The sequence below is a fragment of the Enterobacter sp. HK-058-C-ECC genome (assembly GCF_047531125.1).
GTDB lineage: Bacteria > Pseudomonadota > Gammaproteobacteria > Enterobacterales > Enterobacteriaceae > Enterobacter > Enterobacter quasiroggenkampii.
In genome coordinates, this window is the sequence record NZ_JBLKCH010000002.1 from 678,366 (window position 1) to 730,966 (window position 52,601).

Below are 52,601 nucleotides of genomic sequence, written 5' to 3' on the forward strand. Positions count from 1 at the left end.
GGGGGGGCGGTTAAGGGGTCAACTATGGTTATAAGTTGAGCAATAAAAGAGGTGCAAAACGGTTACACGGTACGCTTCGCTTTTTGCTTGTAACGGTCGAAAATCACCGCTGCCAGCAGGATCAGACCACGCACCACGTACTGCGAGAACGGCGAAATATTCAGCAGGTTCATGGCGTTCTCTACCGTCCCTAAAATCAGGATACCGGCCACCACATATGAGATTTTTCCGATGCCGCCCTTGAGGGAAACGCCCCCTAACACGCAGGCCGAAATAACGATCAGCTCATAACCGATAGAGGTCATTGGCTGGCCGCTGGTCATACGCGACGCCAGAATAATCCCCGCCGCGGCAGAAACCAGTCCTGAAAGCACAAAGATAATAATCTTGGTGCGCACCACCGGCACCCCGGCCAGACGGGCGGCCTCTTCATTACCGCCAATCGCCAGCGTATTACGGCCAAAGGTGGTCCGGTTAAGCAGGAAGCCGAACAGGATCAGGCAGGCCACCGTCAGCCAGATAGGCGCAGGCAGACCCAGCCAGTTGGCGTACCCCAGCGTGAAGAAACGTTCGTCTTCAATCCCCACCGCTTTACCGTCAGAGATGATATAGGCCAGCCCGCGGACAATTTGCATTGTCGCAAGCGTCGTGATCAGGGCGTTAATCTTCAGGCGCGCGATGACAAAACCGTTCACCAGACCGCTGATGACGCCGAGTAACAGACCGGCAAGGACGCCAATCCACAGGCTCTCCGTCATGTTGATCACCACGGCCGTCGTGACGCCTGCGCAGGCAATCACCGACGCCACCGACAGGTCAAAATCGCCGGAGGCCAGGCAGAACAACATCCCGCAGGCCACCATCCCGGACATGGAGATGGCGAGACCCAGCCCCTTCATATTAATGAAGGTGGCAAAATTGGGAACAAAGATCGCGCAGGCGACGAACAGTGCGGCAAAGACCACCAGCATGCCGTACTGATCCCAGATACGCCCAACGCTCAACGCCGACTTCGACTTCGGCACTCCGGATGTAGTAACAGAGGACATCATTAACTCCTTACTCAGGCGACGGCCTGGCTAACTTTAGGCATGGCGAGGTTCAACGCCTGTTGTTCATTCGCCTGTTCATGAAGTAATTCGCCGGCAATTTCGCCTTCACGCATCACCACAATGCGGTCGGCCACGCCAAGCACCTCCGGCAGATCGCTGGAGGCGAAAAGCACCGCCACGCCGCGTTTTGCCAGCTCATAGATCACGTTATAAATCTCGTGTTTTGCCCCCACGTCGATACCGCGCGTCGGCTCATCCAGTAAGATGACCTTCATATCCTCTGACAGCCAACGGCCCAGAATAGCCTTTTGCTGGTTTCCGCCTGACAGATTCATGATCAGCTGTTCCGGACCCGGCGTTTTGATATTCAGTGAACGAATATGGTGGTCGGCGTTACTCGACTCCCAGCTATCGTTTATCAGGCAACCGGCGCGAATAAACTTACGCCGGGCGGAAATATTGATGTTGTCGCGCACCGAGTGCACCGGAATAATGCCCTCCGCTTTCCGGTCTTCCGGACAGAGCATCATCCCCGCCCTGATCGCGTGGGCCGGTTTCTGAATATCTATCCGCTCGCCGTCAATGGAGACCTGCCCATCGGTAATACGGGTACCGCCGAACAGACCTTTCATCAACTCGCTACGCCCCGCGCCCACCAGACCAAACAGGCCGACGATTTCACCGCTGCGTACGGATAACGAAATCGGCGTTCTGACGCCCGGCGCTTTTACGCTATCCAGGCGCAGGCGTTCCGGGCCGTACTGGCGTGGCTGCCAGTGATAGATATCACCCAGATCGCGTCCGACCATCGCCTGGACCAGCTGGTCATGGTTCACCTGCGCCATGTCGGTAAAGGTGCGCACATAGCGTCCATCTTTAAACACGGTGATGGCATCGCTCAGGGCAAATATTTCTTCCATGCGGTGCGACACGTACAGAATCGTCCGGCCTTCCTGACGCAATTCGCGGATCACGCGGAACAGATTTTCGATTTCCCGCTTTGAGAGCGAACTGGTGGGTTCATCGAAGGCAATAATTCTGGCGTTACGCGCCAGCGCCTTGGCAATTTCAACCATCTGCCACTGGCCGATGGAGAGATATTTCAGCGGCGTCTGGGGATCGACGTCCAGACCCAGGTGTTTAAGCTGCAGCCCCGCTTCATAATTAAGTAGCGAACGATTCACCACGCCGCCTTTGTGCGGGAGCTGTCCTAGATAGATGTTTTCCGCCACGGTCATCTCAGGGATGAGGTGCAGCTCCTGATAGATAATGGCTACCCCGGCATTGAGCGCCGCCGTGGTATCGGCAAAAGCGACCTCTTCGCCGCGGATCGCCAGCGTGCCGGTCGTGGGCGAGTAGTTGCCGCTGAGGATTTTCAACAGCGTCGATTTTCCCGCACCGTTTTCCCCCATCAGGGCATGAACCTGGCCGGCATAGCAGTCGAAGCTGATATCGGTCAGCGCGTTAACACCGGGGAAGGTTTTCCCGATGCCGCGAAAAGAGAGATACGGATCAGACTGTCGCATAACGTCTCCGTGATTCCTGTAGTGTGTACGTCAGGCCCCTCATGAAGGATGAGGGGCACAATCACCGCGTATTACTTCCCGCCCAGTCCTTTTTTCGCCAGCTCCTCTTTGAAGTTGTCGCGGGTGATCAGCACCACGTCGGTCACTTCGGTAAATTTCGGCGGTTCAGCCCCTTTGGTGACCCAGTTGTAGAGCATCTCGCTGGATTTGTAGCCGTGAACGTCCGGGCTTGGCAGCAGTGAACCGTAGAAGCCGGTTGCCTGCGCTTTGGACAGCTCGCTGACGGCGTCAACGCCGTTGATGCCAATCCCGATCACGTCAGGCGCTTTGAAGCCCTGACCTTCCGTCGCGCGCACCCCGCCCAGCACGGTGTTGTCGTTCATGCCGACCACCAGCCAGTGTTTGACTTCTGGATGCTGCACCAGCATGGAGTTCGCGGCGTCGAATGCGCCCGGGATATCGTTGGATTTGGTTGGGACTTTATAGATCTGTTTTTCCGGGAAGCCGGCTGCTTTCAGCGCGTCCATTGACCCGGTCGTACGACGACGTGCCGTGTCCAGCTCATCCGCAGTAATGGCCATCACCGCGGTCTCTTTGACATCCCAGCCGCGTTTTTGCATCTCTTTATAGAGTTCCTGGCCCTGACGCTCACCGATTTTGGTCGCCGCCATCATCACCAGCGGGACGCTGTCCATCGGTTTGCCTTTGGCGTTAACGAACTGATCGTCAACGGCAATGACCTTCATGTCATAGCCCCGGGCCTTGGCCGCGATGGCCGAGCCCAGCTTGGGATCCGGCGTGCAGATCACAAAACCTTTCGCGCCGCTGGCCGCCAGGCTGTCGATGGCGTTCAGGGTTTTCTCACCGTCAGGCACGGCGATTTTAATCACCTCAAAACCTAAGTCTTTCCCGGCCTTATCGGCGAATTTCCACTCCGTCTGGAACCAGGGCTCTTCAGGCTGTTTTACCAAAAAACCGAGTTTTAAATTCTCAGCAATAGCGGATTGTGACATAACGGCAGCCAGACCGATGGCCGCCAGCGCTTTAGTAAATTTGTGCATGGTAAACTCCAGCTTTAGCTTTCTTTTCTGTAGGGAATATTTGCGTACTTCTTTATTTAATCGGACTTAAAACAAGGCATTAGCGCTTACCTCGTCATAAGCGTTATTGCTGGTGATAGTTTTAGCGGGAAATTAATCATCCATAAGAGAGCCCCATCACACCGCAGAATTACAGTAATTGCGTACATAAATTCAGCGAAAAATGACATAAAAAAGGCAGTATTTGTCAGACAAATGAAACGAGGGTAAGCAGGATTATCCATAAGATTAGCTAAGATATCCCTGATCCCTTTTAACAGGCGTGAGGACCCCAGACGTCAGAACGCTGCAGCATGTTTTTCATCAAAAACGCAGCACGTCCGGAGCGTTATTTATTTCGTAGAATTTGATTTAGCGCAATTTTATTAATGCATCATATATTCGAAATAATTAATCCGTAATTAATTCTTTTACGGAGCATTATTCCGGCTTAATATCCCCAAAAGAGTAACAGTATATCTCTTCGATAAAAATCATTAATTATCAATGGATTAATGAGAGGGAAATTGATGGCGAGCTAATTGTATTTCTGTACTATATTAAAGTTTGTAATGTATGGTAAACACAGCCTATTTAAGAGTTTTCTTAGACCACAGACAAGGGTATGCTTATTTATATCGAACACAGGAAGTGAATTTCGGTCGACTTCGTTTACTGCAGAAAACGTATTTCTGCTCTTTTTCTTCGTATTTGCCTGACGCTCAGGTTAAGCAACGGACATCACGTCCCACCGTCAATAAGGATATGAGTATGGCTACCCAAACGATGATGCAAAAACTTAACGCGCAGATGAACCTTGAGTTCTATGCCTCCAATCTGCACCTGCACTTAAGTGCGTGGTGCGCTGAGAACAGTCTCACGGGGTCTGCCACCTTCTTTCGCTCTCAGGCGCAAAGTAACGTCACCCATATGATGCGGGTCTTTAACTTCCTGAAGGCCTCAGGGGCAAATCCCGTCGTTAAAGCCCTTGATGGGATCAACGAGAGCTATTCTTGCCTGGAAGAACTGTTTCAGAAGACGCTTGAAGAGTATGAACAACGCTGTAGCACCCTCAACAAACTGGCTGATGAAGCCAAAGCGCAGCAGGATATTACGACGCTCAGATTCTTACGCGATATGGACAAAGAGCAGCAGCAGGATGGCCTGCTGCTGAAGACGCTGGCGGATGAGATCCATAATGCGCAGCAGGCAGGTTTATGTCCTGAGCAGACCGACCGTCACCTGCTCGACATTGTGGCGGTGCAGCACCACTGAGTTTTTGGCCTGCTTCCGTCCCGGGGAGCAGGTCCCCTTCCCCTCTCCAACCTTCTGCTTTTGCTGAAATTTAACAAATCAGATCTGGCTCCCAATGATTAACCACACAACGTGTGATGATTTATTTAATTACATAATCATTGACGAGGGAGCATCATGATCACCATTGAGTTTGTTGTCATTCTCCTCTGCCTGCTGACGGGTACGCGTTTCGGCGGGATGGGGCTTGGGTTAATCAGCGGTATTGGTCTTTTTATTTTATGTTTCGTCTTTGGTCTGCAGCCGGGTAAACCCCCGGTTGACGTCATGCTGACCATTCTCGCGGTGATTGGTTGTGCCGCTACCCTGCAAACGGCGGGGGGCCTCAACGTCATGATGCAGTTTGCGGAACGCCTGCTGCGCAAACATCCGCAGCACATCACCCTGCTCGCTCCGTTTACCACCTGGATGCTGACCTTTCTGTGCGGCACCGGCCATGTGGTCTACACCATGTTCCCCATCATTGCGGATATTGCGTTGAAAAAAGGGATCCGCCCGGAGCGCCCCATGGCCGTGGCATCGGTGGCATCGCAGATGGCGATTACGGCCTCCCCCGTTTCGGTTGCCGTCGTGTCGCTGGTCTCCATCCTGGCGGCCCAGCATGGGATCGGTCACGGGTGGGGGATCCTGGAAATACTTGCCGTATCGGTTCCCGCGTCACTTTTCGGGATGGCCATTGCGGCCCTGTGGAGTTTACGCCGTGGGAAAGATTTGGCCGACGACACGGAGTTCCAGGAAAAGCTGAACGATCCTAAACAACGTGAATTTATCTATGGCGGAACGGAGACGTTAATGAATCAGCGTTTCCCAAAACAGGCCTACTGGTCCACGTGGATTTTCTTTGCCGGTATTGCCGTGGTCGTTCTGCTGGGGGCCTTCCCTGAGCTGCGCCCGGCCTTTGAACTGAAAGGCAAAATGACGGCCCTGTCGATGAACCTTGTCATCCAGATGATGATGTTAATTGCGGGTGCCGTGATGCTGATGGTCTGTAAGGTCAATGCCTCCGCGATTTCTAACGGCGCGGTCTTCAAGGCCGGGATGGTCGCGATCTTCTCGGTCTTTGGCGTGGCGTGGATGAGCGATACTTTTTTCCAGGCGCATCTCGACGAGTTAAAGCTGGCGCTGGAGGGCGTGGTGAAAAGCCACCCGTGGACGTATGCCATTGTTCTGTTTCTGGTGTCAAAACTGGTGAACAGCCAGGCGGCGGCGCTGACGGCGGTTGCGCCGATGGGGCTGATGCTGGGCATCGATCCGAAAATGCTGATCGCCTTTTTCCCGGCATCATACGGTTATTTTGTCCTGCCGACCTATCCCAGCGATTTGGCCTGCATCGGCTTTGATCGGTCAGGCACGACCCGCATCGGGAAATTTATCATCAACCACAGCTTCATTTTGCCAGGGCTGATTGGGGTGAGCTGCGCCTGTGCGGCGAGCTACCTGCTGGTTCAGACGTTCTTCTGACAACATCAAAGGGCGACACATGCCGTCGCCCATTTCCCTGCTTTAGTGAGATTCACCCTGCGGCGTGAATCGCAGCTCGATCAGCGCGATGGCTTTCTGGATCGCGCGCAGTGTAACCGGGTCAGCGGCAGCAGGATGGCTGGCGAAATCGATGTTTTTCAGCTGCGTAGACATCTTCTCGCGCACTTCAACCGGCGCAATCACGTCCAGGACATCGAGGATTTGTTTGATAACCAGCTGGCAGGCGACAACGTCAGAGACCAGTTCCTGATCGGCGCTCAGGTTTTGTGACATGGGGGTTTTCTCCTTATTTAAAGGCCGCCATAGTACCAAAACACGCCCCCTGACATCTTCCCTTCATCGCCTGCAGGTACAAAAAAACCCGCCGAAGCAGGTTTTTTTATCAGAACATGGCGCCCGGCGGCACGTCTTTGAAGGTGCGGCAGTAATTGGCCCACATACTTTTCAGGATTTTGCGCAGTTTCACGATGATGCTCCATTAACTTGTTATACAACTTTATCGTCAACGTGCTTATAATATGACCACCATCACAAAAATCAATACTTTTGTGACAAACATCACAATTTAATCTGCCAGTGGCCTGATAGCGATCACCTCTGACCCGTTGCGAAGAGTGAGGGCAGATTGTCCGGCTATTCCAGCCATTGCAGCGGGCATCTGCGGGTACGATAACGTATTTCCATCCACTCAGAGCGAACCATGAAAAGAGTCATTGTAGCCGGCACACTCCTGCTGCTCGCGGGGTGCAGTGTTAACCGCCAGGCTGAAGTCAGCAGCCTCGACGCGCCGAACGGCATCGTCCGCCTCGATTACGGCCAGGCAGCGCTGCAAAATGCGTATTCCGATGAGTATGTGAACAACGGCACGGCGGTAAAAGCCTGTCAAAACATGGGGTATGCCACAGCCTCGGCCTATGGCCAGCCCATCAAAACCTGCACCCTCATTAGCGGTTCGTTGTGTCTGAACGAGAGCGTGACTATCCAGTATAAATGCCTGGGTTACGCCGTTAACCCTAAGTCAAATAATCCGTGGTATTAATCCAGACTGCCAGCCTGTGCTGGCAGTTTATTTCATTACGAACAAAAACAATTCTCATTAATAAATGATAAATCGCCAATGCGTTTTATTCCCATTCGTATTTTTAATAAATAAAATAAAGTTTTTACGTTTTGCAAATAATTAAATAACAAATTATAGTGTCGCTCATTGTGAACCAGAAATAATAACCCGGAGCGTCACCATGCTGAAAACTGAAATGATCGACAAGCTCAACGCGCAAATGAACCTTGAGCTGTTTTCGTCCCTGCTCTACCAGCAGATGAGCGCCTGGTGCAGCTACCACAGTTTCGAAGGCGCGGCCGCGTTTCTGCGTCGTCACGCGCAGGAAGAGATGACCCATATGCAGCGTCTGTTTGATTATCTGACGGATACCGGCAGCCTGCCGCGCATTGAAACCGTGGCTTCCCCTTTTGCTGAATATAATTCTCTCGATGAACTGTTCCGCGCCACCTACGAGCACGAGCAGCTGATCACGCAGAAAATTAACGAACTGGTTCATGCCGCGATGACCAGCCAGGATTATCCAACCTTTAATTTCCTGCAGTGGTATGTAGCCGAACAGCATGAAGAAGAGAAGCTGTTTAAATCCGTGCTGGATAAATTATCGCTGGTGGGTAAATCCGGTGAAGGTCTTTACTTTATTGATAAAGAACTTTCCACGCTTGATACGCAGAATTAATTTCAGCGCGGTGCCGGTTTCCGGTACCGCGTTAATTTACATACACCCGGCACAGCTGGTGCAGCGCCAGTCGTGGGGATTCACGGCCTGGTAAAAATAGCGGTAGCTGGACGTCTCCAGCGGAATGCCCCTCTCGTAGAACATATCCGTCAACCAGTCGACATTCTCGATAATCCACTCATCTTCCTGTAAGCCTTGTGCAAAGGTCTCATCTTCAGGATCAATAACCGAATAGATCCCCCAGGTGCCCATATCCTTTTCGCAACGGGACTCGGGAAGATTCAGGGGCTGGTTCTGCCAGCTGATTATCCAGTGGCCATGGCACAACAGGTTGCCTCCCCGGCTCCATGCCGCGGTAAAAGGATTCTCCCCCGCCATAACACCCTCACTTTATTTGATAATTTATATTTATTGTTTACGTTACGCCGGAATGTCGTGCATCAGTATTGCCCTTATGAGGTAGGCATAGGCCAAAAAAGGATCGGAGGGTCATCAATACGTAAACCATTTTTTACACCACTTGTAACGGTGATTTGACGAGTTACGGCTTTTCCCTTACTCTGCGCCGCAGATTTTGTCGCGGTTAAGAAGCGTTGTAGAGGAAAGCGTGAAAAACAGAACTCTGGGAAGTATTTTTATCGTCGCCGGAACGACAATTGGCGCAGGAATGCTGGCAATGCCTCTGGCAGCCGCGGGCGTGGGATTTGGCATGACCCTGCTGCTGCTGGGCACGCTCTGGGCGCTGATGTGTTACACCGCCCTGCTGCTGCTTGAGGTTTACCAGCACGTACCCGCCGATACCGGTCTGGGTTCGCTTGCGGCGCGCTATCTGGGACGCTATGGCCAATGGATAACCGGCTTTAGCATGATGTTCCTGATGTACGCCCTGACCGCCGCCTATATCAGCGGCGCCGGGGAATTGATCGCCTCCAGCGTCAACGACTGGTTTGGCTCTGACATTACCCCTGCGACGGGCGCCATCTTCTTTGCGCTCATCGGCGGCGGCGTGGTCTGCGTCGGGACGTCGCTGGTCGATCTGTTTAACCGTTTTCTGTTCAGCGCCAAAATTCTTTTCCTGATTGTCATGCTGGTCCTGCTGGCGCCGCACGTGCATAAGGTCAACCTGCTGACGTTGCCGCTGGAAAAAGGTCTGGCGCTTTCCGCGATCCCAGTCATTTTCACCTCGTTTGGCTTCCACGGCAGCGTGCCGAGTATCGTCAGCTATATGAACGGCGATATTCGCAAGCTGCGCCGCGTCTTTGTGATCGGCAGCGCGATCCCGCTGATCGCCTATATTTTCTGGCAGCTGGTGACCCTGGGCAGCATCGACTCTTCAACCTTTATTGGGTTGATGGCGCAACACGCTGGACTGAACGGTTTTCTGCTGGCACTGCGCGAGGTTGTCACCTCGCCGCACGTGGAGCTGGCGGTACACCTGTTTGCCGACCTGGCGCTGGCAACCTCGTTCCTGGGCGTGGCGCTTGGCCTGTTTGATTATCTGGCCGACCTGTTCCAGCGTCGCAATACTGCCGCAGGACGGTTACAGACGGGGGCGATCACCTTCCTGCCGCCGCTGGCGTTCGCGCTGTTTTATCCGCGTGGGTTTGTGATGGCGCTGGGCTACGCGGGAGTGGCGCTCTCGATCCTTGCTCTGCTCCTCCCCTCCCTGCTGGCCTGGAAGAGCCGCCAGCAGCATCCGCAGCAGGGTTACCGCGTGGCGGGGGGAAAACCGCTGCTGTGCGTTGTGTTTGGCTGCGGGGTAGTGATTATTCTGGTGCAGGTGTTGATTGCAGCCGGGATGCTGCCGGAAGTGGGTTGAAATGACTATCTCAATGGCAAGCCCATTTTCTTTGTAATCGCAGGGGATAATTCCGTTCACTAATACTCTTCTGCTACCTGTTTTGTCCGCTGCGGTGAACGTGTTAAGGGGGCTATCGCCGCCCCCTTAACAATCCCGGCTCCCGGCAAAAAAATCGCCGCTTCGCGGTGCCCTCATCTTATTCCTTACGGCTTTTCGGGGACGGGCGGATGCAACGTCCCTGTAAAGCCGCCCTCGCCGCGCATCCATGCGCGTCGCCCCGGCCTCCAGGAAACGATTCGGCGATTTTAGCCGGACTCCCGCTCCCTCCACCTTCTTCATCGTCTGCATGGGGCACGGGTGTTGCATCCCCGCTAAAATCGGCGAACCGGAGACCGGGGGACAAGGGCTGGACGCCATGGATGGCGGCCAGAGGCGAAGCGAGACAGGATGTCGAGTTGAGCCGACCGCAGGCAGACGGTCGTGAGGTGAGCGCAGTGCGAAGCACCGATTTTCCGCGGGGCCGCGGGGATCGATAAGGGGGCCGCGGTGGCCCCCTTATCTCGTTCACAGGTAAAGATCGTATTATTTTCTACTGAATGGAGGTGAACGAAACAAATCCACCTAAGTTAATAAAAAATTGATCAGTGCAAACAGCAGCTCTTAAACTTCTTCCCGCTGCCACAAGGACACGGATCGTTACGCCCGACCTTCGTGCCGTTCACAATCGGCTTCTTCGCTTCCGGCTGCTGCGGGTTGTTCGCCCAGTAGTTATACAGGCGCAGCGCCGCAGGCTGGATGCTCTCGATGCTGGCGATGTACTCCTCTTCGGACAGTTCATCCAGCTTGTCGCTGTTCTCTTCTGTACCGTGCAGTGCAATCGTATCAAGATCGGCCTTCAGGGCTTCCGGCAAGGCTGACCAGTCCGTCAGCGCCACGCCGCGCATATAGCCGTAGCACCACTCTTCCACCACGGTATAACTCTCACCGTCCACGTCGTTATAGCCAAACATCGGTTCGAACTGATCCGGGTATTCGCTCAGGCGCTCGGCAATATCGTTCATGTGCTTAAAGCAGAGATCGATAAAACGGTTCATCTCACGATCGTTTTTCCAGCGCGGGATATATTTCTCGCCGCCCCACACCGCCACCAGCCAGGCATCTGGCTCAACGACAACAGGACCGGAAAGCACTGCGGTAAGCATGCCGTCCAGTTCGGACACGTCAATCACGGACGCGTCATCATGACCGTAAGACATTAACGTCTCTTCAAGCCACGCCATCTCGCTTTCATTCAATGGGCCTTCAGTCATCGCTGACACTCCTGCAAAAAGGAAACGATCCTAACACATATCTCACGCCTCTCCGGGCTGAAGTTTAGGTCTTTATTGCTGCAAAAACGTGCAAACCGTGACCTTTGCACAACTTATGGGCTTTATTGTTAACGATATGTGATCTCCGCTGTAATTTCTTCTCCTCCCGCAAGGCGGCATAACGCGGCGCTCTATACTCAAACATGTCACAAGCCCGTCAATGGGTTAACCATTCTGGCAACGTTTTTGCTTAATGTTCTTCGCGCGATGCTGCGCAGGGATACCTCGCCGTATATGCAGGATGCCGTCTGTATCTTGTTCGTTTAGTGCATTTTGTTCTTGCTCGTGTTTCGGATTGGCTGCGCCGTCGGGCGTTCGGGTTTACGCCGTGGTGCAAAAACCTCTTTGCTAAGGAACATAATAATGTCGCTGAAATTTATCAGAACTCCTCTTTCTCTTGTGCTGGCCGGTTGTCTGGTGACGGCGTTTTCCGCCCGGGCAGATATTGTGATTGGCGTGGCCGGGCCGTTCACGGGACCGAACGCCACCTATGGCGATCAATACTGGCACGGCGCAACGCAGGCTGCTGAAGACATTAATGCCGCCGGCGGCATTAATGGTGAGAAGATCAAACTGGTTCAGGGAGATGACGCCTGCGAGCCTAAACAGGCCGTCGCCGTTGCCAACCGTTTAGTTGACCAGGATAAAGTCAACGCCGTGGTCGGCCATTTCTGCTCCTCTTCAACTATGCCCGCCTCCGAGGTGTATAGCGATGCGGGGATCATCGCCATTACCCCCGGTTCAACCAACCCGCTGATTACCGAACGCGGCATGAGCGATATGTTCCGCATGTGCGGCCGCGACGACCAGCAGGGTCAGGTTGCCAGCGACTTCATCATCGACAAATTGAAAGCTAAACGCGTGGTGATCATTCACGACAAAGACACCTATGGTCAGGGTCTGGCTGACGCCACCAAAGCGGCGCTGGCGAAACGCGGGGTTCAGGATGTGATGTACGAGGGGTTATCCCGCGGTGAAAAAGACTTTAACGCGCTGGTCACCAAAATCGGCGCGCAAAAACCGGACGTCGTGTTCTTCGGTGGCTGTCACCCGGAAGCCGGTCCGCTGGTTCGCCAGATGCGTGAGCAGGGCGTACAGGCAAAATTCTTCTCCGGGGACTGCATCGTCAACGAGGAGATGGTGACCGCCGCGGGTGGCCCGCAATATACCAATGGCATTTACATGACCTTCGGTAAAGACCCGCGCCTGATCCCGGACGGCAAAGCGGTTATCGAGAAATTCCGCGCCGGTAAATTCGAGCCGGAAGGTTACACGCTTTACTCCTATGCCTCCGTACAGGCGATTGCCGCGGCCTTCAAGGCCACCGGCGGCAAGGATTCTGCCAAAGCCAGCGAGTGGCTGAAGGCCAATTCCGTCGACACGGTGATGGGCAAAAAAGCCTGGGACAGCAAAGGCGATCTGAAGGTCTCTGACTACGTGGTTTACCAGTGGGACGACAAAGGAAAGTATAAGGAAGTGCAGTAACGGGACGGAGTCACGCTCAACGCCGACGGGCTCTCCCGTCGGCGCGTAATAAACATCAGGCTGCGCGGCTCGCGCAGCCTATAAAACGAGCGCGCTAAGATGAGTACATTCTTCCTGCAACAGTTAATCAATGGTTTAACGCTGGGTTCCGTCTACGGCCTGATCGCCATCGGTTACACCATGGTGTACGGCATTATCGGCATGATTAATTTCGCCCACGGCGAAGTGTATATGATTTCCGCCTATCTCTGCGCTATTGGCCTGGCGCTGCTCTCGTTCTTCGGCCTGCAGTCGTTCCCGCTGCTGATCCTCGGCACGCTGGTGTTCACCATTGTGGTTACCGGGGTGTACGGCTGGACAATCGAGCGTATCGCCTACAAACCGCTACGCAACTCCACGCGCCTGGCACCGCTGATCTCCGCCATCGGGATGTCGCTTATCCTGCAAAACTACGCGCAGCTGAGCCAGGGCCCGCGCCAGCAAGGGGTACCGACCATGCTGGACGGCGTCATTCGCCTGCATCTGGGCGAAGGGTTCGTGCAGATAACCTACACCAAAGTGTTTATCCTGGTTGCCTCGTTTGCCGGCATGCTGGTGCTCACCTGGATAATCAACCGTACCCGGCTGGGACGGATGTGCCGCGCGGTCCAGCAGGATCGCAAAATGGCCTCCATTCTGGGCATTAACACCGACCGAATTATTTCGCTGGTCTTTGTCATCGGCGCGGCGATGGCGGGCCTGGCGGGGGTGCTGATCACCATGAACTACGGCACCTTTGATTTCTACGTCGGGTTTGTGATCGGTATTAAAGCCTTCACGGCGGCGGTACTTGGCGGCATCGGCTCCCTTCCCGGCGCCATGCTCGGTGGCCTTATCCTGGGTGTGGCGGAGGCGCAGTTCTCGGGCATGGTCAACTCGGACTATAAAGATGTCTTCTCGTTCGGCCTGCTGGTCATGATCCTTATTTTCCGTCCCCAGGGACTGCTCGGGCGCCCAATAGTGGCCAAAGTGTGAGGGAGAGAATGATGACATCACACGGTTTCTCACTTAAACGCTGCATTCTGGACGCGATTTTTTCCGGGCTGATTGCGCTGATTATCTTCGGCCCCATCGCGGGCGTGGTGCTGGACGGGTATAGCTTTACCTTCGCCGGGCAGCGCCTGGCCTGGATGGTGGGCATCGTCATGTTCGGGCGTTTTCTGTTGAGCGCTTTTTTAGGTACCGCTGCCGGGGCCCGTTTCCAGGCGCGCTTCGAGGCCGACAGCGCGGGCGTTTATGTCCGACCTCCGGATTACAAAAGCCGCATGCGCTGGATCATTCCCCTGGTGATTGCTCTTGCAGTTTGCTTCCCGTTTGTCGCCACCAAGTATGTGCTGACCGTCGCCATCCTCGGGCTGATCTATGTGCTTCTCGGTCTGGGACTGAACATCGTCGTGGGCCTGGCCGGTCTGCTGGATCTGGGGTATGTCGCGTTCTATGCGATTGGTGCGTACGGCCTGGCGCTGGGATACCAGTATCTCGGCTTAGGGTTCTGGAGCATGCTGCCGCTCGCGGCAATCATGGCCGCCGCCGCAGGCGCCCTGCTCGGCTTCCCGGTGCTGCGCATGCACGGTGACTATCTGGCCATCGTCACCCTCGGATTCGGGGAGATCATTCGCCTGATACTGAACAACTGGCTGACCTTCACCGGCGGACCCAACGGCGTGTCTGCCCCTCCCCCGACCTTTTTCGGTCTGGAATTTGGACGACGCGCGAAAGAAGGCGGCGTGCCCTTCCACGAGTTTTTCCACCTGACCTACAACCCGAACATGAAGTTTATCTTTATCTATGCGGTGCTCTTTCTGGTGGTGATGCTGGTGCTCCACATCAAGCACCGCCTGACGCGCATGCCGATTGGCCGGGCGTGGGAAGCTCTGCGTGAAGACGAAATTGCCTGTCGCTCAATGGGGTTGAACCATGTTCTGGTGAAGCTTTCCGCCTTTACGCTGGGTGCGTCGACCGCGGGCATTGCCGGGGTGTTCTTCGCCACCTATCAGGGGTTCGTGAATCCAACCTCCTTTACCTTCTTTGAATCGGCACTGATCCTCGCCATTGTGGTGCTGGGCGGTATGGGCTCGACGCTGGGCGTGGTGCTGGCCGCCTTTGTGCTCACGGTCACGCCGGAACTGCTGCGCAGTTTTGCCGAGTACCGCGTCCTGCTGTTTGGCATGCTGATGGTGGTCATGATGATCTGGCGTCCACGCGGTTTGATCCGCATTAACCGCAGCGGGTTTGCCGTGCGTAAGGGCGTCGCGCCATGAACGAAACAATATTACGCGTTGAGCATCTGATGATGCATTTTGGCGGGATTAAGGCACTGAATGACGTCAACCTGGACGTGCAGCGCGGCTCCATTACCGCCCTGATTGGGCCAAACGGGGCGGGAAAAACCACCGTCTTTAACTGCCTGACGGGCTTCTACAGAGCCTCCGGCGGCAGCATTTTATTTAATACCCGCCATAAAACGACCAACGTTATTCAGGTACTCGGACAAAAATTCCAGCCCGGCGACTGGATTAACCCCGCGCAGCTCGGGCAGCGTCTGTTCTACAAAATGTTCGGCGGAACCCATCTGGTCAACCGAGCCGGGCTGGCGCGCACGTTTCAAAATATCCGTCTTTTTCGCGAGATGTCGGTCGTGGAAAATCTGCTGGTGGCGCAGCATATGCGGGTGAACCGCAATCTGCTCGCCGGGATCCTGAATACGCCGTCCTACCGGCGGGCGGAAAGCGACGCCCTGGACAGAGCCTTTTACTGGCTTGAAGTGGTGGATCTGGTGGAGTGCGCCAATCGACTGGCGGGAGAAATGTCCTACGGCCAGCAGCGGCGACTGGAAATCGCCCGGGCAATGTGTACCGGGCCGGAAATGATCTGTCTGGATGAACCCGCCGCAGGGCTGAACCCGGTTGAAACGCACAAGCTGAGCGGGATTATTCGCTTTCTGCGGGATCATCATGACATCACGGTATTGCTGATTGAGCATGATATGGGGATGGTGATGGAAATTTCGGACGACATTATCGTGCTCGACCACGGCGATGTAATTGCCAGGGGGAAACCCGAGCAGATCCAGCATGATGAAAAGGTCATTGCCGCCTACCTGGGCACGGATGAAAGCGAGGTCTCCCTATGAGCGAACCGCTGCTGGCTTTTCGCGAAGTGGATGTGTTTTACGGCGTCATTCAGGCGCTGAAGCAGGTCTCTCTGGAGGTGAATAAGGGGGAAACCGTGGCGCTGATTGGCGCAAACGGCGCGGGTAAATCGACATTGCTGATGTCCATCTTTGGTCAACCCCGTATCCGCAGCGGGCAGATCCTGTTCTGTGGTGAAGACATCAGCCATCAATCCACCCACTACGTCGCGTCCGGCGGCATTGCGCAGGCACCGGAAGGCAGACGTATCTTCCCGGATATGACCGTTGAAGAGAATCTGCTGATGGGGACCATTCCCATCGGCAATCAGTTTGCAGCTGAAGATATGCAAACCATGTTTGACCTTTTCCCTCGCCTTAAAGAGCGACGTAAACAGCGCGCGATGACCATGTCCGGCGGGGAGCAGCAGATGCTGGCGATCGCCCGGGCGCTGATGAGCCGTCCGAAGCTGCTGCTGCTGGATGAGCCCAGCCTGGGCTTAGCCCCGATTGTGGTGAAGCAGATCTTCCAGACGCTGCGAGAGCTGGCCCGCAGCGGTATGACCATTTTTCTGGTGGAGCAGAATGCGCACCATGCGTTGAAGCTGTCTGACCGCGGGTATGTGATGGTGAACGGACAGATCCGGCTGAGCGGCAGCGGTGAGGAATTGCTAGGCAATCAGGACGTGAGGAAGGCGTATTTGGGCGGGGTGTAACTACACAATGTTCATGCACCAACAAACCACATATAGTCCGAAGCTACCCTTTCGTGATATCCCAATAATGCTTCCCTTGAAAAGGGATAAAATAATTTACTCGTGTAAATCCTTTTTATATGCAATAAGCGTCCTTATGCGATAAAGTAATAAAGTGATATCTTCACATTCTCACACAGTAAAACTATTAGCTAACAGGTAATTACATGAAGAAATTTATTAAATGGATTTTCTATATCTTTATTGCTTTGATGGTTCTGGGATACATCGTCGGTAAAGACGACAAATCGCAAGCAGGCGCGACTTCGTCTTCTGCATCCGTTACGGATACGCAGAAGTCAGTACCGCAAAAAGAAGTGTATACGACCTCCGCGAAAGAGCTTTTTAAAGCTTATGAAGAGAATGAAGTCGCAACCGATGAAAACATGAAGGGTAAGCTCATCGCAGTCAAGGGTGTTGTACAGTCCATTGATAAAGATTTTACAGACTCCATTATCATCGGCTTACAAACAGACAACCAGTTCATGCCTGCACGAATGGAGATGGAAAACTCAGAAAAGTCCACCGCCGTAGCATTGAAAAAAGGTCAGCAGGTCACTGTGATTTGTAAAAAAATGATCCGAGTAATGGGTGCACCAGCTGGACGAGATTGTTTATTTGCAAAATAACGAATCGGGAGGGTTGCCCTCCCATTCCATTCTCCCGCTCATGATGTCTTCAACATCATAATCCTAATCGATTCCAGATATGCCTACATAAACCCCATCACCCCACGCACCAGTTGAGTTGCATTATCGGGGCAAGAAATCCATATGAAGACGTAAATATGTAGCCGGCCAGGATACTATTGAATAGCTGGAATGACGGAAGAGTGAAATTCAGAAAATAAAAAACCACCTTTCGGTGGTTTATACGACACTGCTTATTGCTTTGATTATTCTTTGTTTCCCATGGTAGCCGGAGTGGGACTTGAACCCACACAGCGCGAACGCCGAGGGATTTTAAATCACGCGTGTTATCTAATATAATCAGATACATACGTTTATTTTTCGCCATTAATTCATAATTTTAAGATCAAAATAATCAACAGCTTAGCGTTATAAAAAAGTCACAATGGCGAAAGTTTTCGTACCGAGAACCGGCATTTGGTGAAGAGAGAATGGTGGTTAAACCAATCCTTAAATTGCCGGACAATCATCGTTGCCTACCCGGTTAAGACTATGCGTCAGCACGCCAAAAACCTCTACGTCATCCAGCGCGTCGCCTTCTATAGCTTCACCATCTTCAGTTATCAATGCCGCCCCGTATAGCTTTGCAAACTCGTTCCTGTTATCCATTCTTACCAGTAGCGTATCCCCCTGCTCTGGCCTAATGGAAACGTTAATGACAGCCCAACCACATGACGTTTCTATTACCCTGCAGTTCCCGTCTATTCCGCATAGCAGATCTATGGTTAACCGCTGTTCCTGGTAATCCATTGCCGGTGAAGGAAAGCCCATCAGAAAATCCTCCCCATGTTACGCAAGATCCAGTAACGGTTATCGCTTCCGTCCGTCGTCTTGTCAGCAAAATCTGGCTGGTATCTCTCAATCCATGCGTTCGCGTCTGCCTGGCTGAAATGCCAATTCCTCTCACGCAAGTTATTGATGAATTTGTTTGTTTTTAGGCAAAGGTAGCCCTTTGGATTCTGTTCTATAGAGGCTAAAAAAGCTGCGTGAATATCATATTGACGAGGCATAGCAGCACCCTCACTTTCCATTGACTGTATACATATACAGTAGTATTTTTAAATCTTCAGATCAAGTCAGCAAGGATGGAGAGTGATGTTAGTTGAGCTGGTTTATGACAAACGTAATGTTGAGGGGCTCGAAGGGGCCAGAGAGATCATTCTGGCCGAGCTGACGAAGCGGGTGCACCAGATTTTCCCTGATGCCGAAGTGAAGGTGAAGCCGATGCAGGCAAACGGCCTGAATAGCGATGCCAGCAAAAGTGATCGGGAAAAACTGAACCGGATGCTAGAGGAAATGTTTGAAGAATCCGATATGTGGCTAGTTAGTGAATAAATCGAAGCAGCCTCTTTTTTGATGCTCTACAGAGGCTGCACCGTCTTTAACTACCAGTCTGGAATCTTTCAATTGTCGCTGTGAGATCCTCGATTTTCTCCATTAATGCAAGGATCGCTTCATGGTGTAGAGCTGCAGCAATCTCACCAGTTGATAGTGCTAACGAATTTTCTATCTCTTCGCCATCCACAGTCACCGAGCCCTCTCGGGAGCAACAAACGGCCTCTGGGATAATTTCCTGAATTTCCTGTGCCACAAAACCAATACCAAATGATCCTTTCATCTGATCATCTTTACGCACCCAGGTATAGCCACGCACTCTCTTCATTTTACCAAGCGGGTCATCAATCGGGGTAATTTTGTCTTTAATACGTCGATCTGAATTGTTTACCCATGATGCAGGCGCATAAGCATTTCCGCTGTTGTAGTCCATGTACCAGTCTTTATAAGCAGAGTCCTGGTAAAGACGTAAAAAACCGTATCTCTGACCAGAAGAAGCAATTTGACAAAACATCTGCAACTGAGCCGGTGTTGCACCACTGGTTGTTTGCGTTGTCGATGCTACCGTTGCTCCCAGCGCTGGCAGTGTATTCTGAACAATTTTAAAGAAGGTGTGGCCAGTAACCCCCCCTCCGGTCTTTCCATCAAGAGTATCAAGACGAGAATCATTACCGGCTGCAACCGTGCCCGCAGCGGTTCCGACGTTCCTCGTGGCACTGTCTCCCAAACCGAGGTTTGTGCGAGAGCCTGATGCGGTTGTCGAACCGGTACCACCCTGAGCTACAGACAGCGCTGTAGTAAGCCCGCTGAGCGAGGTGATGTCATTGTTTGCACCTTTTGCCGCCTTGCCTGCGAGAGAAGTGGTGATGCTATTCCAGGCTGGGCCCGTCCATGTTGTTCCATCCGGCAGCGTTACCGTTACATTGCCGCTTCCAGAAAAAATTCGTTGCCAGTTCTGTTTGTCGTAATTCAGTCCACGCAGCGCTTCAGCACTTTGCGCCACCAGCGCGGCAGTGACCATGTTCAGCGCCACACGTGGAACAGCTGACCAGGCTGCACCGGCCTGAGTAGGCCCGGTAAAGTTACTAACCAGAGTCACCTGGGTATTACCGTCAACCGTTTTTACTGGCAGCGTATAATCAACGCCGCCCACAGTGGAGACAATAAAATCACCTGCGGCGAGTTCGGTTGCGAATGAGGTTCCGGAACCGCCAACAATAGCGGACCCGTTTGTCAGGGTGATAGTTCCTGCAGACATATACGCTCCTTTCGGGCAATAAAAAACCCCGCCGGTGCGAGGTTTATTCAAAAATGCTTGAGTTACTGGCAGGTGGTACTACTGAATGTGTTTGCGCTAACCCATGACCAGTTAAACGGATAACCGGCGCGGTACTGGGTCTGGTTACTTTGCTTACGTACTCCGTAAATCTGGACGATGTTTTCCTGTCCGCCGATCAGGGCCGTCCCGGTACATATAGGTTGCTGCTTCTGAAGAACGCCAGCGCAACCGGAGAGCAATACAGCCACCGCCAGGCAAAGAATCATGTTTTTCATAGTGGTTATATCCCAGGGTATTCACTAAGCTAAACAATATCAAGATGATTCAAAGTGATATAATTGATTTTGTAGATCAATTTTATAAGATTGATCGCTGAAAACGATCAATCGTAGTTGGCGCAGTTGATGGCCATAATCACGTTTCTCAGATTTGAATACGCGACGTTCTGAAGGTTTCCGCTGGGGGTTGTTTGCGGTCTGGCGAATATTCGCGTATTGCCTCCCTCAAGTTTTGCCATGCTCTTGTAAATCGCCGAGTAGGGCTGCGGCTGGCCGCCAGCCGATATAACCCCAGTAATCAGACCCAGCATGGCAGGCATACAGGCCCATTTCCCCGCCAGCGTGGTATTGATGTTATAACCTGAACTTGCATCTACCCCGGCAGTACCGAGGGTTACCACATCACTGAGTGTGCGTGTTTCGTTTGTCAAAATAAGCGTCCCTGACGCATCCCAGACGGCAAGCCCGTAATCAGGCTTTGTCTGTGGGAAAATAGAGAAAAAATAAACGTACGCTGTGCCGGTTGCATTCGGCCTGAGAAAATCAACCGTGATGGTGTTCCCGCTTATCGTCTGGGTAATTTCCACCTCAACCGTGCAATGAACGAAGGCGACAACGGGTTGACCTGAGGGAAATGTGTGCGTCACTTTGGTGTTGAAACCCGATGTTCCCTGAAGTGCCGCTGTCTTTCGAGCCTGTAGAGCAATTGGCGAACTGTTCGCGGTCACCCATACTTCTCCTGCCGTCGTTGTCAGTAAAACGCCATACTGCGCCATTTATGCCCTCTCGATCTGGAAAATGAGATACGCCGCTGCCGCAGGCTCAGTCCCTGCGGAGTAGTCGGTATCGCCTACTGCCGATACCGTTGCGGTGCCACCTGAAATAGTGATCTTCCTCCGGCTCGTTCCCCACTGATCACCGTTCATGATCTGAAAGTAAGTAAGCTTACACCCCGGTGGAAGCACTACGGAGTAAGAGCCTGTTTTTTCATTCTGGGCCAACTGTAGGTAGCCGCTTACACTGACAGGCTTAATTCCATAATTATTTACAACGCCTGATGCGTCCCAGGTTTCTACACCGTACTGAGCCATAGCTGTTCATCCAATAAAAAGGGCCCCACATGAGGCCCATTAGTTACCATATCCCTGTAATTCTCCCGATCTGCACCCTCAACACATTGTTGGCGTCACGAACACTGATTGTCTGGTTTGTCTGTTTCATGGCTCCCTCTCCGGCTGTCGAACCGTAGTTCTCGAATGTTCCTGATTTATCCAGCCTCCATCCGACAGACCCAGCAACGTAGTTATTGGACTGGATGAAGTCGCCGATTTTGGCATTGGTGATCGTGCCATCCTGAATAAATCCGGAGCTGATAAATACCTGGCCATTAACCACAGCGAACGGCGAATACTGGGTATCGCCACTGCCACTCATCAGCACGAACTGGTTAGCGTTGAAACCTACTCGGGTAACAATCGGCTGCCCTGCCTGCGCCAGAACGGCAATCGACATCCCGGCGTTATACATGATGCCGTTTATCCTCACGCCTGTTTTGAGGGTGTAGATAGCCGAAGCGCCAGAGGCATCAACGACGGCGGTAAGTTTGTCCTCCAGTGCAGCAGTAACGTCCTCTATCTGCGCCTGCACCTGCGTTGACAGTTCGGCCATTGCATTATCAACTTCAGCAATCGTCGTTTTAACCACCAGAATATCGGCACGCACTTCTCCGTATTGTGCCCACTGGTGCTCAACAGTTCCGTGGTTCGCCAGGGCGTTCTGCAGTATTCCCTCAATGTTGGTATCGATGTCACCAGTTAGGCGTTCTCCGTCTGCAGAGGTTAGGAAATCATCTGCGATATCGCCCAAATAATCATCGGCGTTATCGTTAGACATCCCCCTGATCCAGTCGGTATACCCGGATTCGTTACCCGTTCTGTCGACCAGCTGCGCGCGGTACCAGAATTCCTGCCCTGCTTTAAGGCCGAGTTGGGTGTATTCCGCCGATGGATAAGGCACGTCTGAGAGCAAGAGTGGATCTGAAAAGTCACTGTTGGCAGTGTACTGAATTTCCGTTTTTAGCGTATCGCCGGTGTTTGCCGGGAAACCCCAGTTAAGACGAATCCCCCAGTTAATGCCCGTGGCTGTGAATCCTACTGGCTTAGGCGGATTACCTACTTTGCCGGTCAGTGTCTTCTCTTCTGAATATCCCCACCCGGAAGAAATTTCAGCGGCATTAATTGCCCGCACGCGCACCAGGTAGCGCCCGGCATAAATCCCCGGGACGTCAAATGACGTGGTGGAGCTGCGAGGCATGTTCACCCAGTTTCCATCGTTACGGCGCCACTGCCCCTCATAGGCGATAGCATTCTGCGCCTGGTCCCAGCTGACGCGCATGGTCTCGACGCTGATATTCTGCTGAACAACAGAAAACGAGCTGATCACGATGTTAGCTGGCGGGGACTGATTACCGGGAGGTATTACACTTATTGGCCGCTGGTCGATAATTGCGCCAGTATCGATACGGGCATATTTATCCGGATCGTGCCATGCGGCCGTGATCGAGAAGGTGCCATTATCATTATCGCTTACGCTGACAACGCGGTACTGCTGCGCGTAAAGCTCGTCAGATTCAACCACCCAAACAGCTTCGGTCTGTGGCGTCTCACTGTATGCCGTGGTGACTGTGACTGATTCACCGTTCACGGCCTGAATGGTCCTGCTCTGCGACGCTCCGGAAGGGAGGTTGAGAATAAGGCGATCGCCTGCTGCCGCATCCGCCACTCGGTCAAGTTTGATAACGCGACCGCTAACGGCGCTGATGCGGCCGCCCATAACCTTTCCGGAAAGCAGCTCGTCTGCCACGGCGATGATGTAGCCAGGCTGCGGAATGTTGCCGTCCAGCCCGACATCAAACGAAACAACGCGATCCTTGTTATTGGTGAGAATACCCCAGCGCCCCTTACGGTTTGCTTCAGACTGTCTGGTACAGCCGATGGCTGTCATTTCCAGTTGATTGAAACCGTACCGCGCCACCAGCGCCTGCTCAAATACCGGCTCCATCGCGTCGGCGTAAGCATTACCGGGATCAGACCATGATACCAGCGCTGTGGTGTAGCGGCTTTTCGTGGTGCTGCTCGAATAGGTGAAGCGACCGCCAACAACGTTAGCGCGCGTGTAGCTGTAATCAACATCGCGCGGCATGTCAGCCAGGGCAACAATCTGATCCCCGCCCCAGTAGGTCATACCACGGAAGATAGCAGCAAAATCACGCAGGACTGTGTAGGCGTCATTCCGGTCCTGAATGTACACGTTACAGGTATAACGTGGTTCGGTACCGTTGCCTCCCTTGCCGTCTGGTACCATCTGATCGCAATACTGGGCAACCTGATACAGCGTCCATTTATCGATATTCGCAGCAGTCAACCGGTGACCGAGGCCGAACCGGTCAGAAACAACCAGATCGTAAAAAATCCACGCCGGATTATCCGTCCATGCCCACTTAAACGCACCGGTCCATGTCCCGCTGTACGTTCTTGTTTCGGGGTCATAGTTATCTGGCACACGAATAACACGCCCGCGAGGCTCGCAGGAGATCTGCGGGATAGAGCCGTTAAACTGGCTGGAATCGAATTCGATATAGAGTAGCGCTGTGTTGGGATAGCGTAACTTGGCGTCAATCACCTCAGTGAAGCTCTGCAGCGTCATCGTATCGCCGATCTTCGCGCTGTTGGCGTCAGAGGTAATCTTACGCAGGCGGATTGTCCAGGTGCTGCCAGCCTGCGGTAAATCGATACGGTGGCTGCGCTCATAACCAGACGTCGTTTTGCCGGTCACGCTGGTATTGATTACCGTCTGCCATGTGCCGCCGTCCGTCTGAAGGTCAATCGCATAATTGACCGAGTAACCCACCAGATCGCCGTCGTCCTCCTGTTTGAAAAGCGAGGGCCATTTCAGACGCAGACGAACTGCTGAAAGCTGCGTATTGGTAAACGTGCGCGTCCAGGCTGTAGCGCTTGATACCTCAGTTCCCACGCTGATTTCGTTTTCGGTACCGGGAATGCCCTGAATATATTTTTGTGCCTGCGTTCCTGCGCGAAACTCCCATGTTACGCCGCTGAAGTTTTGGGAGCCGTCAGCGTTCTCAAGCGCCGTTCCGTCCAGGTAGATATCTTTTCCGGTTAGCTGCCCTGCAAACTCCCCTTCACCAAGCGCAACGAGAATTTTTGCCTTCGCTACAGATTGCAGATCATCAGGCTGTTCGGTTGGGGTTCGGGAACTTGAGCTGCCGCCCTTGCGGCCCTTTAACACTTTTTCTGTAGCCATATTGCGCCCATAAAAAAAGCCACCCGAAGGTGGCCAGAAAAAAGTTAGTTATCTACTGCTGATCTTCGACATAAATTCCGGCAGAAATAATCGCTCCGCCTATCCGCCGACGGCCATAAAGGAGCGGTACCGGGTAGCCTTGCGCTGCGGTGTTTGTTACACCACCGAATGCGTAGGATGCACGGTTATCTGCGCTTTGTTTGCTGGCTAATCCGGTTGGTTGGGGTGATAGCATTTGGACGACGCCACCAAGGATCAGAGCGCCACCAGCCTGATAGAAAAATGGTGAAGCTCCAGCAAATGGCGTGAAATTTAATACCACCCCAACGGCCACCAATACAGCACCTAAAATAGTTTGTAATACACCGGCTTTTTTACTTCCAATCGGCACTGGAACGATCCTTATAACCTCACCCCTGACAGGAAATCCTAATTCATCAACACCAATATTTTTCGTCCCGCGAAAAACCGCATAAGAAAGCCCTCTTTGCTTACTTGTATTCATGAATTTTTCGAAACCATTAATCGTAGCAGATAAGGCTTTGCAAGCTTCTTTGGTTGTGCTTATTGAGCGATGATGTGTTTTACCAAAAGTCTTTCCAAGAACGCCACCAAGTTCAATGCGAGTCATTACATCTGACATGAATCACCCCAATAAAAAAGCCACCCGAAGGTGGCCTTTTCCTGTTAAATTTCAACTCTAATTTATCGACATCGGAAGTATATCTACATTCCCACTTTGATCGATAAATATCCTTAAAACTCGAGGAGTATTTTCTTTTATTGAAAACTCCCGTTCTTTTTTAGGTGCACCATTACATAGGCCTTTCCCGGCAAACCCAGCCCCAATCAATACATCGCCAGGGTTTAAGTAAGCAGTGACTTTTTCCCCTGTATCAAGTTCAGCCAAATATTTACCATTGATATAGGTTGTTATAGCGCATCCACCAGCAACGAAACCTTTATCGCGAATGATAGTTACGGCAGTTGTGTTTGTTGACTGCTGAAATTCTTTCGGTGCTGACACTTCTTTTGCATACTGCGGGAGAACTGGCTCAGTCGAACAACCAGCCAAAATTAACAACGAAAATGCCAATAATGTTTTTTTCATATCCCTATCCCCTTTGGTTTTGCAAAAGGTTAGCACAGAGATTTGTAACGTAAAATCTTCATCGTCCTTTCTTGCCAGTAGCCACCATACGGCACGCGCTTACTTAGGTGTCCGTACAGGTGGTGCAGCAGCATATTTCCCTCCAGTAGAATCCCCGCATGATTCCACTTATCAGCCTGGACCTGCATGATCACCATATCGCCGGGTTTCGGAGGCCCGTCGAATTCACGGAATCCGCACTCATACCAGCAATCCTGATAGAAGTTGTCCGGATAGTCGTTTTCCCACCAGGGATAATCCACCCGGTAATCGTGGAGCTCGATACCGTGCGTTTGCCGGAAATAGCTCATGACCAGCCCCCAGCAATCGAAGTGTCCAAGCACAAACGGACGCTCCAGCAGCGGCAGTTCTCCGCGCGGCTGGATGGTGCGTAAATCCCCCTCAGGCCAGCTCACGATGTGCCAGGGTAAAAGCGTTGCATCGCATTGCGCTTTATCCAGTTCGCTCGGTTGGGTTGTGGCGTCAGGGTGACTGTGAACGATGGCGATCACCGTACCCCAGTCCTCAGCAACTGCGTAATCTTCCGGGCAGAGGACAAAATTGTCCTCCGGCGCCTCGGCAAGATTTCGGCAGGGGAAGTACCGCTCAACGCGGCTTTTCTGCGCCACCACGCCGCAACACTCGCGAGGATACTCAGCTGCAGCATGAGCCATAATCGCATCTATGGTTTTCTGACGCATATCAGCTCCTGATCAAAGACGTGCCAGGGAACCCACCGAACGGCAGTTCGTTGCCGTCTCCATGCCGAAGCTTACAGGCCGTAAGCGTGCCGGGGCATTCATCTAGCGACGGATCGCTTACCGGGTTGTTGTTTTTATCGAAATAGCGGGTACCGGCATAGTCGCAGCCGTCGCCAGTGCGATATTTATTCCGGATGCACCAGGTACACAGGGAATGAAGCTGTCGCGTCGGGATCATTTGCCCCTGCAGGTCCATCGGGCTGGATAGCGTGAACTCAACCACTTCGTTGGTTTCACTACTCTTTGCATCGATGTAGAAAACCTTCAGCTTTTCCTGGGTCGGGTCAGCTGTTGGATTGCCGTCGGCAAAGTTAATCGCGTCAAGATATTTGCCCAGCGTGTCATGGATGGTCACTTTCGCCTGCAGCATATCGTCATAAGCCAAACAAAGAGCCGTAATGGAGCTATCAAGGTTAGCCACCGATAATTTTGGCTGGGCACTACTTCCACTGGTAGATGCCTCGATCCCCTCAATCTGACAGGGCCAGGCTTTATACTCCTCACCCTGCCACCAGATTGATTTAGCCGGGAGATTATTTTCGTCTCCCCCTGCTGCGACAATTTCCGCCTCAGTATGAGCCAGGTTGTAGCTGTGAAATCTCAGCACCTCGCCTGTACCAAAGGCCGTTCCATCGACCTCATAAAGCCTGACCGCATCGCCGGGCTCAAGCTTCTGATAATCTGCGTTTAAGCTCATGGTTTAAATGCCTGGATGAATGTTGCTTCAAGGTTGAATTTCCCCGCACCGAGCCCGGTGGGTTTATACGTTTCGCAACGATACAAACCCAAAGGCTCGAGCGGTGGCTTCCACTGAAAGGCTTTCGTTCCTTCATGCCTGTCGAGAAAAGATTTAATCGCTGAAATGTAGGTTTCGTTGCCAGTAAAATTGAGCGTCCATTGCTGGCTTTTAGGGTTTAATCCATCACCTGAAACCTGCTCATATCCATCGCCAAACTTGGCTTTCCTGACGCGGAAATTTGTATCAGCCTCAGCGTTAATCCGTGGGCACCATGTGAAAGTTTCGATGGCCATACTTATCGGTTTCCTTTCATTGCGTTCCAGATGTCACCGCCGGGGCGGATATCACGCATTACATTCTGCTTATATCGCTGATCGACAAATTTCCCGACCTCTGCACCAAATTGCTCAAGGCCTGGAGAGGTTTGCGTTGAGGTGTTGCCGTTACCATCGATAGTGATATAAACCTGTGGCGCCGACGATACGGACTGACCTCCGCTACCTCCGACAGCACGAACACCGAGAGAACCATCCGGTGCGCGGGTCAGCGGCATGATTGCCTCCGGACCAGCCTCGCCCATGATTCCGGCTCCGCCTTTTGCGAAAGCAAACATGGTGGGGTTCCTGACGATCCCATTACTGAAAGCGCTCAGGGATGGAGAGTCATAAACGCCGCCTTTGGCGTTAAACTGGAAGTTTGAGCCATAACTGGAAACCGCCGTACCGGTGCTGGCTGATGCTCCCGCCCCGCCTCCGAAGAAGCTGCCTACACTGCCGATGAGTGAGCCAAAGATGCCAGAACCGGAAGAGGCACCACCCATCGCGCTGACCACCGCCATCTGCAGAGCCACTTTTTCGATAATCTGCAGGACAGAAATTCCCCACGATTTCCAGCTAACCTTATTGCCTTCGAGCATTGAGGTGACATTACCAAACGCGCTGTCGAGGGTGGTTTTCACCCCGTCAGAAACCGTGCCGGATACGTTACTGATTTCATCAAACCAGTTGGCATAGCCGCGGGATACTCCGGACATCCAATCCGCTTCAGCTGCTGCAATAGCCTTGTATTTCTTATCCAGAGCATCAAGGGCTGCGGCGCGCTGCGCGATGGCCTCGGTACCGCCGTCCGTTTTAGCAAAAACACGGTCGATCTGTTGCGTCTCATCGAACCGGCTGCGCTGGCGATCGCTCATGCCTGCGGTTTCGGTTGTCAGCGTCGCCTCATCCCTGAACTTTCGGGCCGCTTCGGTTAAATCCTTCAGGGCATCCGCTTGTTCGCGCTGCTTGCGTACGTTCTCGTCGGCTTTTTGCGTCCATTTTGCCAGCTCTGCTGAAGATGCCTGGATTGCCCTGCGCTGCTCGTCGGTCCATTTAGTGCCTGCCTGGTGCGATGCCGCGTAAAGCTCGGAGGCTTTTTCGCCTTCCGTCGCCCTGACGCGTTGCACGTCGATAGCCACGCTCAGGTCGGCCATTTTCCGGGAATACTGTTCGGCGGTGCTGGCCGCTTCGCGCTCGGCTTTACTCTGTGCTTTCGAGGCGGCGGTAGAGGTTTTTTTTGCCTCCGCAGCCGCAGCATCCTTTTTGGCTGCCTGATCCTTGTTGTAGATGTACTGGGTGTAAAGCGCTCCAGTCAGCTGCAGGTCTTCTGCTTCATAGACGTGCTGCTGATGGAGTTTTTCTAATCCGCTGAGGCTGGCCAGCTCGTTATCGCGGCGTGAGCGCTCCAGTGCGGTTTGCTGTTGAGGCGTTGCGTTCGACAGAGAGACAACTGGCCCGGCATACTGCGGCGGCTTCGCGCCAGCGGTCGCTGACATTGAGCGGTTAAGCAGGTCATACGCACCTTTCAGGATTGAGACGGCGCCAGCCTGTTCGATAGCCTTTTGCGTGGCCAGATCACTGGCATTGTTTACCAGCTTCTGCGTTTGCTCGACTTTTGAGGCTGCCTGTTCGCGCTGGTACTCCAGCTGGTTCAGCTTGTCGGTCAGCTCAATGTTTTTGGCCGTGATGTCGGCCTGGTCCATGAAAGTGTTGATCAGGGTCAGCGTCGGATGGCGGTTGTAGTCCTGCTGGATTTGATCAACCGCCTTAAGGCTGTCTTTCACCTTCGCGATCTGAGAGTCGAGGTCGGCCAGGTCCTGTTTTTGCGCCTGTAAAGATGTACGGGCATCAGCCGCGGTCGAGCGCAGGCCAAGCACCGACATCTGCTGGAGCTTGGAGTTAATCTCGTCAAGGTTGTTGGCAAAACCTACCGCCTCACGGTGCACCTGCTGGGTATGCTGATAAAGGCCATACATCGCAGCGCCGGCACCGATAATCACTCCAGGCCAGCCACCGAGAATGCCAAGAACGCCACTACCCAGGCGGGACATCACCGAGGCTGTATTGGTGAGGTTATTAACGGCCGAAGCTCTGCCAGCAAGCGCCGTATTCAGTGATGCCTGAGCAGCAGCAAGATTACGCTCAGCGACAATCTGAGCCTCAATACTCGTCGCCGCTGCACGCGCCTGTTGAGCGCGGTAAACAGCCTGGCGACCAGCAGCAACGCTAACCTGAGCTCCACGGACCTGAGCCTGCGCCAGCGCGACCTCGGCGGCCGTATTAGCGAGGACTGCCCGGGTTGACTGAGCAACGCTGCCGACCATGTTGCCAAAATAACGAGCGAGGCCAACACCAACCAGAATACCGGCTGTATTTGCCACATCATCGATGTTATTCGCCAGACCATCCAGCACGCCGGATAGAGTTGATGATGCGCCGACGGCATCGTTCGCCCCGCCAACCCATGCTAGAAAGGCGTTTTGCACTTTCTGTGCAGATCCGCTGATTGATGCGGGAAGGGTGTCGAACTCTTTACGGAGGATCTCGACGTTGGTCAGCAGCGGGACGATCTTGTTGGTCGTCAGCTCGCCGTTGTTGGCCATATTTCGCAGGCCACCAACAGTGGTACCCAGCCCATCAGCCAGCAGTTTCGCCAGGCGGCCGCCGTTCTCCATGATGGAGTTAAATTCTTCGCCTCGCAAAACGCCTGAGCCAAGCGCCTGACTAAGCTGGGTAATAACCGAGCTTGCCTCTTCGGTACTGGCACCAGATAGCTTCAGTGAGGTTGCAACGGTTTCCGTAACTTTTGCTACGTCGGCAGAAGCATAACCAGCCTCACGCAAGGACTGAGCGATACGACTGTAAAGGTTGCTGTTTGCTTCGAGTGATGTTCCGGTGCGCTGGCTTATCTCCATCAGTACGCGCTGGGCTTGCACGTAATCTTCACTGGAAGAGGACGCCAGGCGAAGACGGCCATTAAGTTGATTCCATGTGTCGGCAAACGCGATCAGCTGATGCGTGGCAAATGCACTAGCCCATGCACCGGCAAGCCCGGCAGCAGAAGACCGAACTGTTGCAAGCTGAGCATTCAGCTCAGCCAAAGAACGCTGAGTTTCACGCGTGGCCGCTGCAGCTTTTTTCCCGCCCTGTTCCATAGTGCGGTAGTAATCGGTTCCCATGCGGGACGCTCTGGCGATCTCCGACTGGAAAGAAGAAGAGTTCGCCGAAATTTTGATGATTAGCTCGCGCAGCGTTGCCATATTTCACCCATAAAAAAGCCCGCAGCCGCGGGCATCAAAGACTGGACATCCATTCTTCAAGTTCAGAGACTTCTGCGCCTTCTTCCTGCTCACCCCATTTCAGCATCACGTCAGGAATGGTGAATTTCCCGCCCTGAGAGTTCAGCATTGCAACGGAGATCTGCGCCGCCTGAGCATCGGCGCGCCAGTCACCAATCGGACTGATGCGGTCGAACTCGATCCACATTTTGAGCTCGCTGGCGGTCATGGTCTGGCGCAGTTCGTGGAGAGTACGCCCCAACCGGAGCGCCAGCGACATCAGGAAGAAGGTCAGCGGCTGCTTTACTGCTTTCCCGCTTCTTCCTGGCTCATTCCGAGGTTGAGGGCCTGAGCCAACAGGCGGGAGTGCACAGGACCATAAATTTTGGATACCTGCTCCTGATCCTCATCGCTGAATACTCGCTCGCCGTTTTCATCCAGCAGAACGTCAATAAACAGAACCACATCAGCCTCTTTGTTACGCAGAAACTTTTCCGCCTCCGTCAGCGTCGGTGCCTCTTCGCCCTCGGCGAACTGGGGATTAACGATCTCCCGGAATTTCACCCAGGCATCGCCAGAGGGTTCACGCAACGTTACCTTTGCGCCATCCCATTCAGGGACCGTGATACCTTCTTTGGTGCGATAGGCTTTCGATGCTGTAAGCGCCACGTTGCGTAATGAATTCTGTGATGTTTTTTGCGGCATTTCATTTTTCTCTTGTTACATGATCGGAGGGATAAAAAAAGCGGCCGAAGCCGCTCAGGAACCAGACGCGTAGATGCGTTTAGGTTTGCCGCGTACACGCAGAGAATAGGTAGCGCCAACAACGGAAGAGGTTGCAGCAGACCATGAGCTCTGGCGCACCTCAACCAGCACGTAGAAACCGTTGCCAGACGGGAATACCACGCGCAGCGCGCGCAGTTCGTCATTTTCGTAAGCGGTCTGTAGTGCCTCCTGTGCTGCTTCATCGCCAACCCAGTTACGGGTAATGCTCATTTCAGCAGGCGCGGCGAGGCCGTTGGTTTGCTCCTGTTCAGTTGAGCACAGCGTGGTTACGTCGATATCCCCTTTCTGCCCGCCGGTGAAGGTGATCTCCTTTGTTGCACAGGCTGCTTCCAGCCAGGTAACACCAGCACCCGGGAAACCTGAGGCGTTAAAATCCTCGGCGGTTACGGGTGCGTCGGAGACGGCAAAGGTCATCCCCTTTGTGACTTCATACTTACTGGTCATGGTTTCTCCAGTTAAAAAAAAGACCGCCGGAGCGGTCTGTTATGGTGGGTAAAGTTAAACGGTTACCTGTAATTCGAGCGTTGCCCGGTGATAGCGCAGATCTGGCTCATAGCCCGGCGTTTTCACAATGCTTACCGGCTTCAGCACCTGCAGAGCATCAAGCGCCATATTCCTGATCGTGCGCGCTTCAGCGATGGTGCTGGAATAGACATCAACCTGCACAGAAACGGCAGATTCAGCCTGACCGCAAAGAACGTCTGCGGCCACGTCGGTAATAATCGAGAAAATTACCCAGGGCGGAGAGACTGAAGGCTTCCCGTCACTGCCGAGCGGCGCAACGTAGGGATAAACCTGCCCTCCGGCCAGCGGCGCCAGCAGAGGATAGAGATCGTCTTCCGTCATTTGCTTAATGCCTCGTCAATGGCCTGGTTCATGCGCCTGATTGCGACCTCCGTCGCCTGCTCCTGGCGTACATCGAACGCGGTACGAATGAACGGGTGCGGCGGCATGTTAACGGTACCCATTTCGACGAATCGCCAGTAAAAGGCATTTCTCGGGTTATTCGCCTTCATCGTGTTATCGCTGTTCCCGGTACGCGGGTTGACACCACGAATGTGGACACCGGAAGAAATGTCCCCGCGGCGGCGGCTTTTTTGGGTCACCACCACCACGTTTTTTTTCAGTTTCCCGGTACGCACGGGAGCGCGGGCGATCACTTCTTGCTTAAGCACTTCGGCTCCGGCGCGCGTGGCATCACGCAGAACCTTGTTGTTTTCAGCGCGGCTAAGCGCCTCAAGATCCTTTGCGATGTCATTCAGCCCGGAAAAATCGAGGCTCGTTTCAATCATTTTTCGGCCCCCTGCTTGCATAAAATTTCGAGCTGAACACCGCGAGAGTCAGGGATTGGTGGGCCAATGATATTCAAAATAGCGCCTTTGAACGGTCCGGTTTCAACCCTGAGTCTGGAAGCTGCAGAGATATCGCTACGAAATCGTGTCCATACCCTGATGGTGGCGACAGCGGTTTCAGCACCAGCGGCTACCAGCTCTCGCCCACTGATACCTTTTACTTCTGCCCAGGTTTCTGCGCCGTCGTGCCACGCTTCAACAGGCTGACCTGAAGGATCACGCGATGTTGTGATGTTCTGAATTACCACCCTGTCTCTCAGTCTTCCGGCCTGCATAAAATCCTCCTATACCCCGTAAATTCGGTATGGCTGCAGCAAGGCTTCAACTGCAAGCGGGACCTCTGCAACGGTCTGACCGACGGACACTGATTCTCTGTTGGCATACCAGTGTCCGATCAGCAGTAACATGGCTGCCTTAACATCATCATTCAGTAGAATCGGGTCCGGGTCGTCTGAATAGCCAGGGCTGCTTTCATTCTCATACAGCGTTCGCCTTGTCCATGTCTGGACGTATCGCTCCGCCGCTCCCGTGTATATCTTCAGCAGAGCATCATCGCCGGTAAAATCGGTATCAATGCGGCAGTGCTGTTTCACCACATTTTGATCAAGCATTTGCTTACCCCGAAAAAAGCGGCCCGAAGGCCGCAATATTTATCAGCTACCCGCGCCTGTGCGGAATGAACCGTACACGAATGCTTCAGGGCGTTTGACAGCCAGCGCCAGACGTTCCTCGCAACGAATGGTGATCATGTTTTTCTCGAAGTCGTCGGCGTTCTCCGTGGAGATCACCACGTTCGCATCTTCACGGTCGAAGATTTGCGCGCCAGCGTTGAATGCACCGGTCAGGAATTTGCCCTGGAAGGCTGCCGCTTCCGTTGCAACAACCGGCAGACCCCACAGAGTCGGGCCAGTCAGTGCCGCCGGGTTAGCCAGGATGTAACGGCCCAGGCTGTCTTTTGTCAGCTCGATCCGTGCCCAGTCAATGAAGTGAAGAACATGACCGGATGCCGGGAAACGCGCCAGCTGCGCCTGCAGCATTGCCAGACGCAGATCGTCAATCCCGCTCTGCTGTTCGACAGTGAACGCTGGATCAAACGCGGATGCCTGGGGAACGATGCCGTGCAGATGCACGCCGGTACCATCACCAAAGAGAATTTCCTGCTCTTCTGCATACTTCAGCCCGTAGCGCATTTCGGCATCTACGGTTGACTGCAACTGGGCGAAGTCATCCAGGATCTGCTTAGAGGCTTTGAACAGGTGGGCGACGGTGCTGACACCAGTGATTTTCGGGGTAAACTCAATTTCGCTGTATGGTTTCTGCGTATTTTCAGGAACCACTTTCGCGTTGTTGGTAAAGCCAGTCTGTTGCACCCAGAAAATAGCCGGGGAGGAAGTGCGACCTGGTGCAATCAGATCGCGGATGAACAGGCGCTGCTTCGGCGCCGTATCAATACCCGGCAGGCGCTGAGGCTCCACAACACCATCAGGAACATCCGCAGAAGTCAAAGCAGCCTTCACAGGGATGCTGATACGTTTGCCACCTTCAACACTGGCAGCAAAGGTTTTCAGCGCCTCAGCAGAGATCACCTGCTGGCCGATCGACTCCACAACCTGCTTCGCATTTGCCAGCGGCATCTGAGCTACATGCTGTTCGAGTTCACCCATTGCGGCCTTCAACGTTTTTTCTGCTTCACGCAGGGCGTTGAACTCAGTAGCCATTTTATCAACGGCCGCCTTTGTTTCTTCTGACAGTTTGCCAGACTTCTGCGCTTCTTTGACGGCTTCTTCTGCTTTCGCGTTGAACTTGCTGGTTGCTTCTTCAATGCTGGCAGTGACTTTTTTAAGAATATCGTTTACTTCAGACATAAAGGGTCCTTATTTGACTAACGCCGCCAGGGCGCTTTCAAGTGAATTGATGGTTTCAGGTTTGATGTCTTCGGCAGCGCCCGGCGTACCGTCGTTGGTGGTGACAGCGCCAGGCATGCCACCGGATAAGGCTTTAATGAGTTTTCTTCGCTCAGAGCGCGGTGTGTTGGTCTTGGCCAGCAATGCATCAAGTTTGCGAAGCGCAGCAGCAGGCGATTCGTCGCCGTCGCTGACCGCATCAGCAGAAAGCAGGCTGTCTGCCAGTCCCTTCGCCACAGCATCACTGCCACCGATATAGCTTTCCGCGTCCATCAGCTTCTGCACAGCGGCCATATCAAGGCCGGAGCGCGCCGCGTAGATGTCAGCCATAGCGGTATCGAAGGGTTCCAGTGACTGTGCCAGTTCTGCAAAATCATGGCGGTTTCCCATCGCATATACCCAGCAGTTATGGATCATCAGGAAGGCACCGCGGCCAATCTGAATATCATCCCCGGCCATCGCAATTATCGAGGCGGCGCTGGCGGCAATGCCCAGCACCTTCACCGTTACACGGCCTTCGTATTCGCGGAGCAGGTTATAAATAGCCAGACCTTCGAACATGTCGCCGCCCGGTGAGTTGATATTCACCGTGACGTCAGCGCCGTTCATAGCCCGAAGCGCACCGGCAATACGTTTAGCTGTTACCCCTTCGCCCCAGTAGTCCTGCCCGATAACATCAAAAACAGAAATGCTGTTATCGTCGGTGGCCGCCGCTTTGATCCCGCCGTCCCAGCGGTCCAGTGCGGACGGTAATGTTTCACAGGTAACGCGCGCGCAGGGGCGACCCGCCGGTGCTACCGGAAGTTGTTTTTTGCTCATCAGGAAAGTGCTCCTAAGCGGCCTGTTTCAGCGGAGATTGTTCAAAGGAAATATCGGGGAATACGTGGTTATGCAGCTCTCGCAGGGCCAGTGCCTGAACAGCAGGGTTGCTGCTTTCGAGATTTTTCAGTTGCGTCAGGTTGAGCTGAACGGTGTAAATATCGCCCCCTTCAATTGGCGGCATGTTCTCAAGACGACGAACGTCATTACGGGACATCCAACCGTTCTGCAATGCACTGGTGTAATAAGCAGCTCGCCCTGCGCTGTCAGCACGTAGCAGCCCCTCTACGGAAAATTCGGCAAAAAGATCCTCGTCTCCATTGAGCAGGCATCTCGCAATTTCCTGCTCAATATTAACCAGAAGCGGGCGCAAAGTGTGCGTCAGAAAAAGCAGGTTCATCCCTTCAAGGCTGGATGCCCAACTGCTCTGCTTGGTTGTATGTCCAACCATATATGGCGGGACACGAAACCAGCGGCAAATCTCCTCGATGCTGAAGGATCTGCTTTCAAGAAGCTGGGCCGCCTCAGGATTCATAGTGACGTTCTGGTACGTCAGTTTATTTTCCAGCACCATCAGCTTTCCGGCATTTTTAGAGCCGATAAAGGACTGAAGATTTTTACGCAGTCGATCTCGCTGTTCTTTCGTCAGCGCATTTTCAGATGAAAGAAAACCGGTACTCTGTAGCCCGTTTTCAAAGATTTTCGCAGCAGCCTCATCCACCGACATTGCCGCGCCGAAAACGTCAACTCCCGCCATGGTTGGCATCATTCCGCAGACACCATCAAGACCAAACCCCCTGATGTGCATCATTCGGTCTGGAGCTATGTTGCGCGGGATGCCATTTTCAGTGTACGTGTACTGCAGGCGACCGTTATCAAGGCGTTTAACAACCATGTTTTGCGGGAGCAGCGGCACCAGGGAGACCAGTTTCTGTCCGATAAACAGTTTTTCAACAAACGCATTTCCCCGCAAACAGATGCTGGCGACGATCATCAGCATGAAACGTGAAGGTGTCATTTCAGGGTTCGGCCTGCGGCACAATACCTGGTATACGACGTTGTTTTGCGCCAGCTTACGTGACCCATCAGCCTGCCGCTCATAGACACGCAGAGGTAGTGTTGATATAGACTCACTAAGAAGCCGCACACACGCCCAGACGGCAGACAACTTTATCGCTTTATCAGCGGTAACCACTTTTCCGCTGCTGCTGGTTCCGTACCACTCTCGCCAGAATTCACCTGTCGTAAGACCGATTGGCACGCCCAGCCAGTTTAATAGGGCGCTTTTTACTCGCCCTGGTTGCTTGTTCTTAGCCATCAGATACCCACTATGATCGGTTCATCAAAAAATCCATCAACATCGCCCTCTTCTTCCATATCCCCTTCAGATGCACCGATCGCCATGGCAGATGCCACCACGCCATCGATGCGGCCGGTGCTTTTTTTCTTGGCAAAGATACGGTTTTCTTTCTGATCAGCTTCTGTAACAGCAGATGCTGCGTTCCAGCGCAGGCAGGGATTGGTTTTGATGATGATGTCGCCGTCGTCCAGCCGCTGTTCGAATAGTTCGATAGAGTGCGGCATCCATAATCCTGACTCCTGGGCTTTGTAATACCCCTGACCATGAGGGATTAAAGGGACCGATACACTGGCCTCTTCCAGTTCTGGTTCAAGGTATTTAATTCGGTACTGGTCAAATGCGATCGCTTTGATAAAAAACATCTGGGATAGATCGGCTATTCGTTCAGCAACGAATCCGTACTTAACCGCTTTTCCTGGGGTGGTGTGAATGTATCCGTCCCGTTCCCAGGCGTCATAAGGCACCCGATCCGTTTTTGAGCGGTCTAAAAGAGTTTCTTTCGGGGTCCAGAATTCCACCAGCAGCTTTCTTTTTTTCGGGAAAAACAGCGCCAGAGCGGTAAGGTCCCTACTTCCTGAAAGATCGAGGCCGCCGTAGCATTCTTCACCCTGCAGTTCATGGAGATCGAAATCCTCTTCGCACCCCATCCACACATCGCTGCTCATCCATGGGTTATCAGCATCAACCCACTGGCAGAAGTTGAGACGGCGGACAATGCTCTCTTTCGACGGCATACCCCGCGCTTGCGTAACCTGCTCTCGCAGATACCTGTCTGTAAAAGTATGACCGAGAGACGGGTTAGCTTTCTTCCAGCACGATTCGTCCTTAAACGGGTCCTCACCTTCATCAAGCGAGCAGATGAATGAAAAGAAACTGTCATCCTCGATAGAGCCCTCAGCAACTTTTCGCCCATATTCGTGATAGTCGTAACAGACGCTGGTTTTGTCGTGGCCGCTGTTGGTGATCATGAAAATCAACGCCTGCCGACGGCCTTTCGTGCCAGCACGCATCATTTCAACAACCTGGTTATTTTTGTGCTCGTGGATCTCGTCAATCAGTGCACAATGCGGGCGCGGTCCGGACTGCCCGTCATCAGAGCTAATGGGCCTGAAAAAAGATCCGGTCTGCAGAAAAGCCAAATTCCACTCTTTACCGGCACCACCAGATTTATTGATTCGCTGCGCCAGCGCCGGTGACTGGTCCACCATCGCCACCGCATCACGAAACAGGATCATGGCCTGGTCTTTTTTCGTGGCCGCAGCATACACTTCAGCGCGTGGCTCTTTGTCTGCCACCAGGCAGTAAAGCGCTATTCCTGCTGCCAGCGGTGACTTTCCGGAGCCTTTCCCGGATTCGACGTACACCATTCGAAATCGGCGATGGTCATCCGAGTTTTTCCAGCCAAATATCGAACCCACGATAAAGCACTGCCACGGCAACAGAATGAAGGGCTTTCCTTCATGCTCACCGCCGTTGAGCTTCAGCACTTTAGCGAAAAAATCGATAGCGCGCTGTGCAGCTGCAGGATCCCATACCAGGCCGCGAGCATGGCATGACTCCAAATCTTTGAGGTGGCGTTTACAGGAATTCCGTATATCTGGTCCGGCAATTTCCTTACCGGAATCAACTTCCATCGCGTAACGCGTTGCGGGATCAACCGAAGAACTGGTTGAGCGGGTCTTCTTCTTTTTCTCCACCATCAACTTTTACCTTCGTTCTGGCGGCCGGGGTGAGACCGAATTCAACCAGGTAGCTTTTAAAACGGCGATCGGCATCTGCCAGCATGGCGACCGCCGGGTTCGCCTTAATCAAAAATCCGCCTTCTGTCTGCACGGTATAGGTTCGCCCCTCATCGGCGATTGTCAGGCGCAACTGCAGAATATCGGCGTAGATATCACATAGACGTTCGAGCGCCAGCGTATCGGCGATTGTCAAAATCCCCATACCGTCCAGCAGCACGGTGAGTTTTCCCCATGCAACCTTCCCCCAGTCTGTGAGGTGCTCAGGAGGGCTTGGTATTTCTCGCGCCGGAGTGGGCTCTTTATCGTTGAGTTTTCGTTTGCCCGGGTTGCCGGTTACCACTTTCAGGTGGGTCGGTTTCGGGCGTCGTCCTGCCATCGGAACCTCCCGGAAAAAAACTTTTCATTTCGCGGTTATGCACAAAAAGGATTGGCGGCGGTCATTCAGGGGCAAGACTATGAACTTTTGACCCGCCCCTCCCCTCCGCTCACGCAGATGGGAATTATTATCATTTGAACCAATGAGACGCTGGGTCGAGGGGGATGCCGCTCTCGTCACAGCCGATGATGGAGCCTCTCTTCTCCATTCTCTGCTTCGTTGAGTCATGATGCTGCTTGCACAGTCCCTGCCAGTTACTGCGGCTCCAGAAGAGCTTCTGGGCTTTGCTTATGGCAGCCGCATCACCAGAACGAAGCGCCTCTTTCAGTTTGTGAGGGGTGATGTGGTCAACTACCGTTGCAGCTGCCACCTTCCCCTGCTCCTGACACATCACACAGAGTGGATGGGCGCGAAGGAAAACAAGACGCTCTCTGTCCCATTTACTGCCGTAGATACGCGGTTCTTTATTCACGCCAACCTCCACGCCCGGCGGCGTTCTGTGCGTGGCGCTGAGTCAGGGTGACGCTCAACCGGTTTGCCGTCAGCATGGTCCACCAGCGAGTAACACGGATAAACCACTGCGCCGCCATAGGCATCACCTACGGCATAATCAGCTGGCTTGCTGTTGTCCCATCGAGAAAGGACTCGTTCAATATGCTGAGGGGGTACGCTATAGCAAACGCCGTGTATCAGCCTCTGTAGCGTGATGTAATCAGCCTGAGTCTTATCAGCAACAATCAGCCGCTCAGCTATCTGCATTTGATATTGAGGTGGTCGGCCAGTACCCAGGTAGAAACTCACCAGCGATTCCGGGAAGCGGTTAAGCCATTCACTAACCTGCTCAATAAAATCTGGAACAGGCAATGCGTCATCTTCGATTATTACTACCCGGCAATCCTGCCATGATGCCCATTCAAGCGCGCGGCGATGATTCCAGTTTGCGCCATGGTCTCCACTATCAATCAGCAGTACATCCCCTAGAATCCCAGCAAGACGCGATGCCTGCTTATATCTGGAATGGTGGCCGATAACCGCAAACTTCACTTGTGTTTCCACCATGCCGCCTCCTTACCGATCCCATCAGTTTTGAAAACGGTGTGCACATGAGGTCCGGTAATCACCTTTCCTGCGAATGAATGAGCGACAATACCGAACGCCAGCATGTCACCCACCGCGGCGCCAGCATGTTCTTTCTTCCAGAAACGATAACTCTCGATCCGGTAGTAAAGACGAATGATGCCGTGCGCGAACGCCATTACATCATCGCGAGTGCCACCCAGCAGACCAGCGTTAAGCATCACATCGTTGCGGTGCGCTTCAATGAATTCCTGATAGATACGCTCAGGATGATTCTGCTTTGCCCAGGCGTCAGCGTATGTCTTCGGCTCTGAACCGACATACACATTCCCGGGCTGCATTTCTTCCCATGGTGCGCGAAGCATTTCGACATCAGTTCCATCGGTACACCAGACGAACCGGTATTCATGGTGATCGCGCAGGTGCTGCCAGATATGCAGCCAGCGCCGGAAGTAGACATTCATCTTCACGTCAGGAACGAGATACAGCTCAACATCTTCCGGGGCCGTCAGTAATTCATCCACCAGCGCAATACGTCCACAATTCCGAAGCGAGGCCGCCCACTTGCTCAGCATGTCAGGTGAGGCCGTCATTTTCGTGCCGCGCTGAGGGTCAGGCTGGCTGGTCAGTAACGTAGTGATAACCACGTCGCGCTGACGCCGATATTCAACGTAACCGGTAAACCCGGTATCACGCCGTTGGTTGTGGATTTTTACGTTACGTTCCACCAGCGCCTGGCGGTCGGGCCTCGGTACTGAACGCTCTACGGCCTCATGCTCATCGAGAGAATGGATCAGCTTTTCTGAACCGACGATATCAGCGTAAGCCCACGTCGTGAGGCCAGCGTTATGAATCCGCAGGGCGAGGTCGCTATGTTCGTACATGCCGCGACCATAAACCGGATCGAATCCGCCAACCTTCTCGATGGCGCTGCGGTGGTAATAAAGCATCACGCCGCGCTGCCCGGTGTATGCAATATGCTTATCGTCCCGGTAAAGGACCGAAAGGTCATTCAGCTTGTTCGTGCCAGCAAGATCGAGAAACTGGTAAGCCAGGTGTGGCTCGGGTGATTCGATGTAAGGGAGGTGCCAGTTATCAGCGATAGGCCAGGCGTCATCATCCCATAAAAACAGATGCTCACACCCGGCATCCATCAGGGCTGACAGGCTGGCATTCTTCGAAGCAACAATGCCGAGTGATGTTTCATGGCGAAGCAGCTGCACGCCGTGGGGAACTACCGGTGCAGGTTTTGAACCATCATCGACTACCACCACCAGCGCGCCTGCTGGCAGGTGCTTCATATGCTTTTCGAGTGCACGTTTGAGAATGTCCGCGCGTTGGTGTGTGGAAATGGCAATTCCGATCCGAGATGAAAGCGACCCGGTAGGAATATACTGGATACCGTCTATAGTGACATTCATCTCAACTCCGTGAATTTAACAATATTTTAAAAACTCCGGAAAGGATCTCCAGGTGTGGACAGGGTAAAATTCAAATAGGTGAGAAAGGATTTTTCCTCACTTAGGCTTATGCACAGCTCAATCACAGAGGTTAATGCTTATGACGAAAGGAACATTTACAGGCTGTCAGTTCATCAATAATGGAATAGGTATTGTTGCTTCTGGTGATGTACAACTTGAGGCGCACGACACTTTGTTTCAGGGAAACGGTAAGGCGGTGCTAATCGACTCAGGTATACCAGAAGAACTAGCGCCCCTGTTTAAAGAAGGCGTAGATATCAATAAAGTTCGCCAACTAATAGAAGAGACCCGACATACTCCAGACCCACATCCAGACAAAATTGCCAAAAAACTTTGTAAATCCGGCTTAAGTTCTTGGATAGCTAATGGCGCCAACACGGTAACAGTAGCCACCGCTATCATTGAGTTTGTTAAGTTTCTTGCACGATAATTAACGCTCCCCCCCTCGGTATGATTTGAATTTTATTACCTTTCCGTGGGGGGTGTTTTTAATGAGTATTACAATTTTTCTGCCACGCTTTGTTATGCGCCAGGATGTCTTTCTTCGTCTGGCGGTCCATAACGTCGATGTCGTGATCAGTCAGGTAGATTGGCTTTACCCAGTCGCAGGCGGTATCAACCACCACCGGGACGCTTCCACGTGTTACGCAGCTCGCTATCAACATAGTCATCAGGCATGCGGTTAACAGTCTGCTGTACATTGCTGGCCTCTTTGGTTGTTTCTACCCGGCGTTCGGCTACTGCTTGAGTGGCTGCGGCCTTTTCTTCGGTACGCTGCTGGTCTGCTTTGGCTTCCGCTTTGCTGGTGCCGCGTGAATGACCCAGGCCAAACGCGGCGGCAATAGCAGCAAACACCGCGACAACGAGTCCGGTAATCATCTCAAGCGTCATATAACCACCCGCTCCTTTACCCAGCCATAAACAAACGTCTCGTTCGCGCTGCGCTGTTCTGCCAGTTCGAGATAACGCTGACCCTGGCTGCAATTCAGGGCACGGAGCATAACCAGCTCGCCCTCTTTTCCTCGCCGGGAAAGATAGCTTTTTAGCGCGCTGATAGTACGCGGACCGATAAAACCATCTGCAATCAGATCGGGATAGAGCGTGCCCTGAATGTTGAATACGTTCAGCCATCGCTGGAACCATTTGGTCTGAACCGATGGGCCCATGTTAACGCCGGTATCGCACAGTTCTGCCGCGATGGCTGGTGATACCTCAGAAACAAGATCAAAGCGTGGCCCTGTCCAGTAGTCAGCCGTCAGGATATCCAGCGCCTGTTGGCGGGTCAGCTTCCGCATATCCCCGTTGAATCCATGGGCGCGAGCTACCGCTTGTGTAATCCCCCAGTTAGTTGGGCCGCCCTTGTCGTCAGGGTGATTAACGTAGCCGCCCTCTTTACCGAGGATGGAATTAAAAATTTCGTCTTTGGTCATGCGAAAGCCTCAGCACATCAACCAGGCGCGCTACGTTTCCCCGAGCCCAGAGAACGGCGGCGCATATAAGGACGTTCACCAGCACCACAAACCAGTGGGATTCATGGTACAGGCCGAACAGGTAACGGAAAGGGACGCTGGCGTATACCAGCACCGTGAAATAAGCCATCAGCGATATCAGAGGGCGATGTCTCGCCCCGCCGCGCTGGTAGAACATCAGGGCAACGACAATGACTCCACAGATAAGAGCGTTTGCCATTGCACTCGGATCACTTGTTACCATTGCTGGCCCCTCCTCCACGTAAGCGAGAGAGAATTCCAAACAGGCTGCCCAAATCCTGACTGTTAACGAACGTCAGCAGCTTGATCGCCACCGCAGCAACGATTACCGCACCCAGCGCATCAAGCGGCCTGTCGCTGTAGCCCGTCCACTTTGAGAAGTACGAACCAAGCAGAGGCGCACCGATAACACCGAAGATGAATGATGTGATGAAGTAGCCCACCAGCTTAAGGCGACTGATGTTTACCGCCGTAGCGACGTAGAACACCGCACCAGCGAATGCGCCGAACACCACACCGTAGTCTATGCCGGTTGCCAGGCCAAACATGCTGGCCCCCATCAGACCACCAGCCGCTACCGTAGTGCCAGAAACAGGATCGGACATTTATCCCCCTCTTATTGCCGTGACTCCTCTCAGAACGAGGGGAATAAAAAAGGCTGCCAATAGGCAGCCTCGATAAAGTATTGTTGATTAAATATTTTGTTTGGCTTTTTCCCAGTCCTCTTTTAAGAGTAACTGCATTGCTAAAACGAATTTATTCAGATTTTCATTTACTTTTACTGAATCCATTTCCGTTGACGTTTTAATCATATGTTCAGAATGAGTCTTAAGTTCTGACATTATTTCAACTATCTTGTCGTGGTCCTTTCTACTCGGGTTCAACATCATTCTTATCCGAGTTGACTGAAGTACTAGTTTAATAAATGAATCATTTAAAGCGTTTTTCGTTGAAGTTAACTGTTGCCCTGAAATTTTCGCGTGCACTTCGTAAACAAGTCGCTGACTCAGAACAATATTTTCATAAACTGTAGAGACGAATTCGGCAGAAGCCTCTCGCAGATCTTTTATCCAAACTAATCTATTAGCTGAAATTACTTGAGCTTTACGCCCTTCCTCAGCAATTGTGATTTGTGTCTTTCGACTTTCTTCAAAATCTTTAAACTGTTTATCCCTGTCTTCGCGCATGGTTCTATTATTGTTTTTAATTGACCACCAAGCAATTGCCGCAGGTATAGCTGAAGCGATGATAGCACCTACCACACTCGCTGTAATAGTATCCCAGCCAAAACCAGAATTAGTTGTCACATTAAGATGGGGTATTTTTTCAATTAATAACCCTAAAGAACCATTGAGCGGGAACGGAATACCTTGCCAAGCCATAACGCCTCCTTTTTGAGGCATCATAACAAAAAACCCGCACTGTTGGCGGGTTTCATTTATTTGTTGCTCAGTTCGTTTTAACGTCCCGAGCCTACCACAATTTAAGCACTTTCTTGCTCACTCTGCAACTTAAATCTGTCGCCATTTGTGCCAAACGCATCACAAAGTGGGGCGTACAGGATCGATTCTGCCAAACTTACCCATGTGTCGATTCGGCGTCGGCATTTGATAAGTGTCCAGTCAGAGTGTTTTTCATTAAGCTCCTTGGCCATCTGCAGCTTGCTCTTACGCAGACGGTGGCGGTCAACGATTACGCCATACAACCCACGGTATTCTTCGTTCATGAGTACAGCGGCGATCACGCCATCAATCTTCAGCCCTTCTTCGTCAGAACAGAACGCCAAGCCGCTTTTGTTTTTGCTGTCGAGGATTTCGCGCAGGTATGCTTCCAGCTCAGGTTTAGTGATGCCGGATTTCTTCATGCGGCGCAGTGCATCGTTGATTGCGGTCTTGGTGATTTTCCCGGATGCCAGCAGCTGGTTAAACATGTTTCCGCCAGAGCCGCCACCGATATATGACCAGCGGCCCCACATGCGGAGCTTGCCCTGTACCCATATGCTTTCGAGAGTGCGAAGGCGAACCATCTCGCCGGATTTGCCAACTTCAGAAGGATTGATCATGTTGCGTCTCCACTTACGCCAGTACGCCGATTTCAAGCGCACGATCTAAAAACCGAAACAACAGCACCAACTGGTCGCCGTGCTTCGCTTCAAATGCCACAGGATCAGCGTGCAACTCGTCGTGATGTGCTCTGCACAGCGGTATCACAAACAGGTCATGCGCTTTGGTACCCATACCACCCTGCCCGTGGCCAATCAGGTGGTGGGGGTCGTCTGCCGGGTTATTGCAGCAACTGCACTTCTGCGACTTAACCCAGCGGGTGTACTTATCGTTCTCCCAGCGGCGGCGCTTTGGCCTCAGCATGAAAGATTCAGGTGATTCAGGGTCTACCTTCACCGAGACTATCTTCTTAACTTTCTCCTGGAGGATTTCAGTTGCCGGTAATGACGGAACAATCTCACTTTCCCGCATCACTGAGCTATGCGATTCAGGTTTAATCCTGAGGGCTTTATTGGCCACTGATTCAGGAATAAGGTCAGCCAGATCGTTACGTACCATCCACCAGCAAAACTCCGGCAGCGTCAGGGTGTGGTCAGCGCTGAAACCCAGCATGATATTCACCCTTTCGAGCAGCCATTTTACCAGGTTCTGCATGGCAATTCCTGCCAGTCTTTCAGTAGTTTGTTCACGCAGTTGGTTATCGCATCCCCAGCACAGGCGAATGCTGCCGGGGGCGTGGCGTAGCAGAGTGAAGTCCTTTGAGTGCCATTCATTGTGGGGCCACTGACATTCGAATTTTCTTTCCAGCCAGGCATCAAGACTGCTAAGCCCACCAGCACGCTGAATAACTCTCTCATTCAGGAAAAGCTCCTGCACACTGACATCATCCGCCAGTGGCTGGTGCGCTTCAGGAATCAGTCCAGATGGCAGGTGCTTGATTGCTTCGGAAGGCGTTTCAATCACCACCCGGCCACGACGAAACAGCCACAACAATTCGTTACCAGGACGAAACAGCACCACCCCGGACAATGGCGCGACTTCAGGTGTCAATATGGCTCTCACGCAATTTGCCCCTTAGCAATATGTTCAGCCCACAGGCCGCCAATCCAGCGCACGCCCTTTGCAGTAAAGCGGGACTGATTGAATGCATAGTTAGTCTGGTTGGTGGTCCCTGTCTTAACTTCGAATCGCCCTGCTTCGATGTGCTTGCTCTTTGGTGTAAGAACACGGTTTAACCGGTACATGATGCCGTTCTCTATGAGGAACATCGCAAACTCAGGTTCTTTGGCGTTAAGGAGCTTGGCAACCTGCCGGAACGTCATTGAGCCAGTGGCTTTGACATAACGATCAACAAATTCAGCCTTAGGCGCTGCTATGGCCAATTCTTCACTCAGGCGTTGCTTCTGTTCGGCAAGGTCAGCAGCGAGGCGAAGTGCTTCAGGTAGTGTTTGCGGTACCACCATCCCGGCCCCGCTCTCCAGTTCCTGCCAGCGGTCAACCAGACGGGCGGTAAACTCCGGGCACAGCTGCGCAACGATCACATAGCTGTCTCGCTTGTTAACTTCGTAGTAATGGTAAACCTGCTGGTTCTGAGGGTGGGTATACTGCAATGCAGCATACCCCCCAATCACACCAGAATTCATGAGGCGCTCGATGGTTACACAGACATTGCTGTGTCGTGAGTCGACCAGCTTAGCAATTTCACGGCCGGACATCGTTATTTGCTGTCCCATCGCGGCGGCGTGATGAGTCGGACACATTACGGTGATATTCATCTGATTCATGCTCTTCTCCACTTATCAGGCGGCTGCACCCGCCAGAGGTTCATGTTTCTTGATCGATATCTCTACTCGTCCACCGGGTACTTTCGGCCCCCACTCCACCAGCATTCTCTGTACCTGACTGTCATCCTCCCAGATGCCAGCGTGCGTAAGCGCGTCAAACAGAGCCTTGTTGTAGTTGTCGATGTCGCGGCGGCGAGCATCTGGCGGAAAGAGAAGGATCTCCACAGCAGCTGGTGACGATGATGGTTTAGGAAGGCAACGCAACTGCTCAATAATCGCTGCGCATGCCGCACTCTGATATGCCCTGCCTTTCTCACTGATAAGATGGCGGCCTTTTAACGGCCCCTTGTTCGGGGCTCGCCAGTAAGTGTTTACGCTAGGCGGGAACGGGAGCACCAGTTTCATAAATTCACTCCCTGTTTTTTCAGCCATTCCACCGCGTTCTCTCTGGCCATTTCTCCACCGGATAGCAGGCCTTTAATGATCGCTACCGGATCAGCATCCAATTCTGTTTTGACGACGGTAATGCCCCTGGCTGCCCCAGGAGCAATGGAGAGGTAACCCTTTTTCTTAAGTGCCTTCACGTGCTCAGCAGCAGCGTTCGGTGATGCACAGCCGATTAACCCGGCAAGCTCCAGCAGGGTTGGAGGAAATCCCGTTCTGTCCTTGTAAAGCACTATGGCATCAAGAACCTCACTCTGACGCGGCGTTAATTTGCTCATGACTCGACTCCATAACGCCCGTTCAGGCGCCCGATTACGCTGTTGAACATCACCAGGCTTACACCCATCGGCTTAACCTTCTCGTGGTACTCCTTCAGGATCGGAGGGACAACGACATTCCAGCTTGGCTTCGGCCTTTTCTTCAGGGCTTTCTTAATGGCATCGGAGCATTGGCGGGCAACGTCACGAACCGCGTTCATCTCCTCGATTGAAAGCTTCTTCATGCGGCTCTCCACCCGTCTTTAAAGATCGGCTGAACGTTGCCAGGGAAAAACTCTACATCCGGTGATTCGGCCTGATTTCCCCAGTGGTCCCAGCCAGGCGCGCCGCAGCGGCTAAACAGTTCGATGCGCGGAACGTCACCGTACAGTTTTTCGAGACGGTGACGCGCTTCCCATGGCTTTTGGCTGTGCTCCCCGAGTGGGCTGTAGATTACCTGCTTGATGCTTGCGCACTGGCGCTCAAGTCCATTTCCCCTGGTGGCTATCAGCAGGTCTTCAGTATTTGCTCGGGTGTAGTTGCCACCGTTCATGCGGGTCTGCGTATTCAGCAGGTCGAGGAAGTCGTAAAAGTCCTCAACTCCGCCAGCCTGAAGCACTTTGTTGATGTGCTGCTCTGCCAGCGGGTTGAACTTCACCCAGGTAAAGCCCTTCATCGTGCGGACCTTAAAACCCCAAGCTTCAGCCAGTTCGATAGCCTCGCGGGTGTGCGTGCCGGTGAACCACATAGCCAGAACAGCATCATCGGCAGCAAGGTCCCAGACAGGCAGACGTTTCATGTCGATCAGCTTCATCGTGCCGTAGTGATTGGTTGCAGCGCCGTTGCTGACGGTGTTCCCGTATTCCCAGGCTGGGTCTGCGTAAATCAGAGAGTATTTCATCAGATATTCCTCCCCTGACCTGCCAGACACCATGCGTCAGAAGGTGTTTTGACTTTCGGTACCATGCTCAGGCAACGCTGGCGCTCAATCAGTATCTTCATGCGCTGCTCTTCGTCTTTTGAGCGGTTGAAAGCTTCCATCAGAACCGTAGCCGCACGTTGGAAGAGCCCCTTCTCAAACAGGCCTTGAGCTTTTTCCATCATCGCGGTTACTGCCGGGTTCGGTGCGGCTTCCTGTTCTGATGCAACTGGTGCGTCAGCTCGGTTAATTTTCAGTGCAGAACGCCCTTCGCTCACATCCCCACCCGGCGCTTTAGCAAAATACTGGTAGCACTTGCCGTTGTGCTGGCGGGTAGCGCGATTCAGTTTGACCAGGTGGCATACCCCGCGCTGAACAGCATGAACGTCGTACTGTGGCATTGATGCCGCAATCTCTTTGTTCGTTAAGCCTGGGTTGGTGGCGATGAAAATCTGAATGTCTTTCAAAAGGCTCATGTATTTACCCCCTGAAACCGTCAGGAATTTTGCTGTAGTCGGTATTCTTAAAGCTGGATTTGAATACGCCATCTTCACGGAGCCACTCACCGTTAACTCGCGGTGGACGGCCAGCTTTGGCCCAACTGTTCGCTGACTTCAGGTAGCCAGGGAACTTGGACGGCTGGAAAAGCGTCTGTGGTCGAAGGTAGGCCGCCATCGTCAGGTCTTCGCTCCACTTGGCGTTGCAGTAGTCCACCACCAGCGACAATTCTTCAACGGTGTAGCCCTCCCCGATTCGGGCACGAATATTTTGCAGCGAGGTTGTTGAAACCTGATAACGCGAACTGGTCACCTGGTTGAGATGGGTTAAAACCTGTTTAGCCTGATCGGTGATCAACACATCACCGTCTGGTTGCGGCGCAACCGGACAAATAGGGTTTTTAATATCTGTAGTATTCTCTGTTGTATTCTCTGTAAGAACATCAGTGCAATTTGACCTGATGAGAGCGGTTCGTTTTGACCCGATGGAGTGTTTCACTTTGACCTCTTCCATCGGTTCATTTTGACCTGATGGAAGAGTGCATTTTGAACTCTTCGATTTGGTCACTTTGACCTCATTTAAAAGCTCGCTTTCGTAGTTAATCGTGTAGTAGTTCGTCATGTCGCGCTGAGACTTGTTCAGCTGCTCAACTTTGAGCACGCCGAGCTGCTTCAGGCGGGTGAATGTGCGCTTCAGCGTAGACTCAGACCAGAACGGGAACTGCTCCAGCCACTGCTCGTTGGTGTTGTAAATCCAGCGCACGCCGTCACGCTCCAGTCCGGAGGTGGTTTCTTTAAGCCAGTAGTTAACCTGCTGCAACGCAATGGCCTCGTTCAGGCCAATGCTGTATGCAAGGTCAGGGTTTATCACTATCGGCCGGGATGGCATCAACAGGCTCATGGTCGTCCTTTAACTCTGTAAATTTACGCTGGAATTGCTCAAGAGGGCTGAAGCACTCATGATCGTACCCTTCGCGAAGGTATATAACGCGTCGAGTCTGTGGCTCCCACCTGATGACACGGACCGGGACGCCGTAGTGGTCTTTGAATCGCCGGTTAACTTCAGCCATTCCTCACGCCCCTTCTCGTTCATCTGAGCAAAAGCCTCTACCATCGCGTTCTCAGGCTGGTAGTTGTTCGGGTCAGCCTGGTCGTTTAATCTCTCCACATAGCCGAACGGGGAATCTTTTCCCACCAGCGGAAGGCATCTGAATTGCTTCGCTGGTCTCAATCGGTTTAAACTGTTCATGCGTTAGTTTCTCCACTGAATACGACACGCCACGACGCCCGGAGCTGCACACTCGCGGGCGTCACTTCTTTTGGCTTTTCTTACGGCTAAACAGCGCGACAATCGCGCGGATTTCTTCTTCACGCGCAGCCAGGTGACGGCGGTGATGTTCGTGAATCTCTTCAGCTTCATGTGGTTCTATCACTCCATCTTCCAAGGCCTTCTGGATAATCTGATCAACCTGACCACGTGCTGCTGCAGTTCTCATGGCACGGGTAAACAGATCGACGCGGTCCAGGTCTTCAAGATGCGGAACGTCCACCAGCAAAGCGCCGCGGCGTTGAGCGAAGTAATCAGCCAGGAGAGACGTATTTGAAATGTCTTCCATCGCCTCCAGTTCGTTCACTTCGAAGAAACGGCAGCCATTCTTCTCGTACAGGTTGTTGTTGAACTGCGTTACTGACATGCCAAGAGCACCGGCCATAGCCTCACGGCCACCGGGGTACGCTTTACACATCGCTTTCACTACTTCTTTCAGGCTTGGCTCTACCATATTGTTTTTCCTTTTGTAGTTACTTTAAAGCAGCTGAATCTGTAGCCTTTTGGGGACGACTAATCGCTTTGATTAATTCCTTTGAGAACTTTCCATCGGATGCTAATGCGATTTTTTCCGCGTAATTGGTCTCGCCAGTAAAATCTGTACGAGGCAGGCAGCCTTTTTTCATCCATTTGTAGATGGACCGAGCGCTACATCCGCAAGCAGAAGAGATCGTAATGACACCAATCTCCTTGATGGCTTCAGTAAGAGTTGGGAGTTTTGCCTCTTGCATATGAACCTCACTTTATGAACTTAAAGTACATATTATGACGGAACTGATAGTTCACGCAAGTACACCTATTATTGAACTCATGGTTCATGAGGAAAGAGCGCGACAAGACTTCTCCAAACGGCTAGCGCTGGCCTGTGATAAAGCTGGTTTTCAGGTTCATGGTCGACAGGCAGAAATTGCTAAGAAAATGAAGCTAACGCCTAAAGCTGTGAGCAAATGGTTTAATGGGGAAGCAATACCGAGACGTGGAAAGTTGCAGGATTTGGCAGCTCTTCTTGGCACGTCTGCAACTTACCTGCTAGGTGATTCTTCTGAGGACGGAATTATCAAAAGACAAGCCAACATGAGCAGCGATGTTTACCGAGTTGAAGTTCTGGATCTTACTGTCAGTGCTGGTCCAGGAAACTACATGCTTTCGGACTATGTTGAAGTTCTGTATGCAATCGAGTTCACCTCTGAACATGCCCGTTCTCTCTTCGGTAATCGTCCTCAGCAAGACGTCAAAGTAATGACAGTAAGCGGGGACAGCATGGCCCCAACGTTAGTGTCAGGGGATAGGTTGTTCGTGGATATTTCAGTGCGACATTTCCAGACTGACGGCGTCTACTCCTTTGTTTTCGGCAAGACCTTCCACGTAAAACGCCTTCAGATGCAGGGAGACAAGTTGGCTGTATTGTCCGATAACCCCGCTTATGAGAAGTGGTACATAAAAGAAGATAGCCAAGATCAACTTTACGTAATGGGTAAAGCCTTGATTCATGAGTCAATTAAATACAATAAACTTTAGCAATCAGGTTAGATCAGGGGTAAATGTCTTGAAATCAAATATTAAGGAAAGAATTTCCTACGTTATCCCAATAAGTTATGCGGACGACGAATCGGGGGTCCCTGTTCTTGTTTATGAGTTCGATGATTGGTCAGGTGAAGCTAATATCGCATTCGGGGTCTATTTTATAGGGCTCAGGTCTAACAAAACTTACATAACGGGCATCACTGTCTATAACGATGAAAGTGAAATAATTACTTTAGAATCAACAGAATTTAATAACCACCGCGCATTCAAAGTGTCAGAAGCACCGGACGGGGAAAACATTGTTTCAGCATCAATAAAAGTCAACTTTAACAATGTTAAAGTTCCTAATCCTGGTATCTATGAAGTTGAAGCAATACTTATAGACAGTGAGACACGACAAATAATTAGCAGAAATAGTTCTTTCTTCGACATTAAACCTTTTGGGATGATTAGAGATGAGTTCAGAGAAAGTCGTTGAGTTGAGGCCTAATCAGGACGTTTCTCGGCATGATGGACACCAGGCGCTCCAAGATACATA

The 52,601-nt window shown here is 52.6% G+C and carries 68 protein-coding genes (1 of these 68 only partly in view); 16 read left to right on the top strand and 52 right to left on the bottom strand.

Annotated features, from left to right (window positions below):
• Positions 1-62: 62 nt before the first annotated feature.
• From araH to araF, 3 genes are all read right to left on the bottom strand, one after another.
• On the bottom strand, positions 63-1,052 hold the full coding sequence (gene araH, locus ACMWJS_RS07315; RefSeq protein WP_175430159.1) for an L-arabinose ABC transporter permease AraH: 990 nt from the start codon (positions 1,050-1,052) through the stop codon (positions 63-65).
• Between the two features lie 11 nt (positions 1,053-1,063).
• Entirely contained in the window at positions 1,064-2,578 is a 1,515-nt protein-coding gene (gene araG, locus ACMWJS_RS07320) for an L-arabinose ABC transporter ATP-binding protein AraG (RefSeq protein WP_045908182.1), read from the bottom strand.
• A gap of 71 nt (positions 2,579-2,649) precedes the next feature.
• On the bottom strand, positions 2,650-3,639 hold the full coding sequence (gene araF, locus ACMWJS_RS07325) for an arabinose ABC transporter substrate-binding protein AraF (protein WP_008500409.1): 990 nt from the start codon (positions 3,637-3,639) through the stop codon (positions 2,650-2,652).
• Positions 3,640-4,428: 789 nt separating this feature from the next.
• Here araF and ACMWJS_RS07330 point away from each other — a divergent pair.
• Entirely contained in the window at positions 4,429-4,932 is a 504-nt protein-coding gene (locus ACMWJS_RS07330; RefSeq protein ID WP_045908180.1) for a non-heme ferritin-like protein, read from the top strand.
• 156 nt (positions 4,933-5,088) lie between these two features.
• On the top strand, positions 5,089-6,432 hold the full coding sequence (locus ACMWJS_RS07335; protein WP_235404480.1) for an anaerobic C4-dicarboxylate transporter: 1,344 nt from the start codon (positions 5,089-5,091) through the stop codon (positions 6,430-6,432).
• Positions 6,433-6,474: 42 nt separating this feature from the next.
• Here ACMWJS_RS07335 and ACMWJS_RS07340 read toward each other — a convergent pair whose 3' ends face one another.
• Positions 6,475-6,726, bottom strand: coding sequence for a DUF2766 family protein (locus ACMWJS_RS07340; RefSeq protein WP_008500405.1), 252 nt, complete (start codon positions 6,724-6,726; stop codon positions 6,475-6,477).
• A gap of 109 nt (positions 6,727-6,835) precedes the next feature.
• Positions 6,836-6,919 carry a stress response protein AzuC gene (gene azuC, locus ACMWJS_RS07345; RefSeq protein WP_014884364.1) on the bottom strand — a complete coding sequence of 28 codons (84 nt, stop codon included), beginning with the start codon at positions 6,917-6,919 and terminating at the stop codon, positions 6,836-6,838.
• A gap of 234 nt (positions 6,920-7,153) precedes the next feature.
• On the opposite strand from azuC, the gene yecR reads away from it, so the two are divergent.
• Together yecR and ftnA are read left to right on the top strand one after the other, a co-directional pair.
• A complete protein-coding gene (yecR, locus tag ACMWJS_RS07350) occupies positions 7,154-7,492 on the top strand; it encodes a YecR family lipoprotein (protein WP_348957422.1) in 339 nt (112 codons plus the stop codon).
• A 202-nt stretch (positions 7,493-7,694) separates the two neighbouring features.
• Complete coding sequence (gene ftnA, locus ACMWJS_RS07355) at positions 7,695-8,192, top strand: non-heme ferritin (RefSeq protein ID WP_014884366.1); 498 nt, start codon at positions 7,695-7,697, stop codon at positions 8,190-8,192.
• Between the two features lie 36 nt (positions 8,193-8,228).
• On the opposite strand, the gene ACMWJS_RS07360 is transcribed toward ftnA, so the two are convergent.
• Positions 8,229-8,570: a hypothetical protein gene (locus ACMWJS_RS07360; protein ID WP_111966390.1), complete on the bottom strand. Its 342-nt coding sequence runs from the start codon at positions 8,568-8,570 to the stop codon at positions 8,229-8,231.
• Between the two features lie 229 nt (positions 8,571-8,799).
• On the opposite strand from ACMWJS_RS07360, the gene tyrP reads away from it, so the two are divergent.
• Entirely contained in the window at positions 8,800-10,011 is a 1,212-nt protein-coding gene (gene tyrP, locus ACMWJS_RS07365) for a tyrosine transporter TyrP (protein ID WP_024909783.1), read from the top strand.
• Between the two features lie 623 nt (positions 10,012-10,634).
• On the opposite strand, the gene ACMWJS_RS07370 is transcribed toward tyrP, so the two are convergent.
• Positions 10,635-11,303 carry a YecA family protein gene (locus tag ACMWJS_RS07370; protein ID WP_111966388.1) on the bottom strand — a complete coding sequence of 223 codons (669 nt, stop codon included), beginning with the start codon at positions 11,301-11,303 and terminating at the stop codon, positions 10,635-10,637.
• A 423-nt stretch (positions 11,304-11,726) separates the two neighbouring features.
• Here ACMWJS_RS07370 and ACMWJS_RS07375 point away from each other — a divergent pair, with 423 nt between their 5' ends.
• From ACMWJS_RS07375 to ACMWJS_RS07400, 6 genes are all read left to right on the top strand, one after another.
• Positions 11,727-12,848, top strand: coding sequence for a branched-chain amino acid ABC transporter substrate-binding protein (locus ACMWJS_RS07375; protein WP_023312277.1), 1,122 nt, complete (start codon positions 11,727-11,729; stop codon positions 12,846-12,848).
• A 99-nt stretch (positions 12,849-12,947) separates the two neighbouring features.
• Positions 12,948-13,862: an ABC transporter permease subunit gene (locus ACMWJS_RS07380; protein ID WP_032646250.1), complete on the top strand. Its 915-nt coding sequence runs from the start codon at positions 12,948-12,950 to the stop codon at positions 13,860-13,862.
• Positions 13,863-13,873: 11 nt separating this feature from the next.
• On the top strand, positions 13,874-15,148 hold the full coding sequence (gene livM / locus ACMWJS_RS07385) for a high-affinity branched-chain amino acid ABC transporter permease LivM (protein ID WP_414746923.1): 1,275 nt from the start codon (positions 13,874-13,876) through the stop codon (positions 15,146-15,148).
• Positions 15,145-16,020: an ATP-binding cassette domain-containing protein gene (locus ACMWJS_RS07390; RefSeq protein WP_048223771.1), complete on the top strand. Its 876-nt coding sequence runs from the start codon at positions 15,145-15,147 to the stop codon at positions 16,018-16,020. The genes livM and ACMWJS_RS07390 overlap by 4 nt, the downstream gene beginning before the upstream one ends.
• The gene (locus ACMWJS_RS07395; RefSeq protein WP_048223773.1) at positions 16,017-16,733 is read left to right on the top strand and encodes an ABC transporter ATP-binding protein; all 717 of its coding nucleotides are present in this window, start codon (positions 16,017-16,019) and stop codon (positions 16,731-16,733) included. The genes ACMWJS_RS07390 and ACMWJS_RS07395 overlap by 4 nt, the downstream gene beginning before the upstream one ends.
• 206 nt (positions 16,734-16,939) lie before the next feature.
• A complete protein-coding gene (locus ACMWJS_RS07400) occupies positions 16,940-17,401 on the top strand; it encodes an OB-fold putative lipoprotein (RefSeq protein WP_229226083.1) in 462 nt (153 codons plus the stop codon).
• 510 nt (positions 17,402-17,911) lie between these two features.
• Here ACMWJS_RS07400 and ACMWJS_RS07405 read toward each other — a convergent pair.
• Positions 17,912-18,232 carry a hypothetical protein gene (locus tag ACMWJS_RS07405; RefSeq protein WP_414746856.1) on the bottom strand — a complete coding sequence of 107 codons (321 nt, stop codon included), beginning with the start codon at positions 18,230-18,232 and terminating at the stop codon, positions 17,912-17,914.
• On the bottom strand, positions 18,232-18,471 hold the full coding sequence (locus ACMWJS_RS07410; RefSeq protein WP_252073512.1) for a hypothetical protein: 240 nt from the start codon (positions 18,469-18,471) through the stop codon (positions 18,232-18,234). Before ACMWJS_RS07410 ends, ACMWJS_RS07405 begins: the two co-directional genes overlap by 1 nt.
• Before the next feature lie 85 nt (positions 18,472-18,556).
• On the opposite strand from ACMWJS_RS07410, the gene ACMWJS_RS07415 reads away from it, so the two are divergent.
• Positions 18,557-18,796 (top strand): DinI family protein, encoded by a 240-nt coding sequence (locus ACMWJS_RS07415; protein ID WP_414746857.1) that lies wholly within the window; start codon positions 18,557-18,559, stop codon positions 18,794-18,796.
• 46 nt (positions 18,797-18,842) lie between these two features.
• Here the strand turns inward: ACMWJS_RS07415 and ACMWJS_RS07420 are convergent, their stop codons facing one another.
• The 26 genes from ACMWJS_RS07420 to ACMWJS_RS07545 all read right to left on the bottom strand — a co-directional run bounded on the left by ACMWJS_RS07420 (position 18,843) and on the right by ACMWJS_RS07545 (position 41,758).
• On the bottom strand, positions 18,843-20,054 hold the full coding sequence (locus tag ACMWJS_RS07420) for a tail fiber domain-containing protein (protein WP_414746858.1): 1,212 nt from the start codon (positions 20,052-20,054) through the stop codon (positions 18,843-18,845).
• Between the two features lie 62 nt (positions 20,055-20,116).
• The gene (gene cor, locus ACMWJS_RS07425; RefSeq protein ID WP_119312063.1) at positions 20,117-20,350 is read right to left on the bottom strand and encodes a phage exclusion lipoprotein Cor; all 234 of its coding nucleotides are present in this window, start codon (positions 20,348-20,350) and stop codon (positions 20,117-20,119) included.
• Between the two features lie 107 nt (positions 20,351-20,457).
• On the bottom strand, positions 20,458-21,129 hold the full coding sequence (locus ACMWJS_RS07430) for a hypothetical protein (protein WP_045909684.1): 672 nt from the start codon (positions 21,127-21,129) through the stop codon (positions 20,458-20,460).
• Positions 21,130-21,444, bottom strand: coding sequence for a hypothetical protein (locus tag ACMWJS_RS07435; protein ID WP_115465893.1), 315 nt, complete (start codon positions 21,442-21,444; stop codon positions 21,130-21,132).
• 43 nt (positions 21,445-21,487) lie between these two features.
• Positions 21,488-24,676 (bottom strand): host specificity protein J, encoded by a 3,189-nt coding sequence (locus ACMWJS_RS07440; protein WP_414746859.1) that lies wholly within the window; start codon positions 24,674-24,676, stop codon positions 21,488-21,490.
• Positions 24,677-24,728: 52 nt separating this feature from the next.
• Complete coding sequence (locus ACMWJS_RS07445) at positions 24,729-25,319, bottom strand: tail assembly protein (protein WP_407859789.1); 591 nt, start codon at positions 25,317-25,319, stop codon at positions 24,729-24,731.
• Between the two features lie 57 nt (positions 25,320-25,376).
• On the bottom strand, positions 25,377-25,787 hold the full coding sequence (locus ACMWJS_RS07450) for a hypothetical protein (RefSeq protein WP_205733764.1): 411 nt from the start codon (positions 25,785-25,787) through the stop codon (positions 25,377-25,379).
• 29 nt (positions 25,788-25,816) lie between these two features.
• Positions 25,817-26,527 carry a C40 family peptidase gene (locus ACMWJS_RS07455; protein ID WP_414746860.1) on the bottom strand — a complete coding sequence of 237 codons (711 nt, stop codon included), beginning with the start codon at positions 26,525-26,527 and terminating at the stop codon, positions 25,817-25,819.
• 1 nt (position 26,528) lies between these two features.
• Entirely contained in the window at positions 26,529-27,284 is a 756-nt protein-coding gene (locus ACMWJS_RS07460; RefSeq protein WP_414746861.1) for a phage minor tail protein L, read from the bottom strand.
• Entirely contained in the window at positions 27,281-27,619 is a 339-nt protein-coding gene (locus ACMWJS_RS07465; protein WP_048026877.1) for a phage tail protein, read from the bottom strand. The genes ACMWJS_RS07460 and ACMWJS_RS07465 overlap by 4 nt, the downstream gene beginning before the upstream one ends.
• A 2-nt stretch (positions 27,620-27,621) precedes the next feature.
• The gene (locus ACMWJS_RS07470) at positions 27,622-30,903 is read right to left on the bottom strand and encodes a phage tail tape measure protein (RefSeq protein ID WP_414746862.1); all 3,282 of its coding nucleotides are present in this window, start codon (positions 30,901-30,903) and stop codon (positions 27,622-27,624) included.
• A 34-nt stretch (positions 30,904-30,937) separates the two neighbouring features.
• A complete protein-coding gene (locus tag ACMWJS_RS07475) occupies positions 30,938-31,201 on the bottom strand; it encodes a DUF4035 domain-containing protein (RefSeq protein WP_000050396.1) in 264 nt (87 codons plus the stop codon).
• A gap of 23 nt (positions 31,202-31,224) precedes the next feature.
• Positions 31,225-31,626, bottom strand: coding sequence for a phage tail assembly chaperone (locus ACMWJS_RS07480; protein ID WP_414746863.1), 402 nt, complete (start codon positions 31,624-31,626; stop codon positions 31,225-31,227).
• A 54-nt stretch (positions 31,627-31,680) separates the two neighbouring features.
• Positions 31,681-32,151, bottom strand: coding sequence for a phage tail tube protein (locus ACMWJS_RS07485; RefSeq protein WP_000202242.1), 471 nt, complete (start codon positions 32,149-32,151; stop codon positions 31,681-31,683).
• A 54-nt stretch (positions 32,152-32,205) separates the two neighbouring features.
• Positions 32,206-32,553 (bottom strand): tail completion protein gp17, encoded by a 348-nt coding sequence (gene gp17, locus ACMWJS_RS07490; protein ID WP_414746864.1) that lies wholly within the window; start codon positions 32,551-32,553, stop codon positions 32,206-32,208.
• Positions 32,550-32,999: an HK97-gp10 family putative phage morphogenesis protein gene (locus ACMWJS_RS07495; RefSeq protein WP_262153107.1), complete on the bottom strand. Its 450-nt coding sequence runs from the start codon at positions 32,997-32,999 to the stop codon at positions 32,550-32,552. The genes gp17 and ACMWJS_RS07495 overlap by 4 nt, the downstream gene beginning before the upstream one ends.
• Positions 32,996-33,334 (bottom strand): phage head closure protein, encoded by a 339-nt coding sequence (locus ACMWJS_RS07500; protein ID WP_045261729.1) that lies wholly within the window; start codon positions 33,332-33,334, stop codon positions 32,996-32,998. The genes ACMWJS_RS07495 and ACMWJS_RS07500 overlap by 4 nt, the downstream gene beginning before the upstream one ends.
• A gap of 9 nt (positions 33,335-33,343) precedes the next feature.
• A complete protein-coding gene (locus tag ACMWJS_RS07505) occupies positions 33,344-33,670 on the bottom strand; it encodes a head-tail connector protein (RefSeq protein ID WP_414746865.1) in 327 nt (108 codons plus the stop codon).
• 42 nt (positions 33,671-33,712) lie between these two features.
• Positions 33,713-34,924 carry a phage major capsid protein gene (locus ACMWJS_RS07510; protein ID WP_414746866.1) on the bottom strand — a complete coding sequence of 404 codons (1,212 nt, stop codon included), beginning with the start codon at positions 34,922-34,924 and terminating at the stop codon, positions 33,713-33,715.
• A 9-nt stretch (positions 34,925-34,933) separates the two neighbouring features.
• The gene (locus ACMWJS_RS07515; protein ID WP_063217331.1) at positions 34,934-35,782 is read right to left on the bottom strand and encodes a head maturation protease, ClpP-related; all 849 of its coding nucleotides are present in this window, start codon (positions 35,780-35,782) and stop codon (positions 34,934-34,936) included.
• A gap of 13 nt (positions 35,783-35,795) precedes the next feature.
• A complete protein-coding gene (locus ACMWJS_RS07520; protein ID WP_414746867.1) occupies positions 35,796-37,100 on the bottom strand; it encodes a phage portal protein in 1,305 nt (434 codons plus the stop codon).
• Entirely contained in the window at positions 37,100-38,842 is a 1,743-nt protein-coding gene (locus ACMWJS_RS07525; RefSeq protein WP_414746868.1) for a terminase large subunit, read from the bottom strand. The genes ACMWJS_RS07520 and ACMWJS_RS07525 overlap by 1 nt, the downstream gene beginning before the upstream one ends.
• Positions 38,796-39,260 (bottom strand): phage terminase small subunit P27 family, encoded by a 465-nt coding sequence (locus ACMWJS_RS07530; RefSeq protein ID WP_047174718.1) that lies wholly within the window; start codon positions 39,258-39,260, stop codon positions 38,796-38,798. Before ACMWJS_RS07530 ends, ACMWJS_RS07525 begins: the two co-directional genes overlap by 47 nt.
• A gap of 130 nt (positions 39,261-39,390) precedes the next feature.
• On the bottom strand, positions 39,391-39,732 hold the full coding sequence (locus ACMWJS_RS07535) for an HNH endonuclease signature motif containing protein (protein ID WP_414746869.1): 342 nt from the start codon (positions 39,730-39,732) through the stop codon (positions 39,391-39,393).
• Positions 39,729-40,319, bottom strand: coding sequence for a hypothetical protein (locus tag ACMWJS_RS07540; protein ID WP_310834076.1), 591 nt, complete (start codon positions 40,317-40,319; stop codon positions 39,729-39,731). The genes ACMWJS_RS07535 and ACMWJS_RS07540 overlap by 4 nt, the downstream gene beginning before the upstream one ends.
• Positions 40,301-41,758, bottom strand: coding sequence for a glycosyltransferase family 2 protein (locus ACMWJS_RS07545; RefSeq protein WP_414746870.1), 1,458 nt, complete (start codon positions 41,756-41,758; stop codon positions 40,301-40,303). Before ACMWJS_RS07545 ends, ACMWJS_RS07540 begins: the two co-directional genes overlap by 19 nt.
• Before the next feature lie 139 nt (positions 41,759-41,897).
• Here ACMWJS_RS07545 and ACMWJS_RS07550 point away from each other — a divergent pair, with 139 nt between their 5' ends.
• Positions 41,898-42,248, top strand: coding sequence for a hypothetical protein (locus ACMWJS_RS07550; RefSeq protein WP_414746871.1), 351 nt, complete (start codon positions 41,898-41,900; stop codon positions 42,246-42,248).
• 185 nt (positions 42,249-42,433) lie between these two features.
• On the opposite strand, the gene ACMWJS_RS07555 is transcribed toward ACMWJS_RS07550, so the two are convergent.
• From ACMWJS_RS07555 to ACMWJS_RS07635, 17 genes are all read right to left on the bottom strand, one after another.
• Positions 42,434-42,709: a hypothetical protein gene (locus ACMWJS_RS07555; protein WP_414746872.1), complete on the bottom strand. Its 276-nt coding sequence runs from the start codon at positions 42,707-42,709 to the stop codon at positions 42,434-42,436.
• On the bottom strand, positions 42,706-43,248 hold the full coding sequence (locus ACMWJS_RS07560) for a glycoside hydrolase family 108 protein (protein ID WP_334762360.1): 543 nt from the start codon (positions 43,246-43,248) through the stop codon (positions 42,706-42,708). The genes ACMWJS_RS07555 and ACMWJS_RS07560 overlap by 4 nt, the downstream gene beginning before the upstream one ends.
• Positions 43,226-43,531: a phage holin family protein gene (locus ACMWJS_RS07565; RefSeq protein WP_414746873.1), complete on the bottom strand. Its 306-nt coding sequence runs from the start codon at positions 43,529-43,531 to the stop codon at positions 43,226-43,228. Before ACMWJS_RS07565 ends, ACMWJS_RS07560 begins: the two co-directional genes overlap by 23 nt.
• On the bottom strand, positions 43,518-43,913 hold the full coding sequence (locus ACMWJS_RS07570) for a phage holin family protein (RefSeq protein ID WP_016063604.1): 396 nt from the start codon (positions 43,911-43,913) through the stop codon (positions 43,518-43,520). The genes ACMWJS_RS07565 and ACMWJS_RS07570 overlap by 14 nt, the downstream gene beginning before the upstream one ends.
• Before the next feature lie 87 nt (positions 43,914-44,000).
• A complete protein-coding gene (locus tag ACMWJS_RS07575; protein ID WP_414746874.1) occupies positions 44,001-44,690 on the bottom strand; it encodes a hypothetical protein in 690 nt (229 codons plus the stop codon).
• 101 nt (positions 44,691-44,791) lie between these two features.
• On the bottom strand, positions 44,792-45,370 hold the full coding sequence (locus ACMWJS_RS07580; RefSeq protein ID WP_414746875.1) for a DUF1133 family protein: 579 nt from the start codon (positions 45,368-45,370) through the stop codon (positions 44,792-44,794).
• A 13-nt stretch (positions 45,371-45,383) separates the two neighbouring features.
• The gene (locus ACMWJS_RS07585; RefSeq protein ID WP_414746876.1) at positions 45,384-46,373 is read right to left on the bottom strand and encodes a DUF968 domain-containing protein; all 990 of its coding nucleotides are present in this window, start codon (positions 46,371-46,373) and stop codon (positions 45,384-45,386) included.
• Positions 46,370-47,086, bottom strand: a complete 717-nt coding sequence (locus ACMWJS_RS07590; protein ID WP_414746924.1) for a phage antirepressor KilAC domain-containing protein — start codon at positions 47,084-47,086, stop codon at positions 46,370-46,372. Before ACMWJS_RS07590 ends, ACMWJS_RS07585 begins: the two co-directional genes overlap by 4 nt.
• Before the next feature lie 24 nt (positions 47,087-47,110).
• Entirely contained in the window at positions 47,111-47,500 is a 390-nt protein-coding gene (locus ACMWJS_RS07595; RefSeq protein ID WP_023293909.1) for a RusA family crossover junction endodeoxyribonuclease, read from the bottom strand.
• Positions 47,497-47,817: a LexA family transcriptional regulator gene (locus ACMWJS_RS07600; RefSeq protein WP_414746877.1), complete on the bottom strand. Its 321-nt coding sequence runs from the start codon at positions 47,815-47,817 to the stop codon at positions 47,497-47,499. Before ACMWJS_RS07600 ends, ACMWJS_RS07595 begins: the two co-directional genes overlap by 4 nt.
• Positions 47,814-48,041 (bottom strand): hypothetical protein, encoded by a 228-nt coding sequence (locus ACMWJS_RS07605; protein ID WP_414746878.1) that lies wholly within the window; start codon positions 48,039-48,041, stop codon positions 47,814-47,816. The genes ACMWJS_RS07600 and ACMWJS_RS07605 overlap by 4 nt, the downstream gene beginning before the upstream one ends.
• Complete coding sequence (locus tag ACMWJS_RS07610) at positions 48,038-48,697, bottom strand: MT-A70 family methyltransferase (RefSeq protein WP_414746879.1); 660 nt, start codon at positions 48,695-48,697, stop codon at positions 48,038-48,040. The genes ACMWJS_RS07605 and ACMWJS_RS07610 overlap by 4 nt, the downstream gene beginning before the upstream one ends.
• The gene (locus ACMWJS_RS07615; protein WP_414746880.1) at positions 48,697-49,191 is read right to left on the bottom strand and encodes a hypothetical protein; all 495 of its coding nucleotides are present in this window, start codon (positions 49,189-49,191) and stop codon (positions 48,697-48,699) included. Before ACMWJS_RS07615 ends, ACMWJS_RS07610 begins: the two co-directional genes overlap by 1 nt.
• A gap of 4 nt (positions 49,192-49,195) precedes the next feature.
• Positions 49,196-50,113, bottom strand: a complete 918-nt coding sequence (locus ACMWJS_RS07620) for a conserved phage C-terminal domain-containing protein (RefSeq protein WP_414746881.1) — start codon at positions 50,111-50,113, stop codon at positions 49,196-49,198.
• Complete coding sequence (locus ACMWJS_RS07625; RefSeq protein WP_071993458.1) at positions 50,070-50,282, bottom strand: DUF4222 domain-containing protein; 213 nt, start codon at positions 50,280-50,282, stop codon at positions 50,070-50,072. Before ACMWJS_RS07625 ends, ACMWJS_RS07620 begins: the two co-directional genes overlap by 44 nt.
• A gap of 240 nt (positions 50,283-50,522) precedes the next feature.
• Positions 50,523-50,993, bottom strand: a complete 471-nt coding sequence (locus ACMWJS_RS07630; protein ID WP_167818190.1) for a YmfL family putative regulatory protein — start codon at positions 50,991-50,993, stop codon at positions 50,523-50,525.
• Positions 50,994-51,012: 19 nt separating this feature from the next.
• Complete coding sequence (locus tag ACMWJS_RS07635; protein ID WP_414746882.1) at positions 51,013-51,270, bottom strand: DNA-binding protein; 258 nt, start codon at positions 51,268-51,270, stop codon at positions 51,013-51,015.
• Between the two features lie 34 nt (positions 51,271-51,304).
• Between ACMWJS_RS07635 and ACMWJS_RS07640 the strand changes: the two genes are divergently transcribed.
• The 3 genes in view from ACMWJS_RS07640 to ACMWJS_RS07650 are tightly spaced (at most 28 nt apart) and all read left to right on the top strand, a layout consistent with a single transcriptional unit that may run on beyond the window.
• Positions 51,305-52,057 carry an XRE family transcriptional regulator gene (locus ACMWJS_RS07640; RefSeq protein WP_414746883.1) on the top strand — a complete coding sequence of 251 codons (753 nt, stop codon included), beginning with the start codon at positions 51,305-51,307 and terminating at the stop codon, positions 52,055-52,057.
• Between the two features lie 28 nt (positions 52,058-52,085).
• On the top strand, positions 52,086-52,541 hold the full coding sequence (locus tag ACMWJS_RS07645) for a hypothetical protein (protein ID WP_414746884.1): 456 nt from the start codon (positions 52,086-52,088) through the stop codon (positions 52,539-52,541).
• Positions 52,519-52,601, top strand: the start of a protein-coding gene (locus tag ACMWJS_RS07650; RefSeq protein ID WP_414746885.1) for a hypothetical protein. 235 nt of this gene lie beyond the right edge of the window; 83 of the gene's 318 nt are visible here — the first part of the coding sequence; the start codon lies at positions 52,519-52,521; the stop codon falls past the right edge of the window. Before ACMWJS_RS07645 ends, ACMWJS_RS07650 begins: the two co-directional genes overlap by 23 nt.

Excerpts from the sequence above, each read along its gene's own strand:
- araH (WP_175430159.1), bottom strand. The coding sequence starts at position 1,052 with ATGATGTCCTCTGTTACTACATCCGGAGTGCCGAAGTCGAAGTCGGCG.
- araG (WP_045908182.1), bottom strand. The coding sequence starts at position 2,578 with ATGCGACAGTCTGATCCGTATCTCTCTTTTCGCGGCATCGGGAAAACC.
- araF (WP_008500409.1), bottom strand. The coding sequence starts at position 3,639 with ATGCACAAATTTACTAAAGCGCTGGCGGCCATCGGTCTGGCTGCCGTT.
- ACMWJS_RS07330 (WP_045908180.1), top strand. The coding sequence starts at position 4,429 with ATGGCTACCCAAACGATGATGCAAAAACTTAACGCGCAGATGAACCTT.
- ACMWJS_RS07335 (WP_235404480.1), top strand. The coding sequence starts at position 5,089 with ATGATCACCATTGAGTTTGTTGTCATTCTCCTCTGCCTGCTGACGGGT.
- ACMWJS_RS07340 (WP_008500405.1), bottom strand. The coding sequence starts at position 6,726 with ATGTCACAAAACCTGAGCGCCGATCAGGAACTGGTCTCTGACGTTGTC.
- yecR (WP_348957422.1), top strand. The coding sequence starts at position 7,154 with ATGAAAAGAGTCATTGTAGCCGGCACACTCCTGCTGCTCGCGGGGTGC.
- ftnA (WP_014884366.1), top strand. The coding sequence starts at position 7,695 with ATGCTGAAAACTGAAATGATCGACAAGCTCAACGCGCAAATGAACCTT.
- ACMWJS_RS07360 (WP_111966390.1), bottom strand. The coding sequence starts at position 8,570 with ATGGCGGGGGAGAATCCTTTTACCGCGGCATGGAGCCGGGGAGGCAAC.
- ACMWJS_RS07370 (WP_111966388.1), bottom strand. The coding sequence starts at position 11,303 with ATGACTGAAGGCCCATTGAATGAAAGCGAGATGGCGTGGCTTGAAGAG.
- ACMWJS_RS07375 (WP_023312277.1), top strand. The coding sequence starts at position 11,727 with ATGTCGCTGAAATTTATCAGAACTCCTCTTTCTCTTGTGCTGGCCGGT.
- ACMWJS_RS07380 (WP_032646250.1), top strand. The coding sequence starts at position 12,948 with ATGAGTACATTCTTCCTGCAACAGTTAATCAATGGTTTAACGCTGGGT.
- livM (WP_414746923.1), top strand. The coding sequence starts at position 13,874 with ATGACATCACACGGTTTCTCACTTAAACGCTGCATTCTGGACGCGATT.
- ACMWJS_RS07390 (WP_048223771.1), top strand. The coding sequence starts at position 15,145 with ATGAACGAAACAATATTACGCGTTGAGCATCTGATGATGCATTTTGGC.
- ACMWJS_RS07395 (WP_048223773.1), top strand. The coding sequence starts at position 16,017 with ATGAGCGAACCGCTGCTGGCTTTTCGCGAAGTGGATGTGTTTTACGGC.
- ACMWJS_RS07400 (WP_229226083.1), top strand. The coding sequence starts at position 16,940 with ATGAAGAAATTTATTAAATGGATTTTCTATATCTTTATTGCTTTGATG.
- ACMWJS_RS07405 (WP_414746856.1), bottom strand. The coding sequence starts at position 18,232 with ATGGGCTTTCCTTCACCGGCAATGGATTACCAGGAACAGCGGTTAACC.
- ACMWJS_RS07410 (WP_252073512.1), bottom strand. The coding sequence starts at position 18,471 with ATGCCTCGTCAATATGATATTCACGCAGCTTTTTTAGCCTCTATAGAA.
- ACMWJS_RS07415 (WP_414746857.1), top strand. The coding sequence starts at position 18,557 with ATGTTAGTTGAGCTGGTTTATGACAAACGTAATGTTGAGGGGCTCGAA.
- ACMWJS_RS07420 (WP_414746858.1), bottom strand. The coding sequence starts at position 20,054 with ATGTCTGCAGGAACTATCACCCTGACAAACGGGTCCGCTATTGTTGGC.
- cor (WP_119312063.1), bottom strand. The coding sequence starts at position 20,350 with ATGAAAAACATGATTCTTTGCCTGGCGGTGGCTGTATTGCTCTCCGGT.
- ACMWJS_RS07430 (WP_045909684.1), bottom strand. The coding sequence starts at position 21,129 with ATGGCGCAGTATGGCGTTTTACTGACAACGACGGCAGGAGAAGTATGG.
- ACMWJS_RS07435 (WP_115465893.1), bottom strand. The coding sequence starts at position 21,444 with ATGGCTCAGTACGGTGTAGAAACCTGGGACGCATCAGGCGTTGTAAAT.
- ACMWJS_RS07440 (WP_414746859.1), bottom strand. The coding sequence starts at position 24,676 with ATGGCTACAGAAAAAGTGTTAAAGGGCCGCAAGGGCGGCAGCTCAAGT.
- ACMWJS_RS07445 (WP_407859789.1), bottom strand. The coding sequence starts at position 25,319 with ATGTCAGATGTAATGACTCGCATTGAACTTGGTGGCGTTCTTGGAAAG.
- ACMWJS_RS07450 (WP_205733764.1), bottom strand. The coding sequence starts at position 25,787 with ATGAAAAAAACATTATTGGCATTTTCGTTGTTAATTTTGGCTGGTTGT.
- ACMWJS_RS07455 (WP_414746860.1), bottom strand. The coding sequence starts at position 26,527 with ATGCGTCAGAAAACCATAGATGCGATTATGGCTCATGCTGCAGCTGAG.
- ACMWJS_RS07460 (WP_414746861.1), bottom strand. The coding sequence starts at position 27,284 with ATGAGCTTAAACGCAGATTATCAGAAGCTTGAGCCCGGCGATGCGGTC.
- ACMWJS_RS07465 (WP_048026877.1), bottom strand. The coding sequence starts at position 27,619 with ATGGCCATCGAAACTTTCACATGGTGCCCACGGATTAACGCTGAGGCT.
- ACMWJS_RS07470 (WP_414746862.1), bottom strand. The coding sequence starts at position 30,903 with ATGGCAACGCTGCGCGAGCTAATCATCAAAATTTCGGCGAACTCTTCT.
- ACMWJS_RS07475 (WP_000050396.1), bottom strand. The coding sequence starts at position 31,201 with ATGTCGCTGGCGCTCCGGTTGGGGCGTACTCTCCACGAACTGCGCCAG.
- ACMWJS_RS07480 (WP_414746863.1), bottom strand. The coding sequence starts at position 31,626 with ATGCCGCAAAAAACATCACAGAATTCATTACGCAACGTGGCGCTTACA.
- ACMWJS_RS07485 (WP_000202242.1), bottom strand. The coding sequence starts at position 32,151 with ATGACCAGTAAGTATGAAGTCACAAAGGGGATGACCTTTGCCGTCTCC.
- gp17 (WP_414746864.1), bottom strand. The coding sequence starts at position 32,553 with ATGACGGAAGACGATCTCTATCCTCTGCTGGCGCCGCTGGCCGGAGGG.
- ACMWJS_RS07495 (WP_262153107.1), bottom strand. The coding sequence starts at position 32,999 with ATGATTGAAACGAGCCTCGATTTTTCCGGGCTGAATGACATCGCAAAG.
- ACMWJS_RS07500 (WP_045261729.1), bottom strand. The coding sequence starts at position 33,334 with ATGCAGGCCGGAAGACTGAGAGACAGGGTGGTAATTCAGAACATCACA.
- ACMWJS_RS07505 (WP_414746865.1), bottom strand. The coding sequence starts at position 33,670 with ATGCTTGATCAAAATGTGGTGAAACAGCACTGCCGCATTGATACCGAT.
- ACMWJS_RS07510 (WP_414746866.1), bottom strand. The coding sequence starts at position 34,924 with ATGTCTGAAGTAAACGATATTCTTAAAAAAGTCACTGCCAGCATTGAA.
- ACMWJS_RS07515 (WP_063217331.1), bottom strand. The coding sequence starts at position 35,782 with ATGAGCAAAAAACAACTTCCGGTAGCACCGGCGGGTCGCCCCTGCGCG.
- ACMWJS_RS07520 (WP_414746867.1), bottom strand. The coding sequence starts at position 37,100 with ATGGCTAAGAACAAGCAACCAGGGCGAGTAAAAAGCGCCCTATTAAAC.
- ACMWJS_RS07525 (WP_414746868.1), bottom strand. The coding sequence starts at position 38,842 with ATGGTGGAGAAAAAGAAGAAGACCCGCTCAACCAGTTCTTCGGTTGAT.
- ACMWJS_RS07530 (WP_047174718.1), bottom strand. The coding sequence starts at position 39,260 with ATGGCAGGACGACGCCCGAAACCGACCCACCTGAAAGTGGTAACCGGC.
- ACMWJS_RS07540 (WP_310834076.1), bottom strand. The coding sequence starts at position 40,319 with ATGGTGGAAACACAAGTGAAGTTTGCGGTTATCGGCCACCATTCCAGA.
- ACMWJS_RS07545 (WP_414746870.1), bottom strand. The coding sequence starts at position 41,758 with ATGAATGTCACTATAGACGGTATCCAGTATATTCCTACCGGGTCGCTT.
- ACMWJS_RS07550 (WP_414746871.1), top strand. The coding sequence starts at position 41,898 with ATGACGAAAGGAACATTTACAGGCTGTCAGTTCATCAATAATGGAATA.
- ACMWJS_RS07555 (WP_414746872.1), bottom strand. The coding sequence starts at position 42,709 with ATGACGCTTGAGATGATTACCGGACTCGTTGTCGCGGTGTTTGCTGCT.
- ACMWJS_RS07560 (WP_334762360.1), bottom strand. The coding sequence starts at position 43,248 with ATGACCAAAGACGAAATTTTTAATTCCATCCTCGGTAAAGAGGGCGGC.
- ACMWJS_RS07565 (WP_414746873.1), bottom strand. The coding sequence starts at position 43,531 with ATGGTAACAAGTGATCCGAGTGCAATGGCAAACGCTCTTATCTGTGGA.
- ACMWJS_RS07570 (WP_016063604.1), bottom strand. The coding sequence starts at position 43,913 with ATGTCCGATCCTGTTTCTGGCACTACGGTAGCGGCTGGTGGTCTGATG.
- ACMWJS_RS07575 (WP_414746874.1), bottom strand. The coding sequence starts at position 44,690 with ATGGCTTGGCAAGGTATTCCGTTCCCGCTCAATGGTTCTTTAGGGTTA.
- ACMWJS_RS07580 (WP_414746875.1), bottom strand. The coding sequence starts at position 45,370 with ATGATCAATCCTTCTGAAGTTGGCAAATCCGGCGAGATGGTTCGCCTT.
- ACMWJS_RS07590 (WP_414746924.1), bottom strand. The coding sequence starts at position 47,086 with ATGAATATCACCGTAATGTGTCCGACTCATCACGCCGCCGCGATGGGA.
- ACMWJS_RS07595 (WP_023293909.1), bottom strand. The coding sequence starts at position 47,500 with ATGAAACTGGTGCTCCCGTTCCCGCCTAGCGTAAACACTTACTGGCGA.
- ACMWJS_RS07600 (WP_414746877.1), bottom strand. The coding sequence starts at position 47,817 with ATGAGCAAATTAACGCCGCGTCAGAGTGAGGTTCTTGATGCCATAGTG.
- ACMWJS_RS07605 (WP_414746878.1), bottom strand. The coding sequence starts at position 48,041 with ATGAAGAAGCTTTCAATCGAGGAGATGAACGCGGTTCGTGACGTTGCC.
- ACMWJS_RS07610 (WP_414746879.1), bottom strand. The coding sequence starts at position 48,697 with ATGAAATACTCTCTGATTTACGCAGACCCAGCCTGGGAATACGGGAAC.
- ACMWJS_RS07615 (WP_414746880.1), bottom strand. The coding sequence starts at position 49,191 with ATGAGCCTTTTGAAAGACATTCAGATTTTCATCGCCACCAACCCAGGC.
- ACMWJS_RS07620 (WP_414746881.1), bottom strand. The coding sequence starts at position 50,113 with ATGAGCCTGTTGATGCCATCCCGGCCGATAGTGATAAACCCTGACCTT.
- ACMWJS_RS07625 (WP_071993458.1), bottom strand. The coding sequence starts at position 50,282 with ATGGCTGAAGTTAACCGGCGATTCAAAGACCACTACGGCGTCCCGGTC.
- ACMWJS_RS07630 (WP_167818190.1), bottom strand. The coding sequence starts at position 50,993 with ATGGTAGAGCCAAGCCTGAAAGAAGTAGTGAAAGCGATGTGTAAAGCG.
- ACMWJS_RS07635 (WP_414746882.1), bottom strand. The coding sequence starts at position 51,270 with ATGCAAGAGGCAAAACTCCCAACTCTTACTGAAGCCATCAAGGAGATT.
- ACMWJS_RS07640 (WP_414746883.1), top strand. The coding sequence starts at position 51,305 with ATGACGGAACTGATAGTTCACGCAAGTACACCTATTATTGAACTCATG.